The organism is Sphingobium sp. L-44, from assembly GCF_056859495.1.
This window is the reverse complement of sequence record NZ_JBSXOQ010000078.1, coordinates 1-57,671: the sequence shown is the minus strand read 5'-3', so window position 1 is coordinate 57,671 and position 57,671 is coordinate 1. Positions and strand designations below refer to the sequence as shown.

Genomic DNA, 57,671 nt, shown 5'->3' with positions numbered 1-57,671 from the left:
CCCAGCCAAGCGGTTCGGGCATGGCCCAGCGCGACACCTGGCCATCGTCGAGCGACAGCCGGTTGAGCGCCGGGGCCAGGATATCGACCCAATAGACCGCATTTTCACGGGCGGACCAGAGCGTCCCCTCCCCCAGCGTGTCGCGGATGTCGCCGCGTTCAATCTTGCGCCAGGCGGTCATGTCAGCGCTTCACCGACAGGCGATAGACCATCTGGTGATGATAGGGCTTGCCCGGATCGACCCGTGCCGAAACGAAGCTCGGCTGGTTGGGCGAGTCGGGGAATTTCTGCGGTTCCAGCGCGATGCCGTCGCCCATGCGATACACATGGCTGTTCTTGCCGATGAAGGTGCCATCCAGGAAATTGCCGGTATAGAATTGCACGCCCGGCTCGGTGGTCAGCACTTCGAGCACGCGACCCGATGCCGGATCTTCCAGACGGGCGGCCAGGCCCGGCGTCTTGGTCAGCCCCTTGTCGAGCGCGAAATTATGGTCATAGCCGCGGCCCGCGATGATCTGCGCATCATGGCCATCGCGAATGCCGTCGGCAACGCGGCGACCATTGCGGAAGTCGAACACCCCGCCTTCCACCGGCTTCAGTTCGCCGGTCGGGATCAGGTTGGCATCGACCGGGGTATAGGCCTTGGCCGGAATCGTCAGCACATGGCCCAGCGCGCCGTCGGTCGAGCCTTCGCCGCCCAGGTCGAAGATCGCATGGTTGGTCATGTTGACGATGGTCGGCTTGTCGGTCTTCGCGTCGAACGCGATGCCCAGATTGCCGCTCTCGTCCAGCGTATAGGTGACGGTGACGTCCAGCTTGCCGGGATAGCCCGAATCGCCATCGGGGCTGACCAGCGACAGTATCAGCGTCGCGACCGGGCCACTCTTGACCGACACGACCTTCCACACCTGCTTGTCGAAGCCCTTGCCGCCGCCATGCAGCGAATTGACCTTGTCGTTGAGCGGCAGCTGATAGGCCTTGCCGTCGAGGCTGAACTTGCCGCCCGCGATGCGGTTGGCATAGCGGCCCACGGTCACGCCGAAGAAGTTGGGATGGTCGACATAGCCGGCCAGATCGTCATAGCCCAGCAGCACGTCGGCGCTCTTGCCGTCCTTGTCCGGGCCGGACAGCGACTGGAGCGTCGCGCCATAGCTCAGGATCTTGGCCGACACGCCATGGCTGGTGCTCAGCGTGATCGTCTCGATCGCGGTGCCGTCGGCCAGCTTGCCGGCCGGGGCGCGGCTGGCATCCGCCGCCATCGCCGTGCCGCTTGCGAGCGACAGGGCCAGTGCGTATGACAGCGCTGTTTTCAAATCGACGACCTTTCGCATGGACTTCCTCTCGTGAAACCTACGCCCATTGACGGGCGGTTACGGGGGATATACTCCGACAAAATAAGCGGACGCAACCCTAGATCGGTCTCGTCAGCTAGTGGAACTGCACTGGAGAAGGATGAATGGCAGGACCGATTTCCTCAGGCGCTGCGCCGGTCGCAACGCATAACCCCGGCACGCGTTATGGGCCCGCGCTCGCGCTGCTGGCCAGCCTCTTCTTCATGTGGGGCTTCATCACCGTCATCAACAACACGCTGCTGCCGCATCTGCGCAGCGTGTTCGAGCTGAGCTATACCCAGACGACCTTGATCGAATCGGTCTGGTTCATCGCCTATTTCGTCGCCTCGATTCCCTCGGCCAAGCTGATCGAGCGGGTCGGCTACCAGAAGTCGCTGGTGATCGGCCTGCTGATCATGGCCGCCGGCGCGCTGGGCATGACGATCGCCGCCTCCATCCCCTCCTATGGCGTGACCCTGGTCATGCTGTTCGTGATCGCCAGCGGCATCACGCTGCTGCAGGTCGCCGCCAACCCCTATGTCGCGGTCGTCGGCAAGCCGGAAACAGCCTCGTCGCGCCTCAATCTGGTGCAGGCGATGAACTCGGCCGGCACGATGCTGGCCCCGATGTTCGGCGCCTATCTGATCCTCGGCCGGTCGAAGGCCGGCACGGCGCAGGGTGAAGTCGTCCTGACCCAGGCCGAACGCCTGGCCGACGCCCAGTCGGTGATCCTGCCTTATGTGCTGGTCGCGATCGTGCTGGTGGTGCTGGCCTTCGTCATCGCCCGCTTCCCCCTGCCCGCCATGGGCAGCGCAACCTCGCGCCTCGCCAAGGAAGAGCGCAAGAAGCATTCGCTCTGGTCGCACCGCAACCTGGTGTTCGGCATCCCGGCGATCTTCATCTATCTGATCGCGGAAATCGGCGTCGCCAACCTGTTCGTCAATTTCGTCAGCCAGCCCACCATCGCCAACCTGACCCATGAGCAGGCCGGCAATTATCTGTCGCTGCTGTGGGGTGGCATGATGGTCGGCCGCTTCGCCGGTTCGGCGATCATGCAGAAGTTCGATGCGGGCCATGTCCTCGCCGCCTTCTCGGTCGGTGCCTTCATCGTGATGATGGTCACCGTCTTCACCACCGGCCCGGTCGCCATGTGGTCGCTGATCCTGGTCGGCCTGTTCCACTCGATCATGTTCCCGACCATCTTCACCCTCGGCATCAAGGGCCTCGGTCCGCTGACCGAAGAAGGTTCGGGTCTGCTGGTGATGGCGATTGCCGGTGGCGCACTGGTCGTGGTGCAGGGCTGGATGGCCGACCATTATGGCCTGCAGACCAGCTTCCTGCTGACTGCCGCCTGCGAACTCTATGTCCTCTTCTACGCCCTGTGGGGATCGAAGACGACGCAGGCGCTGCCGGAGCCGGAACTGCACTAATCATCGGGGCAGCAGCCCAACAGAAAAGGCCGGGGTGGACATCCACCCCGGCCTTTTTCTTTGACCTGTTTTGTTAGCTACCGCACCGGCCCGCACCCCCACCCGGCCGCCCAGACATGGTATCCTGATGGGAGGCCGGGTGGGGTTCAAACGAGTCACGCGCCTCGTTTGAAGGCCGGTGCGGTTCCAAAAAAATGCGCTCTTCCGCGCATTTTTCGTCAGACGCCTCAGCGTCCCATCGTGCTCGCCGTATCCTCCAGCGCCAGGTCGACCAGCACGCCCATCGCCTCGGCCGCCGCGACCGGATCGCCCGCCGCGATCGCGTCATAGACGCGGACATGGTCGGGAATCGGGTTGCGCGGCAGGGCACGGGCGCGCTGCTTGAACTGGGTGGTCCAGTTGACCGCCGCGCCGATGCTGGCAGTCAGCGTCAGCAAGGCATCATTGCGCGTCGCGTTCAGGATCGCATTGTGGAAATCGCGGTCGGCCGCGCGCCCTGCCTCGGTCGCCAGCGTATGGCGGCGCATCGCGGTCAGCGCATCCTTCATGATGCGCAGATCCTCCTTGTCGCGCCGCATCGCCGCCAGCCGCGCCGCGGCCGGCTCGACGATGGCGCGCAGCTCGAACAGGTCGCGCACGAACTGGATGTCGGGTTCGCCGGCAAAGGCCCAGGCCAGCACTTCGGGGTCCAGCAGGTTCCAGCGATTGCGTGGCAGCACGCGGGTGCCCGCCTTGGGCCGGCTTTCCACAAGCCCCTTGGCGGTCAGCACCTGGATCGCCTCGCGATAGGCGCTGCGCGATACTTCCAGTTCCTCGGCAAAGGCGACTTCGCCCGACAGCGTGTCGCCGGGCTGATATTGGCCGGACAAGATCGCCATGCCCAGCTTGTGCGCGATCGCGCCATGCAGCCGGCGACCGGGGCCGCGCGTCGGCTTGGCCGCCCCTCCGCAATTGTCCGCCCCTGCCCCATTTCCGGGCGGCTTCCCCTGTTCCATTCACGCTCCTCTCGGCCTGCCCCTCATCAGGCATGGCTCTTCTTAAAAGACAATCATTGCCATTACCATCTTCCTGTAATATGTCGGAGTAATTAAGGGATGGAAAGGGAAAAGGCGGCCACCATTCGGCTGATTGCCCGACCTTTCCAGGCAGCGCGCCAGCATGGCGCAAAGCGGGATTGTCTAGCCAATACCAGCGCCACGGATCGGCGCGCGGGAGGAGAGTTTTTCATGACATTGCGTCTGTTGCAGCACCGCGCCGAAAACGGCGTCCGGTCCGTGATCGCGGCCGAAGGTGACACCGCCCATTTCGTTCCCGGTTTCGACAGCATCCGCGCGCTCGCGCTGCATGCCATCGACCGCAAGATCAGCCTGGCCGAAGCGGTCGCCGCCGCAGGCAAGGGTGATGCTGTCAACATCGGTGTCGCTTTCGAGGCCGGCGAACTGCTCGCCCCGATCGACCATGAGGATGGCGCCCATATCCAGCTGACCGGCACCGGCCTCACCCATCTCGGCTCGGCCGAGGGTCGCGACAAGATGCACCGCGAGGCGGCCGCCGTCGAAAAGCAGACCGATTCGATGCGCATGTTCCTGGAAGGGCTGGAGGGCGGCAAGCCCGCCGCCGGCCAGACCGGCCAGCAGCCCGAATGGTTCTACAAGGGTGACGGCTCGCAGCTCGTCGGCCCGACCGATCCGCTCACCATGCCCGCCTTTGCCAAGGATGGCGGCGAGGAACCGGAAATCGCCGGCATCTACATCATCGGCTCCGACGGCATGCCCTATCGCCTCGGCCTCGCGCTCGCCAACGAGTTCAGCGACCATGTGACCGAGCGTCACAATTATCTGTGGCTCGCCCATTCCAAGCTGCGCCAGGCCTCGCTTGGCCCGGAACTGCTGGTCGGCACGCCGCCCGAGCATATCGAGGGCACCAGCCGCATCCTGCGCGACGGCCAGACCATCTGGGAAAAGCCGTTCCTGTCGGGCGAAGGCAATATGTCGCACAGCTTCGCCAATCTGGAACATCATCATTTCAAATATGACCTGTTCCGCCGTCCCGGCGACGTCCATGTCCATTTCTTCGGCACCGCTACCCTGTCCTTCAGCGACGGCGTGCAGACGCAGGAAGGTGACGTGTTCGAAATCATCGCCGCGCCCTTCACCCTGCCGGTGCGCAATGCGCTCAAGCGCGCCGAACCTGTCGAAGTGACCGTACAGGCGCTCTGAAGCGATGGACCCGATCCGCATCGCGATCATCGGCATCGGCAAGATTGCACGCGACCAGCATGTCCCCGCCATCCGTGGGAACAGCGCGTTCAGTCTTGCCGCGACGGTCAGCCCGCATGATGCCGGACTGGACGGCGTGCCGCACCATGCCAGCCTGGACGAATTGCTGGAACAGGGTCCGGCCGTCGATGCGGTCGCGCTCTGCACCCCGCCCCAGGTCCGTTACGACCTGGCGGCGCAGGCCCTGGCAAAGGGCATCCATGTCTTCCTGGAAAAGCCGCCCGGCGCGACCCTGGCCGAAGTGGCCGCGCTCAGCGCCCGTGCCGACAAGGTCGGGGCCAGCCTGTTCGCGGCCTGGCATTCGCGCTTTGCCGCTGGCGTCGCTCCGGCCCGCGCCTGGCTCGCCGAACGGCGGATCGACAAGGTGTCGATCATCTGGCGTGAGGATGTCCGCGTCTGGCATCCGGGCCAGGCCTGGATCTGGCAGCCCGGCGGCCTCGGCGTGTTCGATCCCGGCATCAACGCCCTGTCGATCGCGACCCATATCCTGCCGCGCCCCTTCTTCCTGAAGGACGCGACCCTGGTGCTGCCGGAAAACCGCGCAGCGCCGATCGCCGCCGATATCCTGTTCCGCGACACCGCCGGCGCCGAAATCCACATGGATCTCGACTGGCGCCAGACCGGCCCGCAAAGCTGGGACATCATCGTCGAAACCGATGCCGGCCCCTTGAAGCTCAGCCATGGCGGCGCCGTGCTGTCGCTGCCCAGCGGCACCGAACATGGCGAGGATATCGAATATGCCGGCCTCTACAGCCGCTTCGCCACATTGATCCGCGGCGGCCGCAGCGATGTCGACACCGACCCGCTGCGCCTGGTCGCCGACGCCTTCCTGCGCGGCAAGCGGGAAACCACCGACGCATTTCACGACTGACATTCGAGAGGAGAGAGGAATGTTGAAAGCCCTGCGCCGTACCACGGCCGCGCTGCTGCTGTGCGCCACCGCGCTCGCGCCGGCCGCGCACGCCCAGACCGGCGGCAAGCCGACTACGGCGACGATCCATGCCGACCAGCCCGGCGCCGTCTATGACAAGCGCGTCTTCACCCAGTTTGCCGAGCATCTGGGCAATGGCATCTATGGCGGCCTGTGGGTCGGCAACGACAAGTCCATCCCCAACACCAACGGTTTCCGCAACGACGTGGTCGCCGCGCTGCGCAACCTGTCGGTACCGGTGATCCGCTGGCCCGGCGGCTGCTTCGCCGACGAATATCACTGGCGTGAGGGCATCGGCCCCAAGAAGGACCGCCCGGTCAAGGTCAACACCCATTGGGGCGGCGTGACCGAACCCAACACCGTCGGCACCCACGAATTTTTCGAGCTGCTGCGCCAGGTCGGCGCCGAAGCCTATATCGCCGGCAATGTCGGCAATGGCACGCCGCAGGAAATGGCCGAATGGGTCGAATATATGACCGCGCCCGCCGGCAGCCTTGCCGAACTGCGCGCCAAGAACGGCCATAAGGAACCCTGGGCCGTTCCCTATTTCGGCATCGGCAACGAGCTGTGGGGTTGCGGTGGCAACATGCGCCCCGAATTCGCCGCCGACGAAACCCGTCGCTACGCCACCTTCGTCAAGGCGCCGGCAGGCACCAAGATCATGAAGGTCGCCGCCGGCGCGAATGTCGACGACTATAACTGGACCGAAACCATGATGCGCGTCGCGGGCGACAAGCTCGATGGCGTCTCGCTCCATTATTATGTCCACCCCGCCGGTGGCTGGCCGCCGCGCGCGCCCGCCGTCGACTTCGACGAAAATGGCTGGGCCGACGCGCTCAACGGCGCGATGCACATGGACGAGCTGATCACCAAGCACAGCGCGATCATGGACAAATATGATCCCAAGAAGCGCGTCTTCCTGGCGGTCGACGAATGGGGCGCCTGGTATGCCCAGGATCCGGGCACGCATCCCGGCTTCCTGCGCCAGCAGAACACGCTGCGCGACGCGCTGATCGCCTCGATCCATCTCGATATCTTCGCCAAGCATGCCGACCGCGTCCGCATGACCGCGATCGCGCAGATGGTGAACGTGCTGCAGGCGATGATCCTGACCGACGGCAAGAAGATGGTGCTGACGCCCACCTATCATGTCTTCGAGATGTACAAGCCCTGGCAGGACGCCACCGTGCTGCCGATCGACATCCAGACGCCCTGGTATGCGAAGGATCAGTACACGATGCCGGCGGTCAGCGGCTCGGCGGTCAAGGGCAAGGACGGCAAGGTCCATGTCGGCCTGTCGAACCTCGACCCGAACCAGACCAACACCGTCACCGTGAAGCTGGACGGCCTGAGCGCCAGCGGCGTCACCGGTCGTATTCTGACGGCGTCGGCGATCAATTCGCACAACACGTTCGACGCGCCCGAAACCGTCAAGCCCGTCGCCTTCACCGGCGCACAGGTCAGCGGCGGCACGCTGACCGTCGCGCTGCCGCCCAAGTCGGTGGTCGTGCTCGAACTGCAATAAGGCTTTTCGCCAACTGGGTGGGCGGCTCCTCGGGGCTGCCCGCCCATTTTTCGTTTTCGATAATCTGGGGAGAGGCCGGCAGATGCGGCAGACCATCATCACCTTGGCAAGCCTTGCCCTGCTGGCCGGCAGCGCGATTGCGCAAGCGCCAACCGAGCAGCCCGCGACCACGCTCAACGATCGCCTGACCGGCGACCTCGTCCCCACCCATGATCCGGTCATCATCCGCGAAGGCAGCACCTATCATGTCTTCAGCACCGGCCATGGCGACCGGCTGATCGAGACGCGGACCTCGCCCGACCTTGTCCACTGGACCGCCGGCGAGCCTGTCTTCACCGCCCTGCCCGACTGGGCCAAGCAGGCAATCCCCGGCAGCAACGGCATGTGGGCGCCCGACATTTCCTATGTGAACGGCCGCTATCGCCTCTATTATTCGGTTTCGACCTTCGGTTCGAACCGCTCGGCCATCGGCCTTGCCACCAGCCCGACACTGGACCCCAAGGCGAAGAATTTCGGCTGGCGCGACGAGGGGCTGGTCGTCATGTCGACCAGGGAGGATGATTATAACGCCATCGATCCCAATTTCATCATCGACCGCGATGGCCGCCACTGGCTGAGCCTCGGCAGCTTCTGGACCGGCATCAAGCTGTTCGAGCTGGATCCCAGGACCGGCAAGCCCAAGGATCCCAAGGCCAAGCCCTATTCGATCGCACGTCGCCCCGCCCCCGCCGGCGGCCCGGCGCCGGTGGAAGCGCCCTTCATCGTCGACCATGGCGGCTATTATTGGCTGATGGTCAGCTATGACTATTGCTGCAAGGGCGTGAACAGCACCTATTACACCGTGATGGGCCGCTCCAAGGACATCACGGGCCCCTATCTGGGCAAGGACGGCAGCCCGCTGATGGAAGGCGGCGGCAGCATCTTCCTGCGCGCCGACCTGCAGGAACAACAGCGTTTCCGTGGCCCCGGCCATGCCGGCTGGCTGCATGACAAGGACGGCAAGGACTATGTCGTTTACCATGCCTATGACAAACAGGCGAACGGCGCCCCCACCTTGCGCATCGCCCCGGTGCGCTGGGGGGCTGACGGCTGGCCCGTTGCCGATTATTGATCCAATTGTCTGACTATCGCCGCGTCCCGCCGCGGCATCAGGAGAGAGAAGAATGAATTTCGCCCTGTCCCGCCGTGGCTTCCTTGCCAGCACTGCCGCCTTGTCGGCCGCGCCGATCGCCGCCCGTGCTGGCGCCGCCGCTCCGGCCGTTGCCGCCCCGGTGCCGGTCAATCCGCTGGTCAAGCAGCGCGCCGACGCGCAGGTCTTCCTGCACGATGACGGCTATTATTACATGACCGGATCGGTGCCCGAATATGACCGTCTGGTGCTGCGCCGCTCCAAGACACTGGCCGGCCTTGCCACCGCCGAGGAGGCGGTGCTGTGGCGCCATGAGGCAAGCGGCCCGCGCTCCGGCTTCATCTGGGCGCCCGAACTCCACCAGATCGACGGCAAATGGTATATGTATTTCGCCGCCGGTCCGAGCGGCGGCGGCGACGACGTGTTCCGCATCCGCACCTATGCCGTGGTGTGCGACGGCGCCGATCCGATGACCGGCAAGTGGAGCGTGCTGGGTGAGTTCCATGCCCCCCGGGACAGTTTCAATCTCGATTCGACCAGCTTCGTCCACAAGGGCGTGCGCTATTTCGCTTGGGCCCAGAAGGAACCGGGCATCGACACCAACAGCAATCTCTACATCGCCAAGCTGGAATCGCCGCTGAAGCTGGCCGGCAAGGCGACCCGCCTGACCGTGCCGACACTCGATTGGGAAGTGCGCGGCTACAAGGTGGCCGAAGCCCCCGCCGTCCTGCATCGCAACGGCCGTCTGTTCATGACCTATTCGGCCAGCGCCACCGACGCGCGCTATTGCCTGGGCATGCTGACCGCGGACGAGAATGCCGACCTGCTCGATCCCAAGAGCTGGACCAAGTCGCCCCAGCCGGTGTTCAAGACCTGCACCGAAACCAGCGTCTATGGCCCCGGCCACAACAGCTTCACCGTGGACGAGAAGGGCCGCGACATCCTCGTCTATCATGGCCGCGACTATGAGGCGATCCAGGGCGACCCGCTGTTCAACCCCGACCGCCACACCCGCGTCCAGCGCCTCTATTTCCAGGCCGACGGCACCCCGGACTTCGGCGTGCCCGTGGGCAACGGCGCCATGCCGGAACGGTTCGTCTCGGCTGCCGATCCCAAGGCGCTGCTGGCCCATCAGGGCACCGACCTGATCGCGGGGAATCCCGCGCTCGCCCAGACCCAGTTCCGCCAGTCGCCCGGTCGCGCCGGCGCGAAGAGCGTGATGCTCTCCCCCATCCTGCTGCCCGACCATTATCTGGTCGCGGCGAAGGACGGCACGGTCAGCCTGATGAAGGATGATCGCAGTGCCGATTTCGCGCTGCGTAGCCAGTTCGTCCGGTTCGAGGATGCCGCCCAGGGCACGGTGCGCTTCGCGACCATCGCCGTCGCCGGCAAGCATCTCGCCGCGATCGACGGCCGCATCGGCCTCGCGCGCAGCAAGGATCCGCGCACGCAATGGTACGCCGACTGACCGCGACTCGCCGAGTCTGACAAATAGGGCCATGGGCTCGCGCCGCCAAAAGCCGCGCAAGCCCATGGCCTTTCGGCTTTTTATGGCCTGAAATGCCCGAAAAACCGGGCCAAAATCGCTGCGGCAAAATTGCAACATGGGTGCCACGAGCGCAACCCCGGCCCAATATTTCACTTGCGCTTCTCAGCATGTGGAAATAATTAGTCCGAGTAATTCGTGGGCATGGCAACGGGCCAGCCCCTTGGGGAGGACTTGAAAATGGCTATCCGGCCGATCGCACTCTGTTCTGCGTCGCTTGTCGCACTGACTCTGTCGGGCGCCGCCTTCGCGCAGACCGACGCCGCTCCGCAGACCATCGCGCAGGACGCGCCGGCAGATGAATCCGCCGACATCGTCGTCACCGGCGTGCGCGCCTCGATCGTCGGCGCGCTGAACGTCCGCAAGAACTCGACCCAGATCGTCGACTCGATCGTCTCGGAAGATGTCGGCAAGTTGCCGGACAATAACGTCATTGAAGCGCTCCAGCGCGTGACCGGCATTCAGGTCACCAACCGCGCTGGCGGCGAAGCTGCCGGCATCTCGATCCGCGGCCTGCCCGACGCGCTGACCACCCTCAACGGTCGCAACATCTTCACCGCTGCCGGCCAGTCCTTCTCGCTGCAGGATATCTCGGCCAACCTCGTCAACCGCGTCGACGTCTACAAGACCCGCTCGGCCGACCAGATCGAAACCGGCCTCGCCGGCCAGGTCGACGTCCAGACCCGTCGCCCGTTCGATTTCGACGGCTTCGCCATTTCGGGCCTGGCCCGCGGCATCTATAACGAGCAGGCCGACACCTATAATCCGAACGTCGCACTGCTGGTCAGCGACCGCTGGGAAACCGGCATCGGCGACATCGGCATTCTGGTGAACGGCAGCTACACCCGCACCAAATATCGCGACCAGACCGTCACGGCCGGTGCGCTGGTGCCGTTCGCTGCCGAAGCCGGCAACGGCTTCTCGCGTCTGGAACGCATCTTCCCCGGCCCGGACAATGTGAACTGGCAGCCCGGCCTTGACCGCGGCCTGCCCACCGCCGCTGGCTCGACGCTCGACATCAACGGCGCGCAGGTTCCCTATCTCCTGTCGCGCGACGCCGTGTTCAGCTCCGACCTCTATGGCAAGCGCGAGCGGCCGTCCTTCAACGTCGCCCTGCAGTGGGCACCGAACAGCAGCTCGGTCTACACCGCTGAAGTCTTCTATGCCGGCTATCGCGGCGAAACCTTCAACAGCCTGCAGTTCAGCTTCGTCGACTGGTGGGGCAACCCCGGCACCGTCGAAACCTATGAAGGCACCAACATCGTCAAGTCGCGCACCGGCGTGGCCGACGTCTATGGCTTCAACAGCGGCGACTTCACCAAGTCGAAGACCGACAGCTTCGTCTATGCCCTGAACGGCAAGTGGGATCTGGGCGATCGCGGCAAGATCGTCGGCGACCTCGCCTACCAGACCAGCAAGGTGAAGTCGTCCTTCATCGCGATGCGCACCGACCGTGTCGCCAGCTCGATCGACGTCGATTTCAACGCTGGTGGTGGCATCCCGTCCTACCACTTCAGCGACGACAGCCTGCTGAACGACCCCAGCATCTGGAACGTCGTACAGATGTACGACAATGCCAATCGCGACAAGGGCAGCGCCATCACCGGCACGCTCGATGGCTATTACACCTGGGACGAAGGCTTCATCCGCCAGCTGAAGGCCGGCATTCGCATCGACCAGCGCAAGGCATCGAACGCCGTGCGCACGCAGGATCGTGGCGCACCGCTGGTGGCGACCACCCTGGCCGATCTGGGCGAAGGCGCCGCCTTCACCAACAAGGACTTCTACCAGGGCCGCGCCGACGTGCCGTCCAGCTGGACGCTGGCCAACGGCTATTGGCTGCATGACAATGCAGATCTGGTGCGTGGCCTCTATGGCCTGCCGACCTCGGACCAGCTGTCGCTGCAGAAGACCTTCGACATCGATGAAAGCACCATCGCCATGTATGTGCAGGCCGATGGCGAGGTCTCGATCTTCGGCCGTCCGCTCAAGCTGCAGGCTGGCGTCCGCTACGTGACGGTCGACACCGACTACAACTTCTTCGACCGCTATAATGGTGGCGCGCATACTGGTGTGTCGCAGGGCTCGGACAAGTGGCTGCCCAGCTTCACCGCCCGCTACGAAATCTTCGACAATCTGCGCCTGCGCTTCAACTATGGCGAAACGCTGCGTCGTCCCAACTTCGGCGATATCAACCCGAACTATAACCTGACCGGTGACCTCACCAATGTCGGCTATGGCAGCGGCAGCGCTGGCACGGCCAGCCTGGCGCCGACCCATTCGAAGAATTTCGACGTGGCGCTGGAATGGTATTTCGAACGCAACAGCGCGATCACGCTGACGGGCTTCCGCCGCGAGATCAGCGGCCTGGTCGTTCCGCTGACCGTCATGGAATATATCCCGAACAACGGCATCGAAGCCGGCGCAACGGATTATTTCGCCATCACCCGCCCGGTCAATGCGTCGGACGGCGTGCTCAAGGGGCTGGAACTGGGCCTGACTTACTTCCCCAGCTATCTGCCGGGTCCGCTCAAGGGTCTGGGCTTCGTGGGCAGCGTCACGGTCCTCGACTCCAAGCAGAATATCCCGCTCACCAATTCGGCCGGCGAAGTGACCGGTCAGGCAAGCTCGTCCTTCTTCGGCGTGTCTGACCTCAGCTACAACGCCACCCTGGCCTATGATAATGGTCCAATCGGCGCGCGCCTGTCCTATATCTGGCGCAAGGAATTCCTCGCCAATAACGAGGCACGCCTGTTCGCCAATCCGATCGGCGTGTGGCGTAACCCGGAGGAAAGCCTGGATCTCCAGCTCACCTGGAACGTCAATGATCGCCTGGGTGTGACCTTCGACGCGGTGAACCTCACCAAGTCGAAGCAGCAGACCTACTATAAGTTCGAAGATGTCGGCGGCCCGGATCAGTTCAACCTGGGCACCACCCTGTTGTCGCGCACCTTCGCGCTGGGTGTCCGCTACACCTTCAAATAAGTGCCCGATGGGGCGTGGCGTCTCCTCGCTGCGCCCCATTTTCATGGCGGTCGTTCCGGGAACCTCTCCAACTCCCCGGAACGGCCGCCATATTTGTTTCAGGATATAGGGAGACGGACGATGCGCGCGATGAGGATGCTTCTGCTGGCAGGGGCTGCCATGATCGGCATGGGTGCCGCTTCTCCCCCTCCCCGCACCGCCGGTATGGATACCCATGCCATCGCGGTGCAGCGCTTCGGCAATGACGCGCCCTGGTATCAGGATCGCATCCCCTTCTTCGAATCCGCCGATCCGAAGATCGACGCCGTCTATTATTATCGCTGGCAGCTATATCGCGGGCATCAGCGCGATCTGGGCGAAGAAGGCTATATCACCACCGAATTTTTCGACGATGTCGACTGGCAGCGCCATCCTTATGCCAGCCTCAACGACGCGACCGGCTTTCATCTGGCCGAAGGGCGCTGGCTGAACGACCGGCGCTTTGCCGACGACTATATCCGCTTCATGTATCGCGGCGGCAATGACCGCCACTTCACCGACTATATGGCGGACTCGGTCTGGGGCCGTTACCTGATCGACGGCGACAAGGCAGGCGTGCTCGAACATCTGCCGGTGATGCGCCATATCTACCGCCTGTGGGACGAGAAGTTCGACTTCGACAAGGGGCTCTATTTCGTCGAGCCGCTGCTCGACGCGACCGAATATACCGTCTCCTCGATCGACGCCTCGGGCGGCAAGGACGGCTTCCGCGGTGGCGACGCCTTCCGCCCCTCGGTCAACAGCTACATGTATGCCAATGCCCGCGCGCTGGCGAAGATGGCGACCATGGCCGGCGACACCGCCATGGCGCAGGAATATGAGGCGCGGGCACAGGCGCTGAAGGACCATGTCCTTGCCGACCTGTGGAGCGAGAAGCTCGACCATTTCATCGACCGGCACGAGAGCCGCAAGAATCCGCACGTCAAATATTGGGATCCGATCCGCAATCGCGAACTGGTCGGCTACCTCCCCTGGATGTTCGACCTGGTCCCGGACGACGCCAAATATGCCGGCGCCTGGGCGCATCTGCTCGACCCCGCCTCGCTCGCCGGCAAGGCGGGCATGCGCACGGTCGAAGCGAATTACGAATATTATATGCGGCAATATCGCTATCTGGGCGATGCACCGGAATGCCAGTGGAACGGCCCGATCTGGCCCTATCAGACGACCCAGGTGCTGATCGCCATGGCCAATCTGCTCGATCATCATGCCCAGCAGGGCCCGGTGACCCGCAGCGACTATATGCGCCTGCTGCGCCAATATACCGCGCTCCATTATCAGGGGAACCGGCTCGATCTGGAGGAGGATTATCATCCCGAAACCGGCAAGCCGATCGTCGGCCTCGATCGCAGCCATCATTATTTCCATTCGGGCTATAATGACCTGATCCTGGGCGGTCTGGTCGGCATCCGCCCCCGCGCCGACGACGTGCTGGAGGTGAACCCGCTGCTGCCCGACGCCGGCGATCCGCAGGCGCTGGCCTGGTTCCGGGCGCAGGACGTGCCCTATCATGGCCATCGCATCGCCGTGACCTGGGACGCGGACGGCAGCCATTATGGCCGGGGCAAGGGCCTGTCGGTCGAGGTCGACGGCAAGGAAGTCGCCCGGCGCGAGACATTGGGCCGGATCGAGCTGCCGGTGGCGCGCGTCGCCAATGCGCCGGTCGCCCGGCCGATCAACCGCGCCGTGCAACTGGTGCGCGGCCAGTTCCCGATCGGCAGCGCATCCAGCAACACCGACCCCGAAAATGTCCATGACGCGATCGACGGCCGCACCTGGTTCTTCCCCGAACTGCCCAATGGCTGGTCCTCCGCGCCCGGAGAGGCCAACCAATGGTATGCCATCGACCTGGGCAAGCCAGTGTCCATCGGCCGCGCCGAACTCGCCTTCTTCGCCGACGGCAAGCAGTTTGCCGTGCCGCAATCCTATCGCCTGCAGGCCATGGTCGATGGCCAATGGCGCGATGTCGCGACGCCCAAGGGCGCGCCGCTCGCCAATGGCGTGACCGACCTGCGCTTTGCCGGCCGCGCCGCGCGCCAGTGGCGGGTGCTGATGCGCCAGCCCCAGGGCAAGGCGATCCGGCTGGCGGAGATCAAGCTGTTCGACCGCTGAATTGGCTATGGCCCTCGATCGTGACGCAGCCTAAACGGACCGTCGCCCTGTTCAGTAAGCTGTGTTAGGGCGGATCGATCGGCGGCCCGGCACTGCAGGCCGCCAGCAATAAAGGGCATGATGGTGACAGCGGCTGGCGAGCTTCGGTTTCGCTTTCGATTGCTCGGCGATTTCCGCCTGATCGACGAGGCGGACGGACGCGACCATAGCCCGCGCAGCCGCAAGGCCTGTGCCCTGCTCGCCCATCTTGCGCTGGAGCCCGATCGCCGCGCCAGTCGCGACCGGCTGGTCGGCCTGTTGTGGAGCGACCGGGGCGAGGTGCAGGCGCGCGCCAGCCTGCGCCAGGCGCTGACCGACCTGCGTGCGCATCCGGCCGCCCCGCTCATCCAAATCGAACGACGTGACCTGCATCTGGCAGAGGGTGGCTTTTCCAGCGACCTGGGCGAGATACTGGCCTGCGCCGCCGCCAACGACCTGGCCGGGCTGGCCCGCGTCCTGGATGGCGCGGGCAGCGCGATACTGGATGGGCTGGAGGGGCTGGATCGCAGCTTCGACGACTGGCTGATGATCGAACGGCAACGCTGGCGCGAACGCATCGTCCAGGATGTGCTGCACGCTGTCGAGCGCAATGGCCAGGACGATCTGCTCGACCTGCGCCGGGCGATCCTGACCCAGTTGCAGCGGCTCGACACCGGCGATGAACGGATCGCCCGGCTCGGCATGGCGCTCGACCAGAAGGCCGGCGACCATGTCGCGCTCCACCGCCGCTACCGCCAGTTGGAGACCGGGCTGCAACGCGATCTGGATGCCCGCGTGTCGCCCGACACCGAAAGGCTGCTGCGCGAACTGACGACGGTCGGATCGGTCATCGCTCCCGCCCCGCGCGCGACCGCCGCGCCCGCCATCGCCACAATCCCGCAGGCCAATGTCGAGCCGCCGATTCTGGTGATCGCCCCGTTCAGCCTGATCGGCGATGGCGGCCCGGACGGCGCCCTGCTCACCAGTATCTGCCATGACGATCTGCAGACCGCCCTGGGCGGCATGCGCGACCTGCGCATCCTGTCGGTCGACGCGCCATCGGCCGAGCGGATGAAGGCGGCCGCCCCCGCCTCGATCGCCAGCTATGCGCTGGACGGGTCGGTCCGCGCCGACGGCGATGGCTGGCGCATCAACCTGCGCATGACGCGGATCGACAGCGGCTTCCTGGTCTGGACGCGCCAGTTGACCGTGCGCCAGGGCGAATTGCTCGCCGCGATCGACGATCTGGTCGCCCGGATCGCTGGCGCCATCCTGCCGGTGGTCGAACGCGATGTCGGCAAGCTGATGGAAGGACGCGTGCCCAGCGGGTCGGACGCCTATCCGCTCTATTTCACCGCCCGCGCCAAGACATTGGCGGCCGCCAGCCTGGCCGAGGTGCAGGAAGGTGCCGACCTGCTGGAGCGCGCTATCCTGCTGGAACCGCGCCTGACCAACGCCTATCTGCAACTGGCGCGCCTCTACAACACCGATTTCATGCAGTTGATGGCGGGCCATGACGCCGCGCCGCTGCGCGCCCGCGCCTTCGATCTCTGCACCCGTGCGGTCGCGCTGGAACCCACCCATGGCGGCGTGCAGTCGCGCCTCGCCTGGTGCTATTTGCGACGCGGCGACATGAAGCAGGCGATGCAGGGCTTCATGACCGCGCTCGACCTGACGCCCTTTCACGCCGACGGCATCAACGAGATCGGCTTTGGCCTCGTCCATCTGGGCGAGATGAAGGAAGCGCAGCGCCTGATCGCCCGCGCCTTCGAGCTGAACCCTTTCCCGTCGGACGAATATTTTTCCGATCTCGCGGTGCTCTATGCCCTGTCGGGCGAGCATGAGGCAGCGGAAACCCAGTTCGAGATCGGCCGCAATCGATCGATCCATTATCTGGCGGTGCGGGGCGCCAATCTGGGCATGCTGGGCGGCGCGAAGCAGGCCGCCCCGGTGATCGACGAACTGCGCCAGCGTTTCGCCAGCCTGTGGCAGGGCGATGGTCCGGCCCGCGACGCCGATCTGGTCGACACCATGATCCAGTTCCTGCCGCTGCAGGGGCCGGCCGAACGCAGCCTGTTCCTGACCGGGCTGGAACAGGCCGGATTGCGCATCACGCCGCGCTAATCTCCGCGCGCAGGCTGCGCAGGAAGAAGCTTTGCGGCGGCGGCGCGACACGCGGCGCGACCACCGGGCCCGCAATCGTCCGCAGCAACAACTCCGCATCCTCGCGCTTGAGGCTAAGCCCCTGATCGATCGGTGGCAGGTCGCGCCCGGTCGCCTGCCGGAAGGCGTCGCCGATCAGCGCCCAGCTGCGATCGCGGAAATTCATCCGCCGCGCCAGCCGCAGCAGCAGCGCGCGGTCGCCTGCCGCCATCTCCACCTGCGCAATCGCATGTTCGGCATCGACCAGCGCCAGCGTCATCGCGCGATGGCCCAATTCTGCCGGCGCATGACTGACCATCACCGCATCGTCCCGCTCAATCTGCCCCATCTCGTAAGCCTGCGCGATGGCGCCGATGCCCACCATGCCGAACGGCGCCAGTTCCGCCGCGCGCAATGCGCCCAGGCTGGCCGCGCCATAGACGGCGATCCCCTCGGCCATCACCTGGATGATTTCCTTGTGCCAGACCGATGGCGTGGTTTCGAACAGTCCGTCGATCAGGCCGATCGCGGCCGGTCGTTCGATCGCGGCGCGCAGCATGTCGCCGCGCCGCGCCGGCCCGCGCAACTCGACACCATCGGGCAAGGCCATCACGGAACCGCCCAGGCTCGGCCCGGCAAAGACAATCGCATGCAGACTCATGCCGGCTCCATCGCCGCTTGCATCGTGCCTGTGCGCGATGGCCGATCATGATCGCCAAAGGCCGGCACCAGCAGCTTCACCACATCGATGCCGAGGTCGGGCCGGGTCAGGTCATGACAGGCGACCGGCCCTGCCCCCACCATCGCACAGCGATCGAGCAGCCAGGCCAGATCATCCTCCGCCCCATCATGCGCCACGGAGGGAACCGCCGACCAGGGTCGGGTTGCCGGCGCGAAATCGAGCATCGCCAGCAGGAAGCCCTGCCGCTGCTGCCCGGCATCGCGATAGCGCGCCGGATCGATATCGTCGCGCGCACCGGCGATCAGCGCGGCACGGGTCTGCGCCGCCTCGCAAATGGCGCGGGCGAGTGCGACGCCGGCATCGGGATGACATCCCGCCCCCATTGCCGGCGGCAATTGCACGCTGCGGGCGGCGCCGCGTTCCGTGATGGCGCAGCCGATCACCGCCGCGCCGATCGGACCGGTCATGTCCCACAAGGACAACGCCAAGCCCGCGCGCCGCACCCGCGCGATCAGGCTGCGTCCCAGCCGATCGGTCACGCTGTCCAGATCGATCGCGCTCGCCCGGCGCGCGCGCAGCCCCCGTTCCAGCCAGCGAGCATGATCCTCGCGCTCGATCAGTTCGCACAGCGCCGAACAGCGCGCCTCGGCCGGGGTGTTGCCGGATGCCAGCCCATTGCTGTTGGGCCACAGATCGGGTTCGGCCGGCATGGTGAAATCCATCGTCACCAGCCCATGGGGTATCCGCATCGTCCGCCCGCTGAGCAGGTCGATCGCCTCGACCCAGCCGCGCGGTCGGACCGGATGAAAGGAAGCGCCCTGCTTGTCGGCACGCGCCATCTGACTCCAGAGCCGGGCTTCGCCGGCATCCGCAACACCATGGCTGCTGGCGGAGCAGGTTTCGGCATGATGCAGTTCGATCGCTTCCATCAGCGCGGAGACGCGCGCGGCATCGGGCGTCGCGCCCTTGCCCTGCGACACGGACAGCGACAGTGACAGGGGACGGACCGCCTGGAATACGGGGATGCCGATGCGGTCAAGGCCGGTCACGTCGGCCAGCCGCGTGACACCCAGCGCACGGGCCACAGGCATGATCCGTGCGAGGGTGTCGGCTGGACGGCGGGAGCGATGCGCCCCGCGCCGGAACATCTTCATGGGCGCGATCGGCCTCAGGCGAAGTCGGCCTTGCCGGACCCGATCTCGGCAAAATAGGCGCGGGTGGCGCGCTGCTGCCCCGGCAGGGCGACCGCATCCAGAACCGGACCATCGGTGAACAGGCCGGCTACGCCGGCGATCGCCGCCTTGGCATCATCGCTGTCATCATCGGCGGCCAGATAATGGACCTGCTCGACAAAGGCATAGCCAACGACCTTGTTCGGATCGGCCGGGTCGGTCAGCTTGATGACATAATTGGCGTCGGTGTCGTAGGATTCAGCCATATATACCCCCATAGTTCGTGACGGATCAAAAGTAGGTTGCGGGACCGTAATGACAAGCAGGGCGAGGACAATAAGGGAAACCCCTATCAACGCCGCACGGAGCATATCAGACATAAGCGAAGGGCTCGACTGAGCGCTTTACATACATGGCCTTGCCGTTCGGGCTGACCGACACGCCCCAATAGCATGCCTCGCCCATCCCTGGCTCGATCGAGATGCGCACATCCTTGCTCGGCAATTCCACTTGCACCGGATCATTGCCGGCCGGCAGACTGAGTTCCAGCGTGTGGGCGACGCCGATCTTGGCGCGGGTCTTCACATGGTCGAGCCAATGCACCAGCCGGTCGCCGATCGAGATACGGACGCTGTCATCCTTGAATCCCTGTTCGAGTGCGATGGTGATTTTGCGAAATTCCGACATTGTTGGTCCCCTTTCGGAATGATGGGGCGCACCGCCATGACAGGCGATGCGCCTGCATGGATCAGATACTGAGGCCGTTCGCCTTGAGGGCCAGCATGCGCTGCATGTCCTGGCCCAGGTTGAAGCCACCGATGACATCGCCCGCCCGCACCGCGTCGAAGCCCAGCCCCGTCTGGCGCAGCGCCGGGGCAATCCCGCCATCCAGCGCGCGGGCGAGCTTGCCCGCCTCGCGCAGGAACCGGGTATGGCCGACGGCATTGACGGCGGTATCGGCACTGCCCTCGGTCGCGATCGCCAACAGATGACGTGCTTCCTTGAGATCGGCTTCATAAACCTCGATGCGGCGGGCGGCAGCGACAGGGGCTTCACCGGGCCGTGCCCGCTCATCCACCTGCAGCAGCTTATATTCGTCGGCCAACGGGCCGGCGAGCGCGATCGCCGCCTGGCGCGCGAGCGGATGCTGGCGCATCCGCGTAGCCGCCCGCAGCGCATAGACCGCCGATTGAACGCCACGCGTGCCGTTGACGGCCAGCACCTGGCCGACTTCCGGGGTGAAGATATCCTGCGCCAGCCGCTCTTCCTCGCGGTTTTCGGGCGGCTCCACCTTCACCTCCAGCGGGTTGGAGATGACGGCCCGGCCGTCGACGACCAGCATCGCCTGGATGGTGTAGCGCCCCGGTTCGGCCATGTCCCAGCCATTGCGGCCGGCGCCGACCAGCACGCTGTCATAGAGCGCCTCACCCTGACCCAGGATGATTTCCAGGCTCTCGCCGCAATGGCGCGAATAGGGCGACCATTGGCGCGCGGGCCGACCATCCTTGCTGATGATCAGGGTCAGGCCTGCCCGTTCCGACAGGCGCGCCGCCGATGCCAGCTTGGGCCGGCCGCTACGGTTGACCAGTGCCATCTCGACCACCGGCGGCAACAGATAGGGCAGGCGATTGTCACGAGCATTGACCGACAGGGTCAGGCCGAACTCCTCATTGGGGTCCAACGCCACCTGCGAGAAGCCATGCTGGTCGAACCAGTCGGCATTGCCCATCTGCACGAAGCGTTCGGGGCCATGGCGCATGAACAGCAGTTCGGAATCGGAAAAGCGGAAGTCGAAATCGGCAAAGAAGGCCGCCTGGCCGCCCGCCACCGCATAGGGATAGTTCATGAAGCTGCGCGCTTCGGGATCGTCGGCCAGCGGAATCCAGGGCGTGCCCAGCGACTTCTGCCAGCTATGCGCCAGGTTGAAGGCATGGCCGACCTCATGCGCGGCGGTCCAGAAGCGCATCCGGCGGACCCAGGCGTCGGGATCGGCATCGCCTGCCGGCGGATGGGCGATGAAGGCGTCGGTAAAGATCGCCGTCCCCTGGCGATGGTTCGACCCGATATCGTCGAACATGATGCCGCCCAGGCTGCTGCCCTGCACATGGAGCGAGGCGAACAGCACCCACAGCGACCATTGCGGCTTGTCGGCAAAGCGCGACCAGTAGATCTGCATCGCATCATGCATTTCCTGGTCGGTCCAGCGCTGGTCGGCGCCGGCCGCACCGAGCGGGATGGCGCCATTGCCAGGCGCATCGCTGACGTTGAATCCCGCCCGCCGATAGACGGTGTCGAGGCTCAGCGTCTCGCTGGCCATGGTCGCGGGATGATTGGGATGGTCGTGCGTGCCGATTTCCGTCACGCGGGTCGCGCCGGCCACCGTGTCATATTCGAACTCGGCCGGACGGAAGCTCGAAGAGCTGAAAACATAGGTGCGCACGAAGCTCGCTGCGCCGCCGCCGCTGAAGGTCGCCTCCACCTTGCGCTGGGCGGCGAGCAGGCTCTTCGTCACCTTCAGGCTGATCTGGGTATGGGGGATGGCGCCGACCTGGCCATCCTTGAACCAGATCTGGCCGCTATAATGATTGGCCCCGGTCCGGGTCAGCGCCGCGACCCAGCTGACCACCGGTCCCAGCGGGCCGGCGCGCGTGCCGCTGACCGTCATCTGCGGATAGCGGCCATCGACGTCCAGCCGCAGCTCCTCGCGCGTGTAGAGCGTCAGCGCATTGATATCGTCATCGAAGCGATCGACCGCACCGGGCAGCGCGCGCGGCATCGGAAAGCGCGGCGAGCGCACGAAATTGTAGCGGCCGCTGGCCTGCACCAGCAGCGGCAGGTGCCGCACCGGCCGCAGCTTGGGGTCGATGTCGAAACCGGCCATGTCGGTATCGAGCGCGCTGTCGCCGTCAAAATCGGCGGGATCGAAATCGGCAGTCATCATTCCCTCCTGTCGGCGCGCGTCGGATGCCCGCGCTCGCAGCATGGGGAATGGCATGGCCAGTGTGAGGCCAGGCGTCGGTCGAACGTGAAAAAAGCGTCAATCCGACCGGAAAATCGCTTTCCGTAGCGTCAATATCAGGAAAATCGCACCACATCCCGCAGCGATCCCGGCATGCAGCAGCCAGAAGGCGGTCGCCGGCATGCGGGCGTAGAAGCCCCCCACCCAGCCGACCAGAATATTGCCAAGGAAGAAGACGAGATAATAGAGGCCGATCGCCAACCCGGCCTGGCGCGGCGGCGCGGCGCGGGTGAACAGCGCCAGGCTGACCGGCAATATATGGGCAAAACCGATGCCATTCAGCAGATGGAAGGCGATCGCCCAGCCCAGCCCCGTCCTGCCGTCCGCCCCCGCCAGCGCCGATCCCAGTGCCAGGCAGAGCATGCCCCCCGTCGCAAAGAGCGACCCGATCGTCAGCTTGGCAAGATCGCCGGGCTCGGGCCGATGGCGCGCATAGCGGCGATAGACGAAAGGCAGGCTGGCAAGGATGGTCAGGCCCAGCCCCGCATCAAGGGTGATGAGCCAGCTCGTCGGCACGCGTAGCCCGCCCAACGTCAGTTCCAGATGCGCGTCGCCCCAGATCAGATAGGCGTTGAATATCTGGTTGTTGGGCAGCAGCGTGATCGCCAGCAGCGGGATCAGCAGGACGATGCCCAGCAGGCCACGCAAATCCTGCCCGGTCATGCGCCCGCGTCCGTTCAATCTGGGGCGATAATCGTCAACCGGCAGATGCCTGCGTCCGGCGAGATAGATGATCGTGGCGATCCCCATACCAACCCCGGCGACGGCAAAGCCGACATGCCAGCCGCGCGTTTCCGCCAGCGTGCCGATCACCAGCGGCGCGGCGATCAGGCCGATATTAATGCCCAGATAATAAAGCTGGAACGCGCCATCGCGACGCGGGTCATCATGGCGATAGAGCGCGCCGATCTGGCTGGCGAGATTGCCCTTGAACAGGCCGCTGCCCAGCACCAGCAAGCCGAGCGCGGGCAGGAAGGCAGCCTGGACCGCCATCAGGAAATGGCCCGTCATCATCGTCAATGCGCCCAGCAGCACCGTGCGATGCCGGCCCAGCAGCCGGTCCGCGACCAGCCCGCCCAGGATCGGCGTCACATAGACGCTGGCGAAATAGGTGCCGACAATGGCGGAGGCGAGCGGCTGGCCGTCCAGCCCGCCATAGAGCTGGCGAAAGGCATCGAAGAAGAGCAGGCCGTCAGCCTGTCCCGGCTGCAGCAGATGCTTGACCAGATAGAGAGCCAGCAGCGATTGCATGCCATAATAGGAGAAACGCTCCCACGCTTCGGTGAACAGCAGATAGGCCAGGCCCCGCGGATGGCCCAGAAAAGCGCGATCGCCCCGGTTCATGGCTGCGCGCCCGGCCCCTTGTAGATGACGCCGTCCTTCATCACGAAGCCGACCTGGCGCAGCGCGACGATGCTGCGGGTCGGATCGCCCTCGACCGCGACCAGATCGGCGAGCAGGCCCGGCTTCACCGCGCCCAGCCGGTCGGCAAGGCCGAACAGCGCCGCATTGCCGCCGGTCGCGGCGACCAGCACGTCGCGGGGCGCCATGCCGGCGGCCGCCATCAGTTCTGCCTCACGGGCATTGTCGCCATGGGCGAACACGCCGACATCGCCGCCCAGGCAGATGGCGACGCCGGCGGCCCGCGCGCGATCCAACGCCTGGCGCGCCTGCGTCACCGCCGCCGGCGCCGGTTCCGCCCCGGTCCAGCCGCGATAGCGCGCGGTGGCATCGGACGCCGCCAGGGTCGGGCAATAACCGACGCCATGCGCCTTCATCAGCGCGAAGGTCGCGGCGCTGCCCTCATAGCCATGCTCGATCGTGTCGACCCCGGCCAGGATCGCCCGGCGCACCCCCTCGTCGGTGGCGGCATGGGCCGCGACCTTGCGCCCGGCGCTGTGCGCAGCCTCCACCGCTGCGGCCATTTCCGCCTGGGTGAAGGTCGGCCGGCTCGGCTCACCCTTGCCCCAGCGATAGTCGGCATAGAGTTTCACGACATCGGCGCCGGCCGCGATCTGTCGCCGCACCGCCGTCACCAGATCGGGGCCGCCGGCCTCCTCCGCGCCCAGCGGCACGACGACGCCCGGCTCGAACCCGCGCGGGCCATAGGCGCCCGGTGCCACCAGCGCGCGGGTCGCCACCAGCATGCGTGGTCCGGCGATGATCCCCTGCTCGATCGCCTGCTTGAGGCCGACATCGGCATAGCCAGCCCCTTCGGTGCCGAGATCGCGCACGGTGGTGAAACCCGCCATCAGCGTCGCCCGCGCCGACACCGTGGCTCGCACCGTGCGCAGCGCCAGCGGCTCGTGCAGCACCTGATCGTCCCAGCTTGTCTCGTTATAGGGGTGCAGGAAGAGGTGCGAATGGCCCTCGATCAGGCCGGGGAGCAGGGTCTTGCCGGGCAGCTCGATGACGGTCGCTCCGGCCGGCACCACGATCCCCGGTCCGGCCGCCTCGATCCGATTGCCGCGCACCAGCACCGCCCATCCGCGATGCGACGTCGCGCCGTCGAACACGGCATCGGGGCGCAGCAGATAGAGCGCCGGCGCGGCCTGCTCCGCCCCCGCCGGCATCGGCGCGACGAACAGAAAGGCCAGCAGGATCAAAAGCCTGTGCATCGATATCATCCCCCTTGACGGGAGGCTGCTTGCGCCGCCCCGCCCCCTTCATTACTCCCCCTCTCTATGACGAAATTCCTGCCGCGCGCCACCTCCCTTGCGGGGGCATTGGTCGCTCTTGCCGCCTGCCCTGCCCTTGCCCAATCGCCGACCGCGCTCTCGCCGGCCAAGGTCACCATCACCCGCGACCAGTGGGGCATCGCCCATGTCCATGGCGCAACCGATGCCGACGCCGTGTTCGGCATGGTTTATGCCCAGGCCGAAGACGACTTCAACCGGATCGAGACCAATTATCTGGTCAACTTGGGCCGCCTTGCCGAAGCCGAGGGCGAGAAGGCGATCTGGCAGGATCTGCGCCAGCGCCTGTTCATCGATCCTGCCCGGTTGCAGGCCGACTATGCCCGCAGCCCGGCCTGGCTCAAGAAGCTGATGCAGGCCTGGGCCGATGGCCTGAATTATTATCTTTCGACCCATCCGATGGTGAAGCCGCGGGTCATCACCCGGTTCGAACCCTGGATGGCGCTGAGCTTCACCGAAGGCAGCATCGGCGGCGATATCGAGCGGGTGCCGCTGACCCAGCTACAGGCCTTTTACGAGAAGAAGCCGGCGGCGCTGACCATGCTGGAACAGGGCCTCGCCTATCGCGAGCCGCAGGGATCGAACGGCTTCGCCATTGCGCCGTCGCGGACGGAAGGCGGCCATGCGCTGTTGATGATCAACCCGCACACCAGCTTCTTCTTCCGGTCCGAACTGCAGATGAGCAGCGACGAGGGACTGGACGCCTATGGCGCGGTCACCTGGGGCCAGTTCTTCATCTATCAGGGCTTCAACCGCCATATCGGCTGGATGCACACGTCGAGCGGCATCGACAATGTCGATGAATTTGCCGAGACGATCGTGCCGCAAGGCGATCGTCTCTTCTACCGCTATGGCAAGGAACTGCGCCCGGTCACCGAAAAGACCATCGCCATTTCCTACCGTACCGAAGACGGCAAGCTCGCCCAGCGCGCCTTCACCGGCTACTCCACCCATCACGGCCCGATCGTGCGGACCGAGGGCGACAAGTGGATCGCCTTCGCGCTGATGAACAAGCCGGTGCCGGCGCTGGAACAAAGCTATCTGCGCACCAAGACCAGCGACTATGCGAGCTTCCTCAAGGTCGCGGAGAATAAGGCGAACAGCAGCAACAACACGCTGCTGGCCGACGACAAGGGCGAGATCGCTTATCTCCACCCGCAATTCGTGCCGATCCGCGACGATCGCTTCGATTATACGAAGCCCGTGGACGGCAGCGATCCGGCGACCGACTGGCGCGGCCTGCATGACCTGTCCAGCCTGCCCCAGGCGGTAAACCCCAAGGGCGGCTGGGCGATGAACACCAATAACTGGCCCTGGACGGCGGCCGGCGCGGACAGCCCGAAGCGCGAGGCCTTTCCCCGCTACATGGACCAGGCCGGCGAGAATCCGCGCGGTCCCCATGCCCAGATCATGCTCTCGGCCAATGCGCATTTCACCCTCGATAGCCTGATCGGTGCGGCCTATGATCCCTATCTGACCGGCTTCGCCCGGCTGATGCCCGGCCTGATCGCGGCCCAGGACAGGGCGCCCGATCCGGCGCTGGCCGATGCGGTGCAGAGCCTGCGCGGCTGGAACTATAAATGGAGTCTGACCTCGACCCAGACCTCGCTCGCGGTCTTCTGGGGCGAGGCGCTGTGGAAGGCGGTGGCTCCGGCCGCCAAGGAAGCGGGCCTGTCGACCATGGACTATATGGCCACCCGCGCGACCGACGCGCAGAAGCTGGCGGCACTGCGCGAGGCGGTCGATCGACTGACTGCCGATTTCGGCACCATCGCCGTGCCCTGGGGCGAGATCAACCGCTATCAGCGCAATGACGGCGCGATCGTCCAGACGTTCGACGATGCCAAGCCCAGCACCCCCATTCCCTTCGCCTCGTCGCAATGGGGATCGCTCGCCGCCTTCGGTGCGGCGCGCTATCCGGGCACGAAGCGCTATTATGGCACCAAGGGCAACAGCTTCGTCGCGGCGGTCGAGTTCGGGCCGAAGGTCGTCGCCCGCGCGGTCAGCGCCGGCGGCGAGAGCGGCGATCCCCACTCGCCCCATTTCGCCGATCAGGTCGACCTCTATGCCAAGGGCGATCTGCGCCCGGTCTATTTCTACCCCGAAGACATCAAGGCCCATGCCGTGCGCACCTATCGGCCCGGCGAATAAGGATAGATGATGCACACCGCCCGCCTTGCCGCCCTGGTCGCCTGCGCCCTGCCCTTCGCCGCTTTTGCCCAGCCGCCCAAGCCGGCGGAGGAGGCGATACTCTATAGCGGTGCCACCATCATCGACGGCACCGGCGCCGCGCCGCGCGGCAATCAGGACATGCTGGTGCGCGGCGACCGGATCATCGCGCTGGCACCGCATGGCAGCCTGCCCGCCGCCGATGTCGCCGGCGCGAAGCAGGTCGATCTGGCCGGCCGCTATGTCATCCCCGGCCTGATCGACAGCCATGTCCATATGGCAACCCCGCCCAACGCCGTGCAGGCCAGGGCGATGCTGCGCCGCAATCTCTATGGCGGGGTGACGGCAGTGCGCGACATGGCCGACGATCTGCGCTCGGTCGGCGAACTGGCGCGCGAGGCGCGGATGGCGGAAATTCCGGCGCCCGACATCTATTATGCCGCGATCATGGCTGGGCGGCCCTTCTTCGCCGATCCGCGCGTCGCCGCCGCCAGCCAGGGGGTGACGCCCGGCACCGCGCCCTGGATGCAGGCGATCGACGACAGGACAGATCTCAAGGAAGCCATCACCCTGGCGCGCGGCACGTCGGCCAGCGCGATCAAGGTCTATGCCGATCTCACCCCGCGTCAGGTGAAAGCCGTGACCGCCGCCGCCCATCGCCAGCATATGCTGGTCTGGGCGCACAGTTCTGTCTTCCCCACTCGCCCGGCCGACGTGATCGCCGCCGGGCCGGATGCGATCAGCCATGTCTGCTATCTCGCCTATCAGCGCGAGCCGGTGATGCTGGCGGCCTATGAGGACCGGACGCCGGTGCATGAAAATCTGCTGGCGCCGGGCGATGATGATCCGGTGATGGCGGACCTGTTCCGCGCGATGCTGAAACAGGGCACGATCCTCGACGCGACCGGCGCGCTGTTCGTGAAATATGAGGCCAAGCGCAAGACCGATCCCAAGGCGAAGCCGCTGCGCTGCACCGGCGACCTCACCACCCGCCTCACCCGCCAGGCGTGGAAGATGGGTGTCCCCATCTCCACCGGCACCGACTTCGTTGGCGAGGCCGAGGATCCGTGGCCTGCCGTCCATGAGGAACTGCTCTTCCTGGCCCGCAATGTCGGCATGCCGCCGGTCGAGGTGATCCGGTCCGCCACGCTGGTCGGCGCGCAGGCAGCGGGACAGGGCAAGGAAATGGGCTCGATCGAACCGGGCAAGCTCGCCAATTTCGTGGTGCTGAAAAGCGATCCGGTCGCCGACATCGCCAATATCCAGACGATCGAGACGGTGGTGAAGCGCGGCAAGGCCTATGCCCGCACCGCCTATGTACCGGTGACGAAGGAAGAGATGGGGGACGACGAATGAAGCTGGATCGGCGCAATTTCATGGGGGTATCGGCCGCGATGCTGGCCGCCGGCAGTGCCCGCGCGGCGGGCGTGGACGCCGACCCGATCAAGGACATGATCGTCATAAATGCGCTCGGCGGCCTCGGCGATCCCAACCAGCCGGCCGATTCCCTCGTGCCGCAGTTCAGCCCACGCGTGCTGGCCGAAGCCCATGCCTCGGGCCTCACCGCCGTCAACATCACCATTGGCTATGTCTCCGGGTCCGACGACCCGTTCGTCCAGAGCGTGCGCGAAGTTGCAGAGACCGATGCGCAGGTGCGGGCCAATAGCCGCGACCTGATGAAGATCCTGACCGCCGCCGACATAAGCCGTGCCAAGGCGGAGGGGAAAGTGGGCCTGATCTACGGATTCCAGAATGGCGCGATGATGGGCCAGGATACCAGCCGGGTCGACATCTTCGCCAATCTGGGCGTGCGCATCTTCCAGCTGACCTACAACCCCGCCAACCAGTTGGGCGACGGATCGATGGCGCCGGGCAATCGCGGCCTCACCCCGTTCGGGCGCGAGGTTGTCGCGCGCTGCAATGCCCAGCGGGTGATGGTCGACCTGTCGCACAGCGGCGAGCAGACCTGCCTGGAGGCAGCGCGTATCTCGAAGCAGCCAATCTCGATCAACCACACCGGCTGCCGCGCGGTCACCAACCTGCCCCGCAACAAGACCGACGCGGAATTGAAGCTGGTGGCCGATCGCGGCGGCTTCATCGGCATCTATTTCATGCCCTTCCTCGACCTGTCCGGCCATGCCCGCGCGGAGCATGTCGTCGCCCATATCGACCATGCGGTGAATCTGTGCGGCGAGGATCATGTCGGCATTGGCACCGACGGCACGGTGACGCAGATCGACGACCTCAAGGCCTATGAGGCGGTGCTGGCCAAGGAAATCGCCGCGCGCCAGGCCGCCGGCATCAGCGCCAAGGGCGAACGGCCCGACACCTATCCCTTCGTCGTCGACCTGCGCGGCCCGGACCAGTTCCGCAAGCTCGCCGGGCTGCTGCGCGCCAAGGGCTATTCGACGGCCCGCATCGAGAAGATATTGGGCGGCAATTTCCTTGCCTATGCGCAAACCATCTGGGGAGCATGAACCGATGCTGGCAGGCGTAGAACTGGGCGGCACCAAATGCATCTGCATCCTGGGCACCGGGCCGGACGATATCCGGGCGCAGGTGGAAATTCCGACCACCACGCCTGCCGAGACCCTGTCGGCGGTGGCCGCGACCTTGGCCGGATGGGATTTCGCCGCGCTTGGCCTTGGCAGCTTCGGACCGCTTGATCTTGATCCGGCGTCGGCCAGTTACGGATCGATCGTAAGCACGCCCAAGCCGGGCTGGAGCGGAACGGACATCACCCACCTCGCGGCCGGACGCCCCTTCATGGTCGATACCGACGTCAATGGTGCGGCGCTGGCCGAAGGTCGCTGGGGCGCGGCGCAGGGGTTGACCAGCTGGGCCTATGTCACGGTCGGCACCGGCATCGGCGTGGGCAGCATCGTGTCCGGCATGCCCGTGCGCGGACTGGGCCATAGCGAGGCCGGGCATATGCGCGTCCCGCGCGCCGCCGGAGACATTTTTGCAGGCAATTGCCCCTTCCACGGCGATTGCCTGGAGGGACTGGCCAATGGTCCCGCGATCGAGGCGCGGACCGGCCAGCGCGGACGCGACGTGTCCGCTGATGATCCGCAATGGTCGTTCGTCGCCCATGCACTGGCGGCGATGTGCCATAACCTCGCGTTGACCAGCCTGCCCCAGCGTATCCTGATCGGCGGTGGCGTCGCCATGGGCCAGCCCCAGTTGATGCCCCTGATCCGCGATGGACTGACCGCCAGCCTGGCGGCCTATGGCGCGGCTGCGACGATCGCGTCGATGGACGACTATGTCGCCCACCCGGCACTGGGCGACCGCGCCGGGCCGCTCGGGACGATCGCCCTTGCCGACATGGCCCTGACGGCATCGCGCCGCTGATCGCCACGCGGATGCTGCGCCCCTGGACCCTGCCGCTCAAGGAACGGGTGCGGATCGCGCCAGACAGTCCGCGCTACATGCAGATCGCCCATGGGCTGATCCACGAGATCGAGCGCGGCCGGCTGTTGCCCGGCGAGTTCCTGCCAAGCAGCCGGGAACTGGCCGCCGCGCTGGAGGTCAATCGCAAGACCATCGTCACCGCCTATGAGGAACTGATCGCGCAGGGCTGGCTGGTGAGCGCGGGCACGCGCGGCACGATCGTTTCGACCTCCCTGCCCAGCAGCGACGATGCCCCTGCCCCGCCGATCGCCCCCGACACCCGCCAACCGGACGAGACCGAATATCCGTTCCTGGCCGCGCCCGACCGGCTGATCGCCATCCCGGCAGGCAAATGGCGCAAGCTGGACGAGGGCGTCGCCGACGGGCGCCTCTTCCCCGCCGACCTCCTCGCCCGCGCCTATCGCAAGGCGGCGGAGGGGGCATCGCGCGCCAATGCGCTCCACTATCGCGACCCGCGCGGGTCGCCCCGGCTGCGGCAGGAAATTGCCAGCATGTTGCGGCGCCAGCGCGGGCTGATGGTCGGCGCGGAAAATATCTGCATCACCCGCGGCAGCCAGATGGGCGTGTTCCTGACCGCGCGCATCCTGATCCGGCCGGGCGACGCGGTGCTGGTCGAACGGCTGACCTATGAGCCGGCGGTCGCTGCCTTCCGCGCCTGCGGCGCCAAGATCGTCACGGTCGGGCTGGACGAGGATGGCGTCGATGTCGCCGACGTTGAGCGCGCCTGCCGCAAGCATCGCGTCCGCGCCATCTTCGTGACGCCGCACCACCAGTTCCCGACCACCGTGTCGATGCGGCCCGAAAGGCGGCTGCGCCTGCTGGAACTGGCGCGGCAATTCGCCTTCGCGATCATCGAGGATGATTATGACCATGAGTTCCACTTCGGCGCGCAGCCGCTGCTGCCGATGGCGAGCTACGCCCCGGCGCGGGTGATCTATGCCGGGTCGATGTCCAAGCTGCTCGTGCCGGCGCTGCGCATCGGCTATATCGCCGCCGCACCCAAGGTCGTCGACGCGCTGGCCTATCAGATCTCGCTGATCGACGGCATGGGCAATACCGTGACGGAGGAGGCCGCCGCCGAACTGCTGGAGAGCGGCGAGGTGCGCCGCCATGTGCGCAAGACGGCGCAGATCTACGCCCGGCGGCGCGACGCCTTCGCGCGCAATCTTGACAGCGAAATGGACAGGTTGATCGACTATCGCCTGCCCGATGGCGGCCTCGCCTTCTGGTTGCAGTTCAAGGACATGGCGGCGCTCGACCGGCTGGAAGCGCGGGCGCCCGAGATCGGCCTGAGCTTCGCCTCCTCGCACAGCTATGCGGCCGAGGAAGGGACCGAGCGGGGGCTGCGCATCGGCTTCGCCAGCCTGACCGAGGAGGAGGCGAAAGAGGTGTTGCAGGCGCTGCGCAGCTGCGCCGAACCCTGATCCTTACTTGGACCCCTTCACTTTCCTGAATTGGATGTTTCGGGCGGGTCCAATGCCGGCGCAGTGTCATGCATATGAAATATGCGCCCCGTTCCCCGGACGACATCGTCACCCTGATCGGCGACCATCCGCTCTGCTGGATCGTTTCCCATAGCGAGGCCGGCTTCGGCGCGACGCCGCTGCCGCTGCTGGCCGAATGCAACGCGGACGGTGCGCTGGTGTCGCTGCTGGGCCATTTCGCTTTGTCCAACCCGCAGGTCGCACAACTGCGCGCGGCACCCCGCGCCACCGTGCTGGTGAACGGGCCGCAGGGCTATATCTCACCCGAAATGCAGTCGAACCCGACATGGGTGCCGACCTGGAACTATGCGATGGCGGTGCTGACCGTCGATGTCGAGCTTCTGCCGGAAGCCACCCGCGAATCGATCGAGACGCTGACCGACCGGATGGAGGCGCGCCGCGTCGCCCCCTGGCATATCGATAATGCCGGCGCACGGCTGGAACCGATGATGAAGCATATCATCGGCTTTCGCGCCCATGTCCGCGCGATCGACGGCCGATTCAAGCTGGGTCGGGACGAAAGCCGCCAGGGCATCAACGAGATTGTCGGCAGCCTGGCCCCCGGCGGGCTGCGCGACTGGATGCAGATCTACAATGAGGACCGGCTGGACGAAACCAGCCGCGAGGGAGCAGAGCAATGATGTTCAGCCGACGCGAAATGCTGGCCGGGGGCGCAACCGGCCTGGCCGGACTGGCATTGAGCAGCAGCCTGTGGGCGAAGGGACAGGTGCTCGACACCGCCTATGTCAACGCGACGGTCTGGACCGGCGAAGGCATGCCGATGGTGCGATCGGCGATCGGCATCGCCGGCGGACGCATCGCCGCGATCGGCGCGGCGGCGGTCAAGGCGCAGTCGGGCAAGAGCACGCGGGTCATCGATCTGGGCGGCGCCTTCGTCATGCCCGGCTTCACCGACGCCCACACCCATTTCCTCACCGGCTCCTATCTGCTGAGCCAGCCCAATCTGCGCGAGGCGAAGAGCCCGCAGGAATTTGCCCGCATCGTCGGCGAGGCGGCCAAGGCGCTGAAACCCGGCCAATGGTTGCAGGGCGGCAGTTGGGACGCTGAATTGTGGGGCGGCGAATTGCCCGATCGCAGCTGGATGGACCCGGTGACGCCCAATACCCCGGTCGCGGTGCAGCGGCTGGACCTGCACATGCTGGCGCTCAATTCGCTGGCGCTGAAACTGGCCGGGATCGACCGCAACACGCCCGACGTGGCCGGCGGCATGATCGTGCGCGACAAGGATGGCAACCCGACCGGAATCCTGAAGGATGCGGCGATGGACCTGGTCAAGCGCGCCATCCCCGCGCCGACCGACGCCGACAAGGAGGATGCCGCGCGCCAGGGCATCGCCCATGGCCTGTCCAAGGGCGTGGTTCAGGTTCACACCACCGAACTGGACTGGATCACCCATGACACGCTGCGCCGCCTGCGTGCCAAGGGCGAGACCGACATGCGCTTCTATTCCTTCGTGCCGTTGCAGGACTGGGCGAAGCTCAAGGCGCTGATCGATGCCGAAGGACGCGGCGACGACTGGGTGCGCTGGGGCGGGCTGAAGCTGCAATATGACGGGTCGCTGGGGTCGCGCACGGCGATGTTCTATCGCCCCTATGACGACGCGCCCGACAATGTAGGATTTCCGATCCACAAGCGCGCGGATGTTCAGCAATGGACCAATGATGCCGATGCGGCGGGCCTGCAGATCACCATCCACGGGATCGGCGACAAGGCGAATGACGAGGCGCTCGACATCTTTGCCGCCGCTGCCGCGAAGAATGGCAAGCGCGACCGCCGTTTCCGCATCGAACATGCCCAGCATCTGGCCCCGGCCGCGATCCCTCGCTTCGCCCGGCAGCAGGTCATCGCGTCGGTCCAGCCCTATCATGCGATCGACGACGGACGCTGGGCGATCCAGCGCGTCGGCGCCGAGCGGCTGAAGGGCACTTATGCGTTCAAGTCGCTGCTCGACGCCGGGGCGAAGGTCGCCTTCGGATCGGACTGGCCGGTGGCGCCGCTCGATCCGCTGACCGGGGTCGCCGCCGCCGTGCTGCGCCAGACGATCGACGGCGCGAACCCCGGCGGCTGGCTGCCCGAGCAGAAGATCAGCATGCTCCAGGCGCTGCACGCCTATACCGCGACCAACGCCTTTGCCGGTTTCAGCGACGACCGGATGGGCCTGCTGAAGCCCGGCATGCTGGCCGATTTCGCGGTGCTGGACGCCGATCTGTTCGCGATCGATCCGACGAAGATTGGCGCGACCAAGGTGCTGCGCACGATCGTGGGCGGTCGCCAGCGCTTTGGCGAAGGGAGCGACATCTAACAACAGAGCAAGGGAGAAAGCCGGCCGGAACAAGGCCGGTTCTCACATCATAAGGGGAATGACAATGAACAGACTGACGCATCTCAAGACTGTGAGTTTCACCGCCATGGCGGCCGCGACCATCTTGTCCGGCACCGCCCTTGCCCAGGCCCCGGCCGCCAGCGACAGCGAGACGATCATCGTCACCGCCGGCAAGCGCGACGAGGATATCCGCCAGGTCGCCCTGCCGATCAGCGCCGTCACCGGCGAGCAGCTCAAGAAGATGAACGCCAACAGCCTGTCGGACTATATCGTCCGCCTGCCCGGCGTCGTGTTCAACGATTACCAGCCCGGCATTTCCGAAGTCGTGATCCGCGGCGTCGCGGCCACCACCTATCATGAGCAGGGCCAGACCACGGTCGGCTATTATCTCAACGAAGTGCCGGTGGTGGAGCCGGGCTTCCCGATCGGCATCCCCGACGTCGACACGTTCGACCTGCAGCGCGTGGAAGTGCTGCGCGGGCCGCAGGGCACCCTGTTCGGCTCCTCGACGCTGGGCGGCCTCGTCAACTATGTCGCCAATGTCGCCGATCCGTCCAAGGTCGACGCCGCCGCATCGGGCCTGGTCGGCACCACCAAGAATGCCTCGGGCGAACTCAACTATGCCGCCAAGGCGATGATCAACATCCCGCTGGTCGCCGACCAGCTGGCGCTGCGCCTGGTCGCGCTGCAGCGGTCGGACGCGGGCTATCTCGACAATCCCGGCATCGGCGTGAACGGCTCCAACGATTATCGCACCCGCGGCCTGCGCGGATCGATCGTCGCCAATCTGGGCGAGACGACCAAGGTCACCTATCTGTCGAGCTGGCAGGACAGCAAGCTGGACGACCAGACCTATCTCGACCTGCCAAACCCCTATGTCCGCAACCTGCCGCGCGCCGAAACCCAGAAGACGAAATTCTGGATGAACAGCCTGCGGCTGGACCAGGAAGTGAGCAACATCGCCAATCTGACGGTGCTGGGGTCGATCACCAAGAAGACCAACACCACCATCTTCTCCTACCCCTATGCCTATGTGACCGGCGTCACCACCGGCGATGGTGCGGCCTATTCGCTGGGCGAGGCCGATGCGCTCATCAAGACGGTCGAGGCCCGCCTCGCCTCGGCCGGCGACGGTCCGTTCAAATGGCTGGTCGGCGTCAGCTATTTTCAGGCCAAGAAGAACAGCTATGACCAGATCTTCCAGGCAGGGGCGGCCGACTATATCGACGCCAATCCGGACCTTTTCGGCGGCTATTCCGGTGCGCAGCTGACGCCGGGCGACCGCCTCTATGGCTATTTCACCAAGAGCACGAACGAGGATTTCGGCGTGTTCGGCGAACTGTCCTACAAGCCGGTGGAGCAGATCGAGATCACGCTGGGCGGTCGCTATTATGACACCACCGCCAAGGCCGACGTGCTGAACCAGGCCGGCGCGCTGGGCGGCTATGAAGGCGGCTATACGCCGACCGACAGCAGCGGCAGCGTCAACCAGAAGGAAGATGGCTTCCTGCCCAAGGCAACCGTCGCCTGGCGTCCCTCGAAGGATGTCATGGTCTATGCCACCTATTCGCAGGGTTATCGCGTCGGCGGCATCAACCCCAATGCCGGCCTGCTGCCCAGCATTCCGGAGGCCTATGAGAGCGACAAGGTCAAGAATTACGAAATCGGCGTGAAGGCGCAGACGCCCGACGGCCGCTTCGCCATCGACCTGACCGGCTTCCACCGCGACTGGAACAATATCCAGGCGCGTCTCTTCGGCCCGGCGCCCTCCTATTATTCCTATGTCGTCAATGCCGGTGGCGCGCGCGTCAACGGCGTGGAATTTTCCGGCACGGTGAATGTCAACAAGATCGTCCACTTTACCACCAACGTCACCTGGCAGGACGCGGAACTGACCGAATTCCTGCCCTATCCGTTCGATGTCGCCGGGCTGGGCGGCTATGCCAAGGGCACGACGCTGCCGGGTTCGTCCAAATGGTCGATCGCCAATAATCTGACGCTGAGCTTCGCCGACGTGACCGGCGCGCCCAGCTTCGACATCGCGCATCGCTACCTGTCGTCGGCGCCGACCAGCTTCGACGATGTCTCGCGCCGTGGCGATTTCAACGTGTTCGACCTGCGCGCCTCGGTCAGCCTGGGCGAGAAGGTCCGGCTGATGGCCTTCGCCAACAATGTGTTCGACAAATATGGCGTGCTGAACGCCCCGTTCGCGAACGATGCGGCGACACCGCAGGGCTCGATCATCCGGCCGCGCACCATCGGCCTGCGCGCCGACTGGAGCCTCTAACAGCCTTGAAGAACGGGGCCGCATCCGCAAGGTTGCGGCCCCGTTCCCTATCTGCCTTCCTAGCTTCTGACCGAAAGGCCGCAATGCGTTCTCTTGCCTCCCTGCTGCTGGGTGCGTCCCTGCTTTGTGCCCATCCCGCGCTGGCGCAGGACAGCAAGGGGCTGAGCCTGACGCCCACCCGGACGCTGCGCTATGACGCGCATGAGGCGACCTGGATGCAGCCGGACATGTCGCCCGATGGCCGGACGATCCTGTTCGACCTGCTGGGCGACATCTATGCGCTGGACGCAGGCGGGGGCGCGGCGCGGCCGCTGCTGACCGGCATGGCGTTCGAGCGCAACCCGGTCTTCTCGCCCGACGGAAAGCAGTTTGCCTTCCTTTCCGACCGGTCGGGCGTCACCAATCTCTGGATCGCCAATGCCGATGGCACCGGCCTAAAACAGCTGTCGCAGGACCAGTCGCTCGCCATCTATTCCTCGCCGGCCTGGTCGCCCGATGGCCGCTCTGTCTATGTCTCGCGCACGGTCCATTCGATCCTGGCGTTCGAGCTGTTCATGTATGACCGCGACGGCGGCAGTGGCATCCAGATCACCAAGGCAGGATCGCCCGACAATTGGGACGCGAAGATGAACGCCATGGGCGCGGTCGCGACGCCCGATGGCCGATATCTCTATTATGCGACCAAGCGCGGCCATACATGGACCGAGAATGACCTGCCCAACTGGTCGATCGCGCGCCGCGACCTCAAGAACGGGCAGGACGAGACGATCATCCAGTCGGCCGGCGGCGCGATGCGCCCGGCGCTGTCGCATGACGGCAAGCTGCTCGCCTATGCCAGCCGGCAGGGCCAGAAGGACGGCCTCAGGCTCCGCAATCTGAAGACCGGCGAGGACAGATGGATCGCCTTCCCGATTGATCGGGACGGCCAGGATGGCGGCTATTATGCCGACCTGCTGCCGCGCTTCAGCTTCCTGCCGGGCGACAAGGCGATGCTGATGAGCGTCGGCGGCGGGATCAGGCGGCTCGACATCGCATCGGGCAAGATCAGCGACATCCCCTTCACCGCGCCGGTGCAACTGGGCCTGGGCCCGCTGACTCGTGTGCGGCAGACGGAAGAGACCGGCCCGGTTCGCGTCCGCGTGGTGCAGGCGCCGCGCCAGTCGCCCGATGGCGGCAGCGTTGCCTTCACCGCTTTGGGCGGGCTGTATGTCCAGAAGCTGACAGCGAACATGACACCCAGACGCATTGTCGCGGCCGATGCCTTCCAGCCGAGCTGGTCGCTCGATGGCAAGAGCATCGCCTATGTCAGCTGGACCGCCAAGGAGGGCGGCCATGTCTGGACGATCCCGGCTACGGGCGGCACGCCGCGCCGGCTGACGCAGGTCCCGGCCTACTACAGCCAGCCCGTCTTCACTCCCGACGGCAAGGGCGTGGTGGCGCTGCGCGCGAACCAGTATGACCGGCTGCGCACCGCGTCGGAGATCGATCCCGCGCGCCCAACCGACATCATTCACATGCCCGCCGGCGGCGGCGCGACGCGGCTGATCACCCACGCCATGGGCGCGCGCCAGCCGCAGTTCGGCAGCGAAAGTGACACCCTCTATTTCTATGGCGCGGGCGGCCTGTCCTCGGTGCCGCTGGCGGGGGGCGATCCGCAGCCGCTGTTGCGCGTGCTGGCCCATGGGCTGGGCCAATATTTCCCCGGCCCGGCGCCGGTCGAGGATGTGCGGATCAGCCCGGACGGCAGCCGCGCGCTCATCAAGTCGTTCAGCCAGGCCTATCTGGTCGATATCCCGCCGGCCAATGGCGGCGAGCCGGCGACCGTCAATCTCGACACGCCGGCGGTGGCGCGACGCAAGCTGACACGGGTCGGCGCCGACTTCATCGACTGGGCCGACAAGGGCGCGACCGTCACCTGGTCGGTCGGATCGACCTTCCGCCGCTTGCCGACCGCACAGGCGCTGTCCGCTGCGCCGGGCACGGCCGAGACGGCAGCGCAGAGCTTCGCCCTGCCGGTCGAACTGCCGCGCGATGTGCCCCGCGGCAGCGTCGTGCTGCGCGGCGCGACCGTCATGCCGATGACGGGCGGGCAGGATGTGATCCGCAATGCCGACATCGTCATCACCGACAATCGCATCGTCGCGGTCGGCGCCAGCGGATCGGTCGCCGTGCCACAGGGCGCGACGATCCGCGATGTCGGCGGCAAATATATCGTCCCCGGCTTCGTCGACACCCATGCCCATTGGTTCGAGATACGGCGCGGCATCCAGGAACGCGGCCATTGGGACTTTGCCGCAAACCTCGCCTTCGGCGTGACCTCCGCGCTTGACCCGCAGCCCTTCACCACCGACATCTTCGCCTATCAGGACATGATCGATGCCGGCATGATGCGGGGGCCGCGCGCCTGGTCGACCGGGCCGGGCGTGTTCGTGAACGCGGAAATCCACAGCAAGCAGGATGCGGTCGATGTCCTCACCCGCTATCGCGACCATTATCGCACCCGGAACATCAAGAGCTACATGATCGGCGACCGGGCCCAGCGCCAATATATGGTCGAGGCAGCGGCCGAGCTAGGCATGATGCCCACGACCGAGGGTGCGAGCGACATGGTGCTGAATCTGACCCACGCGATCGATGGCTTTTCCGGCAATGAGCACAGCATCCCGGTGTCGCCGCTGCGCGAGGACATCGTCCGCCTGTTCGCGCAGAGCCGCACCAGCTACACGCCGACCATCCTGGTCGCCTATGGCACCACCCCGGCGCTGTTCGACTTCATCATCAACAAGCGGCCGCAGGACGACGCGAAATGGACCCATTTCGTGCCGGCCGGCATCGTCAGCGACAAGCTGCGCAACCGCCACTGGATGCCGCCCGAGGCGCAGAGCTGGCAGCAGATCGCGGCCGACGCGGTGAAGATCCAGCGCGCCGGCGGCCTCGTCGGCCTTGGCAGCCATGGCGAGATTCAGGGGCTGGGCTATCAGTGGGAGTTGCAGGCCTTTGCCGCTGGCGGGGCGACGCCGATGGAGGCGCTGAAGGCCGCGACGATCGGGTCGGCCGAGGTGATCGGCCATAGCGATGATGTCGGCAGCCTGGCGCCGGGCAAGTTTGCCGACCTGCTGATCCTGGACGCCGATCCGCTGGCCGACATCGCCAATGCGCAGAAGATTGGCGCAGTGATGAAGAATGGCCGGCTTTACGATCCCGCCACGCTGGACGAGATCTGGCCGACGCCTGCCAAATTGGCCGAAGCCTGGTTCGCGCAGGATGGTGCCACCCCGACGCCCTGAGCCAAGTCAGCGCGCCGGGCTGTCCTCCAGCACGGTCGCGCGGAACGCCTCGGCCGGGGGCGACAGGGTGCGATGGTGGATCATCCATAGCGAACTGGTCACCGGCGAGGTGAAGCGGCGGTTGACGACATTGTCGACATGCAGCCGCGCCATCGATCGCGCGATCACGGTCGGGCCGAACCCGGCGGAGACGAGGCCCAGCAAGGTCGCCAGGCTGCGCGCCTCATGCGCGATCCGCGGCACGAACCCCGCCGCCTCACACTGGGCGAAGAAATGCTCGGTAAAGCCCGCACCATTGGGCGCACCATAGAGGACCAGCGGCTCGCCGGCGAGATCGGTGATGCTGGGATCTTCTTTGCGCAATGCCAGCGGATGATCGTCGCGCAGCGCCAGCAACATATCCTCGGTCAACAGGCAGTGCGACACCATGTCCTCGGGCAGCACCGGCGGCAGGAAGTCGCGCACCAGGCCGATGTCGAGTTGATGGTTGCGCACATTCTCGATCTGCTCGTCCCGCCCCTGTTCGCGCAGGATCAGTTCGACCTGCGGATAGGTCTGGCGAAAGCGATAGAGGGCGCTGGCGATCTGCGGCACGAACGGGCCGGAGGCGGTGAAGCCCAGCCCCAGATGGCCGATCTCGCCACGCTGCGCCCGGCGCGCGGTCTGGCTGGCGCGATCCGCCTGCACCAATGTCGCCCGCGCCTCCGGCTCGAACAGCCGCCCCGCTTCGGTCAGGCGAACACGGCGGCTGGTGCGGTCGAACAGGCGCACGCCCAGTTCCTCCTCCAGCGCCCTGATCTGCTGGCTGAGCGGCGGTTGCGATATGCCCAGGCGCAGCGCGGCCCGGCCGAAATGCATTTCCTCGGCAACAGTCAGGAAATAGCGGAGATGGCGGAGATCCATTGATCCATTCGTTAGAAATATCGATTATGCCATATTATATATTAGACGCAGAATGTCCAAGGGCGCATGGCCCATCGCGGATGTGGCGGTGGTCCTCATCGTCCCATGGCATTGTGCGCGGATTCGCCCCCGATCCCGCTGCGCGTGCCATATTGCGGCCGACCAGCGGATTGCCGTCACATTCATGAATGCCGTTCATAGGCTCATGCCGCCATGCCGCTCTGGCAACCCGGCTGCAGAACCCGTAAAATAAGGGCATTCCTTCTGGAGAGGCGCCAAATTTTCGCACCCCGGCATCGTTCCGCCGGGAGATGCGCCGGGAGTCGTGAATGATCGGTATCGTCAAGGTTGCCCTGCATCGCCCGCTGACCTTCATTGTCATGGCGATCCTGATCGCGATCGTGGGCATCCTGTCCGCCGCGCGCACCCCGGTCGACATGTTCCCCAATATCCGCATCCCGGTGATCGCGGTCGCCTTCCAATATGCCGGCCTGTCGCCCGAGGACATGTCGGGCCGCATCGTCGGCCCCTATGAGCGCGTGCTGACCACCACAGTCAACGATATCGAACATATCGAAAGCCAGTCGCTGCAGGGCATTGGCGTCATCAAGATCTATTTCCAGCCCGGCGCCGACATCCGCACCGCCACTGCGCAGGTGACGTCGATCTCGCAAACCGTGCTGCGCCAGATGCCGCCGGGCGTCACCCCGCCGCTGATCCTGAACTACAGCGCATCGACGGTGCCGATCCTGCAGCTCGCTTTGTCGGGCAAGGGCCTGTCGGAACAGCAATTGTTCGACCTTGGCCAGAACCAGATCCGGCCGCAGCTGGTGACCATCCCCGGCCTCGCCATGCCCTTCCCCTCGGGCGGCAAGCAGCGCCAGGTGCAGATCGATCTCAATCCGCTGGCGCTCCAGTCCAAGGGGCTGTCGGCGCAGGATGTCGGCAACGCCATCGCCGCGCAGAACCAGATCAACCCGGCCGGCTTCGTCAAGATCGGCGCGACCCAATATAGCGTCCGCCTGAACAATGCGCCGGAATCGATCGCCGCGCTCAACGACCTGCCGGTCAAGGTGGTGAACGGCGCGACCATCTACATGCGCGACGTCGCCTATGTCCGCGACGGCGCCGGTCCGCAGCAGAATATCGTCCATGTGGAAGGCAGCCGTTCCGCGCTGCTGACCGTGCTGAAAAACGGCAGCACCTCCACCCTCGCCATCGTCGACGGGGTGAAGCAGGCGCTGCCGAAGATTTCGGCTACCCTGCCCGACACGCTCAAGATCCTGCCGATCGGCGACCAGTCGCTGTTCGTGAAGGCGGCGGTCGAGGGCGTCATCCATGAAGGCGCGATCGCCGCCGCCCTCACCTCGCTGATGATCCTGCTGTTCCTGGGCAGCTGGCGCTCGACCGTCATCATCGCGCTGTCGATCCCGCTCGCCATTCTGGCGGCGATCGCGGCACTGGCGATGTTCGGCCAGACCCTCAACGTCATGACGCTGGGCGGCCTCGCCCTGGCGGTCGGCATCCTGGTCGACGACGCGACCGTGACGATCGAGAATATCAACTGGCACCTGGAACAGGGCAAGGGCGTGATCGAGGCGATCCTGGACGGCGCGGCACAGATCGTTACGCCGGCCTTCGTCTCGCTGCTCTGCATCTGCATCGTGTTCGTGCCGATGTTCTTCCTGCCCGGCGTTGCCGGCTTCCTGTTCGTGCCGATGGCGCTATCGGTGGTGTTCGCGATGATCGCGTCGTTCATCCTGTCGCGCACGCTGGTGCCGACCATGGCGATGTATCTGCTGAAACCGCACCATGTCGGTGACGAGGACGAGCATCTGGCCGGCACGGCGACGTCGAGGAACCCGTTCGTCCGTTTCCAGCGCGGCTTCGAATATCGGTTCGAGAAGGTCCGCACCTCCTATGTCGGGATGCTTCACCGCGCGCTGGGCGCCCGCAAGCCCTTCCTGATCGGCTTCATGGCCGTCGTGGTGCTGTCCTTCGGCCTGTTGCCGTTCCTGGGCAGCAACTTCTTCCCCTCGGTCGATTCCGGCCAGATCGCCATGCATATCCGCGTGCCGGTCGGCGCCCGGATCGAGGATACGGCCGCCCGCTTCGACCAGATCGGACGCGAAGTGCGCAAGATCATCCCGGCCGACCAGCTGGGATCGATCACCGACAATATCGGTCTGCCGGTCAGCTCCATCAACACCGTCTACAACAACAGCGGCACCATCGGTCCGCAGGACGGCGACATGCTGATCGCGCTCAACAAGGGCCATCGTCCGACCGACGAGTTCGTCTCGCAGCTGCGCCGTGAACTGCCGCGCCGCTTCCCCGGCACGACCTTCGCCTTCCTGCCCGCCGACATCACCAGCCAGATCCTGAACTTTGGCGCGCCCGCGCCGATCGACATCCAGATCGCGGGCAAGGATGCGGAGGCGAACCGCGCCTATGCGCAGAAGCTGCTGGCGAAGATCACCACCATACCGGGCCTGGCCGACGCCCGCATCCAGCAGCCCGGCCGGGCGCCGCAGCTGGACGTCGATGTCGATCGCTCCCGCGTCGGCCAATATGGCCTGACCGAACGGGACGTGACCACCAGCCTTGCCAGCTCGCTGGCCGGCACCTCGCAGACCGCGCCGGTCTTCTTCGTGAACCCGCAGAATGGCGTCCAATATCCGGTCGTCGCGCAGGCACCCGAATATCTGGTCGGGTCGATGAGCGACCTGTCCAACGTGCCGGTGTCGGGTGCCGGTGCCAGCGCGGTGCAGCCGCTGGGCGGCCTTGCCACCATCGTCCGCTCCAACACCGTGCCGGTCGTGTCGCACTATAATATCGCGCCGGTGCTCGACATCTTCGCCACCACGCAGGGCCGTGACCTGGGCGCGGTGGCGGGCGATATCGATCGGGCGATCAAGTCGCTGAAGGCGGAGGAGCCCAAGGGCGCCACCATCACCATTCGCGGCCAATATGCGACGATGAACACCGCCTTCTCGGGCCTTGGCTTCGGCCTCGCCGGCGCGATCGTGCTCATCTACCTGCTGATCGTCGTCAACTTCCAGAGCTGGGTCGATCCGTTCGTCATCATCACCGCCCTGCCCGCGGCGCTGGCCGGCATCATCTGGATGCTGTTCATGACCGGCACCACCCTGTCGGTACCGGCGCTGACCGGCGCGATCATGTGCATGGGCGTGGCGACCGCCAACTCGATCCTGGTCGTCAGCTTCGCCCGCGAACGGCTCGCCGAACTGGGCGACGCGACCAAGGCCGCGCTGGAAGCCGGCATGGTCCGCTTCCGCCCGGTGCTGATGACCGCGCTCGCCATGATCATCGGCATGGGTCCGATGGCTCTCGGCCTGGGCGAAGGCGGCGAACAAAATGCCCCGCTGGGCCGCGCCGTCGTCGGCGGCCTGATCTGCGCCACCATCGCCACCCTCTTCTTCGTCCCCACCGTCTTCGCCTTCGTCCACGGCCGCAAGGCTGCGAAGGCCAACAACATGGAAATGCAGCCGAGCCATGTCTGACCATAACAGCATCGAAAATCCCGAGCAGGCCGGCCCCGACAGCGGCACGCTGAAGAAGATCGGCATCGGCGCGGCCGTGGTCGCGCTCGCCGTGGTCGGCGTGGGCGTCGCCTCGCGCATCAGCGCCACCAACGAACTGCGCGAAACCGCCGCCGACGCATCGGTGCCGACCGTCGCGGTCGTGAAGCCGACGGTGAATGGCGAGGGCAACGACCTGGTCCTGCCCGGCAATGTGCAGGCCTATAACAGCGCCGCCATCTATGCCCGCACCAATGGCTATGTCCGCCGCTGGCTGGCCGATATCGGCGACCGGGTGCGCGCGGGCCAGCCGCTTGCCGTGCTCGACGCGCCCGATCTCGACCAGCAGGTCGCCGCCGCGCTGGCCGATTATCAGACCGCGCTGGCCAACCAGCGCCTCGCCGAAACCACATCGAAGCGGTGGAGCGCGATGCTGGCGCAGGACGCCGTCTCGCGTCAGGAGGCCGACGAGAAGGCCGGCGATCTCGCCGCCCGCACCGCCGTCTCCAACGCGGCGCTCGCCAACGTCAAGCGGCTGAAGGCCCAGCAGGGCTTCACCCGCCTCGCCGCCCCGTTCGACGGCGTCGTCACCAGCCGTTCGGCCCAGATCGGCGCGCTGGTGGTGTCCGGCAATGCCGCCGCCCAGCCTTTGTTCACCGTGTCCGACATCCATCGCATGCGCATCTATGTCCGCGTGCCGCAGGGCTATTCGGCTTCGGTCCGGCCGGGCATGGGCGCCACGCTGACCCTGCCCGAATATCCCGGCCGCAGCTTCAACGCGACCCTGACCAGCAGTTCGGGCGCGGTCGATGCGCAGTCCGGCGCGGTACTGGTCCAGCTGCAGGCGGAAAATCCAGATGGCGCATTGAAGCCCGGCGCCTTCGCGCAGGTCAGCTTCAAGGTCGGCGCCGGCCAGGGCAATGGCATGACCCTGCCGGGCAGCGCGATCCTCTACAGCAATAATGGCCCCAGCGTCGCCGTGGTGGGCGCAGACAATCGCGTCACCATGAAGTCGGTCGCCATTTCGCGCGACGAGGGCGCCACTGTGCAGATCGCCAGCGGTCTCAGCCCCAATGACCGGATCGTCGACACCCCGCCCGATGCGATCCGCACCGGCGACACGGTGAAGGTGCAAGCGTCGGCGCCCGCCGGCGGAAAGGGCGCGACGCATGCGCGCTGACCGCCGGATCGGCGGCGCGGGCGTGACATTGGCGGCGGCCTTGCTGGCCGGCTGCTCGATGGCGCCGGCCTATCAGCCGCCCCAGACCAGCGCCCCCGCCGCCTACAAGGAAGTGGCGGGCTGGACCGCCGCCCAGCCGGCCGACGCTACGCCGCGCGGCAATTGGTGGGAGGCGTTCAACGATCCCGTCCTCAATGACCTGGAAACCCGCGCCGAGCAGGCCAGCCCGACTTTGGCTGCTGCGCTGGCCCGCTATGACCAGGCGCGCGCCGCCGCGCGGGTGGAAAATGCCGACCTGTTCCCGCAGATCAGTGCCGGCGCCGATGCCGGCCGTCGCCGCGTGTCGGGCAATCGTTTCCAGGGCAATGGCAGCGCCGTCACCTATAATGACTATGTGGTGGGCGGCAGCCTCGACTATGAACTCGACCTGTGGGGCCGCATCCGCAACAGTGTGAAGGCGGCGCGGGCCGATGCCGACGCCAGCAATGCCGATCTCGCCTCCGCCCGGCTCAGCCTGCAGGCCGCCGTCGCCGATGCCTATGCGCGGCTGCGCGGGCTGGATGCGCAGGCGGAACTGCTGCACCAGACGGTCGAAGCCTTCGGCAAGGCCTATGACCTGACCGACCGGCGCCACAAGGGCGGCGTGTCGTCGGGCATCGACGTCAATCGCGCCAAGACGGTGCTGGACAATGCGAAGGCGGACATCTCCTCCATCGCCAATGAACGCGCCGCGACCGAGCATGAGATCGCCGCGCTGGTCGGCGCGATCGCGTCGGACTTCAGCATCGCCGCGCGCACCCAGCCGCTCGCCGCGCCGGACGTGCCGACCGGCGCGCCCTCGCAACTGCTGGAGCGCCGACCCGACATCGCGGCGGCCGAACGGCGCATGTTCGCCGCCAATGCGCGCATCGGCGTTGCCAAGGCCGCCTTCTTCCCGACGCTGACGCTGGGCCTGACCGGCGGGTGGGAAACCACCCATGGCGACCTGTTCTCCACGCCCAACAGCTTCTGGGGCCTGGGCCCGGCATCGGCGCTGCTCAACCTGTTCGACGGCGGCAAGCGCCGCGCACAGGTGAAGATGTCACGCGCGCAATATGAGGAACTGGCCGCCGGCTATCGCGACACGGTGCTGACCGCCTTCCGCCAGGTCGAGGATGCGGTTGCCGCCAATCATCACCTGTCCGACCAGATTGGCCATCAGCGCAGCGCCGCCGACGCCGCGCAGCGCACCAGCGATCTGGCGCTCACCCGCTATCGCGACGGCGCGTCGGACTATCTGGAGGTGGTGACGGCCCAGACCGATGCACTGGACGCCCAGCGCGCGGTGCTGATCGCCCAGACCCAGCGGATGCGCGCCAGCGTCGCACTGGTAAAGGCGCTGGGCGGGGCAGCCTGATCTCGCTAAGAGACTGTTTTAGAAAGCCGGTTCCAGCCCACTTCCCCGCCCAACCACCCGATCCAGTGTCATCCTGTCGGGTGGTTGGGCGGGGGAGCGGGCTGGAACCGTAACGAAAAATCGCTCTTTCGCGATTTTTCAAACAGGCTCTAAGGCGACCGCCAACAGCGGATAGGAGACCGACATGACCAAGACCGTCCTCATCACCGGCGCCACCGCCGGCATCGGCGAAGCCACCGTCCGCGCCTTTGCCGCCGATGGCTGGCAGGTGATCGGCACCGGCCGCCGCGCCGATCGGCTGGAAAAGCTGGCCGCCGAAATCGGTGACGCCTTCTGCCCGCTGATATTCGACATGCGCGACGAAGCCGCGATCGATGCGGCGCTGGCGTCCCTGCCCGAAGCTTTCCGTGCGATCGACATGCTGGTCAACAATGCCGGCCTGGCGCTCGGCACCGCGCCGGCCCAGTCGGCCGACCTCGCCCAGTGGCAGCAGATGATCGAGACCAACATCACCGGTCTCGTCACCGTCACCCACAAGCTGTTGCCCGGCCTGGTCGCGCGCAAAGGCGGGATCATCAATCTGAGCTCGGTGGCGGCGACCTATCCCTACACCGGCGGCAATGTCTATGGCGGCACCAAGGCGTTCGTGCGCCAATTCTCGCTCGGCCTGCGGTCGGACCTGCACGGCACCGGCGTGCGCGTCACATCGATCGAGCCGGGGATGGTGGAGACCGAATTCACGCTGGTCCGCACCGGCAGCCAGCAGGCGTCCGACACCCTTTACGGCAATGCCAATCCGATGACGGCGGACGACATCGCCGCCACCCTGCTCTGGGTCGCGAACCAGCCCGCGCATCTCAACATCAACACGCTGGAACTGATGCCGGTGAGCCAGTCCTTCGCCGGCTTCCAGGTCGCGCGCGAAGGCTGAGCCGGACCACTGCTCCTCCCCCGTTCGTTGCGAGCTTGTCGAGAAACGCTGCACATAGGCTTCTCGACAGGCTCGAAGCGAACGGCATAGGTTAGGCGCGTACCTCGCCCGCCGGGGTCAGTTCGATCGCGTCATAGCCCTTCCAGCGATAGAAGAGCGCGCTGGCGATCCAGCAGGCGATGAACAGGCCGATGATCGCAAAGCCCAGATCATTGAAATGCTCGCCCAGCGTGGCGGCAATATCCCAGATGCCGCCGGAGAGCCCCAGCTTGTCACCGAGCAGCGCCAGCGTCTCGATCGTGCCGATGCCGATCGCCACCGCTGCCGACAAGGCGGTGATGACGATGTTGTAGTAGAGCTTGCGCAGCGGCTTCACGAACGCCCATTGATAGGCGCCCATCATCAGCATGCCGTCGACCGTATCGACCAGCGCCATGCCCGCCGCGAACATTAGGGGCAGCACCAGCACCGGGCCGAGCGCGAAGCCGTCGCTCGCCTGCGCGGCGGACAGGCCCAGGATCGCGACTTCGGTCGCGGTGTCGAAGCCCAGGCCAAAGAGGAAGCCGAGCGGCGCCATCTGCCAGGGGCGCGAGATCAGGCGGAAGACCGGGCGGAACAGGCGCGACAGCGGCCCGCGCCCGCCGGTCAGCATGTCGAGATCCGCCTCGACATAGGTGCCGCCCGCCTGCACCCGGCGGAAGGTCGCCCAGACCTGGCGCAGGATCACGAGGTTCATGATCGCGATGGCGAACAGGAAGGTGGCGGAGATCAGCGTCGCCACAACGCCCCCGGCCGCACGGAACCGCTCCAGCCCGGCCAGCGCACTGACCGCATAGGCGAGGCCCAGCGCGGCGATCAGCACGATCGCGCTATGGCCGATCGCGAACCAAAGGCCCACGGTCAGCGGCCGTTGCCCATCCTGCATCAGCTTGCGCGTCACATTGTCGATCGCGGCAATATGATCGGCATCGACCGCATGGCGCAGGCCAAGGCCCCAGGCGAGCAGGGCCGTGCCCATCATCACCGGTCGGTCGCCGAACAGGGCGAAGGCCCAGCCCCAGACGGCCAGATTGGCAAGGACGAGCGCCGCGATCAGCGGCACGCTGCGTCGCCGAAGCGACGCCTGCAAAGGGGTGGCGGTCATGCGGTTTCTCCGATCAGGGGCCGCACGGCGCGGGCGCGCCGCCGGCGATTGCGGACGCGGCGCAGGTCGCGCCGCAGCTTGGAAAGGCCCATCCATGTCCCCGTCCCGCAGACGAGCGTGACCATGGCGAGCAGCGGCAGGACGACCAGATCCCACCAGGGACGGGTGCGCAGCAGCGGGAAGTCGAGCCGGTGCAGCCCGTCCTGCAGCCAGCGGAAGGCGCGGCCGTTGCGGTCGAAGGCGCGGATCAGGCGGCCCGATGCCGGATCGACATAGAGGCGTGTCGCCTGCTCATCGGCCAGGATGACACGCCACACCGGCAGGGCGACGCTGGCCTTGTGACCATAATAATAAGCGTCTTCCTGCCGCAGCAGGACGATCGAGCCAATCGCCGGACCGTCATGGAGCGCCGCGCGCAAGCCCGCTTCCGACAAAGTGGCAGGCCGGCCAGCAGCGTCGAAACGCTGCGCCTTGCCAGCCCGATCGATCGCCACCAGATGGACGGCACCAGCAAAGGGCACTGCTTCCAGCCGAACGATACCCGTCGGCAAGGCAGGCAGCGCCGCGATCGCTCGGCGCGCATCGCCCCAGGCGAAGTCGCCGTTCAGCCGCTGGCGCTGCGTCATCATCGCCTCGCTGTCCAGCAGCCCCCAGGGGTTCATCGACAGCAGCCCGCTCGCTACCCAGGTCAGCGTCACTATGCCGAAGAACAGCCCGGCCATATGATGCCACCACCACAGGCCCCGATAGGGCGATCCGATGCTGCCGTCGCGGCGCCGGCGCAACCGGGCGATGCCGACCCACAGGCCGGTGATCGTCAGGAAGCAGCCGATCAGCGAGGTCCAGATGACGACCTGGCTCCACAGCGCGCCATCCTGTCGCAGGATCGTGGGATAGAGCCAGTGCGGCACCGCGCCGAGCCAGCCCCAGAAGCGCTGGAAGCGGGTGGTCAGCTGCACCACCTCCCCGCTCCTGCCCGAGACATAGGCCTGCGTCCCGGCCGCATCGGCATAATCGACGCGGTAGAGCGGCGCATTACGGCGGAAGGTCTGGACCGTCCACTGGTCCATCTCCGTCTGCGCGATCCGCTCTGGCGGGCCCGCAATGGCGCTGTTGCGGCCGAATTCGCGCGCGATCCTGTGGATATTTTGCGGATCGACCTGCTCGACCGGTTTCCCCGACGCCCAGTCATGGGTGCCGGCGGAGACCCGCATCTGCGGGATGGTGCGCGTCGGATCGAGCGCGGGGGTGACCCGCAGCACAGGCCGCCCCGCCATCATCTCGATCCGGGCGGCGGACAGCATCATGGCGTCGGGCAACATCCCTGCCTGCCCGGCCGACAGCTTGAGGGGCGTGAGCCCCCCAAGCTGCGCGGCCGGTGTCAGGCGCGGATAGTCGACATAGAGCATCACGAAGCCGGACAGGCACCACAGCGTCATGACCGCGCCGATGATGATGCCCAGCCAGCGATGCAGCAGCAGGACCGGCCGCAACATGGTCAGAAGCTCAGGCCATAGCTGACCCGCAGCGTGCGCGGCACGCCCCGGTAGAAGTAGAGGAAGCGGCTGTTGCTGCCATCCAATACCCCTGCGTCACTGACCGCCGAGCGATAGCCGGTGGAGGCATAGTCGCGGTCGAACAGATTCTCGACATTGACGCCGAACCGGTTGCGCCGCGCCTGGTCCAGCCACAGATGCGCACCCGCATCGACCACGGCATAATTGCCATAGTTCATCCGGCCAAAGCCCGATGCGGTCGACCAGACATCGCCCACCCAATTGGCCGACAGATTGGCGCCGAAGCGGCTGGCTTCCGGCGCATAGACGATCGCGGCGCGGCCATATTGTTCCGGATTGCGATCGCGCTGCACCGAACTGCCCTGATTGCGGACGCGCGACCAGGTGTAGCTGGCCGACAGGCCCCAGCCACCGGTCAGGTCCGCATTCAGCTCCAGCTCGGCGCCTTCGGCCCGCACCTTGTCGCGAACGTTGATATAGGTGCCGTCGGGAAAGGCCGGATCATCATAGGTCGTGTCGATCAGATCGGTGATGCGCCGGTTGAAATAGGTCGCTTTCCAGCGGATCGCTCCGCCGGCCAGCGCGCCGCCCAGCGCGGCGTTGAGGTTCAGGCTCTCCTCGGGCTTCAGGTTCGGGTTGCCGACCTCGCAACAGGGATCATTGCCATAAAGCTGCGAGGCGTCGGGCAGCACGAAGGAGGTGCCGCCATTGGCCTCCACGAACAGCGCGTCGCTGACATCATAGCGACCCGAGACGTTCCAGATCGTCTTTTCCGATCCCTTCGCCTTGTTGTAGCGCAGGCCCGCCGCGATCCGCCCCTTGCTCGACAATTCGTCATTGGTGCGCAACTGGAAGATGCCGGCATGGACCTGTTCATCGGTCGGCGCGATCAGCAGGACGTCGTCGCGGCCGTTGAAGCTCTGGAAATCATAGCCGATCAGCGTGTCGATGCCGCGCAGCATGTTGAGCTGCACCACCGCGCTGCCGCCATAATCCTGATAGCCCCAGAAGGTGCCGGCCGGGTAGATGACCTGCGGCGGGCCCGCGGGCACGGGGTTGCGGATCTGGACATAGGCAGTCTTCCAGTCGTGGAAATAGCCCTTGAGGAAGAATTGCACGCCATCCTCGCCGGTATAGTCGAGCCGCAGGCTGGCCACTTCCTCGTTGCGGTCGTTGCGGCTCTGTTTGGTCCGGGTCGCGCTGATATTGTCGAGATCGGCCTTGGTATGCTGGTAGAGCGCGTTGAGGCGCAGGTCCGGCGCGATATCATATTGATATTTGATGCCCGCCGACCAGAGGTCATAGCCGCGCGCGCGATCGGTGGCGCTGGGCTGCATCACGTCATAAGGGCGATAGCCGTCCGACTGGCTGCGATTGGCCCAGACCACGAAGCGATGCTGGCCGATCGCGCCGCGAACATAGCCATCCAGGCTAGTGCCGGCAAAGCTGTCGAGGCTGGCATTGACTTGGCCGCCCAGATCATCGCTGAAGTCGCGGGTGACGACATTGATGACACCGGCCGCCGCCTGGGTGCCGTAGAACAGGCTTTCGCCGCCTTTCAGCACCTCGATCCGCTCGATCATGCTGGCGGCCATAGTGTCGTTGGGCGAGGTGCCGCCATAGAGGCGGTTGTTGAGGCGGATGCCGTCCATCGTCCACAGCACATCCTTGGTGCGCGAACCCTGCAGCGCAATGTCGACATAGCTGAACGGCCCGGACTGCGACCGGATGAACAGGCCCGGCACCGCTTCCAGAGCGCGGGCGGTGTCGATCGCGGCGGCATCGCGGATCTGCGTGTCGGTGACGATCTCGATGGCATGGCCATAGCGCGACAGTTGCTGCGGCAGCGTCTCTTCCAGGCTGGTGCCGGTGACGACGATGCTGTCGCCCTCCGCCTCATCGGCCAGAGCCGGCGAGGCAAAGGCAAGCGAAAGGGCCAGGGCGGCCCGCGAAACGATAATGGACTTCATTTATTCCCCCATCCGGCGCCGCGTTCGACGGGCGGGGGCAACCTTCACGAGCGGCACGCGCGCGAACGTCCGACACACGCGCCGGCCGGGCGCCCAAGGGCAACCGACGCGCGTCGTCGCAGCGGCCCCAGCCGCTCGTTCGTCGCTCAGACGGAAGTTACCGTGCCGCGGCCATCCCCTGGACCAAGGCAAGAGCGACCAGACGCCGGCAGGTCTCCTGGCTCACGGGTCATCGCTTGATGCACGGCCTTCCCAGGCCTCGCAGGATTTAGCGTCCGGCCCAGTGGCTGGCGGATCGGTCATTCTGCCGTCCGCACATATGCATCGCGCTCACCGCTTACAGTTGCAGGGACAGCTGCGGATTTGGACGACACCCTGCATGAGAGGGCCATCCGCACCGCATTCCCTATTAAGCCCCTTTCGGGACACCGGCGCGATCATGATCCCATGCCGTGCGGCGCAGGATCGGCGGGATCGATAATCGAATATCAGGCGGGCTGCAAGCCGGTCTCAAAACCAGGCGCGCAGGCCGATGACCAGGCTGGTGGCGGATGGCTTATCGCCGGCGGCACGGGCATAATCGGCCGTGTCGCCCAGCTTGCGCTCCCAATTGACGCCGACATAGGGCGCGAATTCGCGAGCGATCTCGTAGCGCAGCCGCAGCCCCAGCTCGATATCGGACGGGCCGGCGCCGATCCCCAGTTCGGGCACATGTTGCGCCGCCAGATTGAACTCGGCGGCGGGCTGCAGGATCAGCCGCTGGATGATGCGCTGGTCATAGCTCGCCTCCAGCCGCAGATGGGCGTCGCCCCTGGTCGACAGAAAGGCTTCGGCCCCGACCTCGAACCAATAGGGCGCCAGGCCATCGATGCCGATCACCGCATAGCTGCGCTCCGGCCCTTCGCCGAAATCCTGCCGCACGCCCGCCTGCAGGTTGAACCAGGGGTCGATCGCCCGGCTGTAGAGCGCCTGAACCTCGGCCCGTTCGAGCGATCCGCCGAACGTCCCCTCGCCTTCGCTCTTGACCGCGAAGCGGTTGATGTCGCCGCCGATCCAGCCCTCGCCTTCCCAAGCATAGCCATCCGCGCCCTTGCCGGCGCGATATTCCAGCCGATCGAGCATCCATTGCGAATAGGTCATGCCGCCCCCTTCCGCGATCATCGCCGCGCGGGCGCGGGCCATGGCAGCGCGGTCATAGAGCGCGTCGGCGGCATGATCGGTCGGCACCGGCGGGGCCGTGCCCTGTGGGATCGCAGCATCGGTGGTGGGCATACTGTGGCCCATCGCGCCATGGTCCATGGTCTGGGCCTGCACCGGCGCAGCGGCGGCGAGCAGCAGGAGCGCGATCAGCTTCATGCTGCATCCTCCCCATGGCGCACCGTCACGACCCGCATCATCCCGGCATGCATGTGCATCAGCATATGGCAGTGGAAGGCCCAGTCGCCCAGCGCATCGGCGGTGAAGTCGAAACTGACCTTGCCGCCCGGCAGCACATTCACCGTATGCTTGCGCGGATTATGCGCAGCCGCGCCGGTCACCAGTTCGAAGAAATGACCATGCAGATGGATGGGATGCGGCATCATCGTGTCGTTGATCAGGGTCACGCGCACCCGTTCCATATGACGGAAGGCGATCGGCTCGGCCCCTTCCGACAGCTTCACCCCATCGAACGACCACATATAGCGTTCCATGTTCGCGGTCAGATGGATGTCGAGCGACCGGGTCGGCGTGCGCAGGTCCGTGTTCGGCGTCAGCGACCGCAGATCGGCATAGGTCAGCACCCGATGGTCGACATCCTCCAGCCCCGTCGGCCGGTCAACGGTGCGATCGGCCGGCATCGGCGACAGGGTGGCGACGCCCGGCCCCATTTTCACGCCCGGCGCGACCGACTTGTCGCGCATCTTCATGCTATGCCCCGTCATGGCGTCATTGGCCGGCTGGCTGAGGTCGATCACGCCGCCATGGCCCATGTCCATGCCGCCCATGTCCATGCCCATGTCCTTCATGCCCAGCAGCGGCCGGGCGCGCCGATCGGGCACCGGCGCGACCATGCCGATCTGCGGCGCCAGCGTGGCGCGGACCAGGCCCGACCGGTCGATCGCCTCTGCAATCAGCGCATAGGGCTTCGCCTCGCCGGGCTGGACGATCACATCATAGGTTTCGGCAATGCCGATCTGTAACTCGTCGGTCTCGACCGGCTGGACATCCTGCCCGTCGCACTGGACCACGGTCATCGACAGGCCGGGCAGGCGAACATTGAAATTGGTCATCGCCGACGCGTTGATGATGCGCAGCCGCACCCGCTCGCCCGGCGCGAACAGGCCGGTCCAGTTCTCGGCCGTGCCCATGCCGTTCACCAGATAGCTGTAGGTCGCGCCGGTAACGTCGGAAATATCGGTCGGGTCCATGCGCATCGCGCCCCAGTCGATCCGGTCCTTGAGGCCCTGATCCTTCCCCGCCAGCAGCCCCGCCAGCGTCTGGCGCTGCATGTTGTAATAGCCGCCCATCTGCTTGAGCCGTTGCAGCAGCCTGTGCGGATGGACCGGGCTCCAGTCGGCGAGCAGGATCACATGCTCCCGGTCATAGGCCACCGGATCGGGGCCGGCGGGATCGATGATGATCGGCCCATAAAGGCCCATCGCCTCCTGCATGCCCGAATGGCTATGATACCAGTAGGTGCCCGCCTGCCGCACCGGAAAGCGATAAATGAAGGTTTCACCGGGCATGATGCCGGGAAAGCTGATGCCCGGCACGCCATCCATCTGGAAGGGCAGGATCAGCCCGTGCCAGTGGATCGAGCTATCCTCCTTCAACCGGTTGGTGACGGCGATGTTGACACTCTGACCCTCGCGCAGGCGGATGAGCGGCGCGGGCGTGCCGCCATTGACGCTGATCCCATGCGCCGATCTGCCGCCGGTCGCAAAATGCCCGTCGCCAATGCCGAGCGCGATCGTCTCGCCCGACAGCGCGCCCTGGGCAACGCCATGTGTGCCGGTGGCGGCCCAGCCGGGCAAGGCCTGTGCCAGCGCCAGCGCGGCGCCGCCCCGGATCAGGCTGCGGCGGTCGAGAGGGAGGGAGGGCAGATCGATCATGCCCCTCTATACGCGCGCCGCGTCGCTTTCCCTCAACATCTCCTGCAATTGCTTGCGGGCGCGATAGAGGCGGGTTTCCACCGCCTTTTCGGTGACGCCCAATATCTGCGCGACCTCGGCCTGGCTCATGCCCTCGATCCCCCGTAGCAAAACCACCTCGCGCAGCGCCACCGGCAGCGCCGCTACCGCCGCCTCGATCCGGGCGACGCCGGCGCGGGACTGGGCCGCCTGTTCGGGATCGGGCGCCACGTCGGCGACATGGGCCGCATCCTCGATCGGCCGGGCGAAGCTGAAGAAGCGACGGACGGCACGGCGGCGCGCCCAGTCATGGCATTTGTTGATCGTGATCCGCGCGATCCAGCCGCGAAAGGGCCGGCGTCCATCATAGCGAGCGAGCGAGGCAAAGGCGGCGACGAAGCTTTCCTGCACGATGTCCATTGCCGCGTCGGCATCGCCGACATGGCCGCGCGCCAGCCGATAGATGGCATCGCGGTGCCGCCGCATCAGCGCGCCATAGGCCGCCTGCCGCCCGGCCAGCGCCTGCGCCGCCAGCGTGGCATCATCGGGATCGTCGGCTATCACCCGACGGGCTGGGTCAGCGCCTTGACCACCGCCGCGTCGAACAGCGCGGCCTGATCGGGGCGCAGCACGCCGCGCATCGCGAAGATGTGCTTCAATGTTTCCTTCTGCAATTCGCCCATTGCCTGGTGCGACCGGTCGACCGCCTGGGCGACGCGCGGGCCATAGCCATGTTCAGCGGCGATCGCGGCGGCCAACCGCTGATTGTCGGCGCGCATTTCCGCATCGAGCGCGGCCTTGCGCCGGGCGAAGGCGGCTTCCAGATCAGCGATGCGCTGCTTCTGGCCGGCATCCAGCGTCAGCCGATCATGGAGCAGGGCATGCACCTCATTCTCCACCGGCGGCGCGGGTGCGAGCCAGGTGCGTGCGACCAGCACGGCGGCCAGCGCCGCGGCAAAGGCGACCAGCGCCACCAGCCAATAGCGTTTGCCCATGCCTATCGCTCCAGCAGGCGCGAGGGCGCATAGTCGGACATGCCGATCAGCAGCGGGCCGGGCGCCGCCTGCGCCGGCTGCGCGGGCACGCTACTGCCGATCCAGCCGATGCCGATCGCCATCACGCCGGCCAGCATCAGGCTGCGCCGCGCGACGCTGCGTTCGCGGCGGCGGTCCAGCCCCTGCATCACCGCAGCCTCCAGCCCGTCGAAGCGCGCCGCCGCCGGCGCGTCGCGCAGCCCGGCCAGCATGTCATCCAGATCGTCCATCGTCCCGTCCTTCATGTCCTGCCTGACGATACGCATCCGGCCGGCCCATCCCTCGAATAAAATAACTTAGGCCGTGAGGGATGCGACAGGACAATGCGTATTCCCCTGCAAGACGCGCATTTTTTCGGAGACATCCATGCCCCGCCCGCCCCTGTTCAAAAAATCCCTGATCGCCGCAGCCTTTGCCCTCACCGCCCTGCCCGGCGCTGCCTTCGCCAGGCCGCAGCTCGTTGCCGCCAGTCCCGCCGCCAATGCCAGCGTCGCCAAGCCGACCCGGCTGACCCTGGGCTTTTCCGAGGCGCTGCAGGCCGATCATAGCAGCATCACGCTCACCATGACCGGCATGCCGGGCATGGCCGATCATCCGCCGATGCCGATCAAGGGCTTCACCACTGCCGCGGCCGCCGACGGCAAGGGCCTGGTCATCACCCTGCCCCGCGCCCTGCCGACCGGCAGCTATGATCTCCAATGGACGGTGATGGGCAATGACCATCAGCCGGTCAGCGGCACATATAGTTTCAAGGTGCGCTGAAGGGGGACAATTACCCGGCTCAAGTTAGCGTCCGCGCTCGTGGTGTAATTTCCGGTGTAGATTGAGGTGATCGCATGGGGTTGGGCATGCCCAACCCCATGCGATTTCGAACTCGGTGGCCACCGGGCTCATCGGTAAGGTGGAGTTACCACACGTCACAC

Annotated in this window: 42 protein-coding genes and 1 riboswitch (1 of these 43 running past the window's edge); of the genes, 23 read left to right on the top strand and 19 right to left on the bottom strand. The window is 66.0% G+C overall.

Annotation, left to right across the window (positions count from 1 at the left end):
* Together AC13EK_RS08430 and AC13EK_RS08425 are read right to left on the bottom strand one after the other, a co-directional pair.
* Positions 1-181, bottom strand: the start of a protein-coding gene (locus tag AC13EK_RS08430) for an SMP-30/gluconolactonase/LRE family protein (protein WP_069337954.1). It extends 680 nt beyond the left edge of the window; only the first 181 of its 861 coding nucleotides appear in the window; it begins with the start codon at positions 179-181; the stop codon falls past the left edge of the window.
* 1 nt (position 182) lies between these two features.
* Positions 183-1,331, bottom strand: coding sequence for an aldose epimerase family protein (locus AC13EK_RS08425; RefSeq protein ID WP_069337955.1), 1,149 nt, complete (start codon positions 1,329-1,331; stop codon positions 183-185).
* Between the two features lie 125 nt (positions 1,332-1,456).
* On the opposite strand from AC13EK_RS08425, the gene AC13EK_RS08420 reads away from it, so the two are divergent.
* The gene (locus AC13EK_RS08420) at positions 1,457-2,761 is read left to right on the top strand and encodes a sugar MFS transporter (protein WP_069337956.1); all 1,305 of its coding nucleotides are present in this window, start codon (positions 1,457-1,459) and stop codon (positions 2,759-2,761) included.
* Positions 2,762-2,988: 227 nt separating this feature from the next.
* On the opposite strand, the gene AC13EK_RS08415 is transcribed toward AC13EK_RS08420, so the two are convergent.
* A complete protein-coding gene (locus AC13EK_RS08415; RefSeq protein ID WP_069337957.1) occupies positions 2,989-3,756 on the bottom strand; it encodes a FadR/GntR family transcriptional regulator in 768 nt (255 codons plus the stop codon).
* A 231-nt stretch (positions 3,757-3,987) separates the two neighbouring features.
* On the opposite strand from AC13EK_RS08415, the gene araD1 reads away from it, so the two are divergent.
* From araD1 to AC13EK_RS08375, 8 genes are all read left to right on the top strand, one after another.
* Positions 3,988-4,980 carry an AraD1 family protein gene (gene araD1, locus AC13EK_RS08410; RefSeq protein WP_069337958.1) on the top strand — a complete coding sequence of 331 codons (993 nt, stop codon included), beginning with the start codon at positions 3,988-3,990 and terminating at the stop codon, positions 4,978-4,980.
* A 4-nt stretch (positions 4,981-4,984) separates the two neighbouring features.
* Positions 4,985-5,911 carry a Gfo/Idh/MocA family protein gene (locus tag AC13EK_RS08405; protein WP_069337959.1) on the top strand — a complete coding sequence of 309 codons (927 nt, stop codon included), beginning with the start codon at positions 4,985-4,987 and terminating at the stop codon, positions 5,909-5,911.
* A gap of 19 nt (positions 5,912-5,930) precedes the next feature.
* Positions 5,931-7,496, top strand: coding sequence for an alpha-N-arabinofuranosidase (locus tag AC13EK_RS08400; RefSeq protein ID WP_069337960.1), 1,566 nt, complete (start codon positions 5,931-5,933; stop codon positions 7,494-7,496).
* A gap of 82 nt (positions 7,497-7,578) precedes the next feature.
* Positions 7,579-8,607 carry an arabinan endo-1,5-alpha-L-arabinosidase gene (locus tag AC13EK_RS08395; RefSeq protein WP_069337961.1) on the top strand — a complete coding sequence of 343 codons (1,029 nt, stop codon included), beginning with the start codon at positions 7,579-7,581 and terminating at the stop codon, positions 8,605-8,607.
* Between the two features lie 52 nt (positions 8,608-8,659).
* Entirely contained in the window at positions 8,660-10,093 is a 1,434-nt protein-coding gene (locus AC13EK_RS08390) for a glycoside hydrolase family 43 protein (RefSeq protein WP_069337962.1), read from the top strand.
* Between the two features lie 258 nt (positions 10,094-10,351).
* Entirely contained in the window at positions 10,352-13,156 is a 2,805-nt protein-coding gene (locus tag AC13EK_RS08385) for a TonB-dependent receptor (protein ID WP_069337963.1), read from the top strand.
* 129 nt (positions 13,157-13,285) lie between these two features.
* Complete coding sequence (locus tag AC13EK_RS08380) at positions 13,286-15,307, top strand: MGH1-like glycoside hydrolase domain-containing protein (protein WP_277788234.1); 2,022 nt, start codon at positions 13,286-13,288, stop codon at positions 15,305-15,307.
* Positions 15,308-15,424: 117 nt separating this feature from the next.
* Positions 15,425-17,449, top strand: a complete 2,025-nt coding sequence (locus tag AC13EK_RS08375; protein WP_069337968.1) for a trifolitoxin synthesis, TfuA — start codon at positions 15,425-15,427, stop codon at positions 17,447-17,449.
* Here the strand turns inward: AC13EK_RS08375 and AC13EK_RS08370 are convergent.
* From AC13EK_RS08370 to AC13EK_RS08340, 7 genes are all read right to left on the bottom strand, one after another.
* Entirely contained in the window at positions 17,436-18,128 is a 693-nt protein-coding gene (locus tag AC13EK_RS08370) for a TfuA-like protein (protein WP_069337969.1), read from the bottom strand. The genes AC13EK_RS08375 and AC13EK_RS08370 overlap by 14 nt on opposite strands.
* Positions 18,125-19,297 (bottom strand): YcaO-like family protein, encoded by a 1,173-nt coding sequence (locus AC13EK_RS08365; protein ID WP_483022164.1) that lies wholly within the window; start codon positions 19,295-19,297, stop codon positions 18,125-18,127. Before AC13EK_RS08365 ends, AC13EK_RS08370 begins: the two co-directional genes overlap by 4 nt.
* Positions 19,298-19,317: 20 nt before the next feature.
* Positions 19,318-19,587: a hypothetical protein gene (locus AC13EK_RS08360; RefSeq protein WP_069337971.1), complete on the bottom strand. Its 270-nt coding sequence runs from the start codon at positions 19,585-19,587 to the stop codon at positions 19,318-19,320.
* Between the two features lie 106 nt (positions 19,588-19,693).
* The gene (locus AC13EK_RS08355) at positions 19,694-20,008 is read right to left on the bottom strand and encodes a hypothetical protein (protein ID WP_004208507.1); all 315 of its coding nucleotides are present in this window, start codon (positions 20,006-20,008) and stop codon (positions 19,694-19,696) included.
* Positions 20,009-20,069: 61 nt separating this feature from the next.
* Positions 20,070-22,262: a zinc metalloprotease gene (locus tag AC13EK_RS08350; RefSeq protein ID WP_234792449.1), complete on the bottom strand. Its 2,193-nt coding sequence runs from the start codon at positions 22,260-22,262 to the stop codon at positions 20,070-20,072.
* A gap of 96 nt (positions 22,263-22,358) precedes the next feature.
* Positions 22,359-23,684 carry a peptide MFS transporter gene (locus AC13EK_RS08345; RefSeq protein WP_069337972.1) on the bottom strand — a complete coding sequence of 442 codons (1,326 nt, stop codon included), beginning with the start codon at positions 23,682-23,684 and terminating at the stop codon, positions 22,359-22,361.
* A complete protein-coding gene (locus tag AC13EK_RS08340) occupies positions 23,681-24,958 on the bottom strand; it encodes a metal-dependent hydrolase family protein (protein ID WP_069337973.1) in 1,278 nt (425 codons plus the stop codon). Before AC13EK_RS08340 ends, AC13EK_RS08345 begins: the two co-directional genes overlap by 4 nt.
* Before the next feature lie 66 nt (positions 24,959-25,024).
* Here AC13EK_RS08340 and AC13EK_RS08335 point away from each other — a divergent pair, with 66 nt between their 5' ends.
* The 9 genes from AC13EK_RS08335 (at position 25,025) to AC13EK_RS08295 (ending at position 40,021) form a co-directional block, all read left to right on the top strand.
* Positions 25,025-27,187: a penicillin acylase family protein gene (locus AC13EK_RS08335; RefSeq protein ID WP_069337974.1), complete on the top strand. Its 2,163-nt coding sequence runs from the start codon at positions 25,025-25,027 to the stop codon at positions 27,185-27,187.
* Between the two features lie 9 nt (positions 27,188-27,196).
* Positions 27,197-28,561, top strand: coding sequence for an amidohydrolase family protein (locus tag AC13EK_RS08330; RefSeq protein ID WP_069337978.1), 1,365 nt, complete (start codon positions 27,197-27,199; stop codon positions 28,559-28,561).
* Positions 28,558-29,682 (top strand): dipeptidase, encoded by a 1,125-nt coding sequence (locus AC13EK_RS08325; RefSeq protein ID WP_069337975.1) that lies wholly within the window; start codon positions 28,558-28,560, stop codon positions 29,680-29,682. Before AC13EK_RS08330 ends, AC13EK_RS08325 begins: the two co-directional genes overlap by 4 nt.
* Positions 29,683-29,686: 4 nt before the next feature.
* A complete protein-coding gene (locus AC13EK_RS08320; protein ID WP_069337976.1) occupies positions 29,687-30,559 on the top strand; it encodes an ROK family protein in 873 nt (290 codons plus the stop codon).
* An 11-nt stretch (positions 30,560-30,570) separates the two neighbouring features.
* Positions 30,571-32,043 carry a MocR-like pyridoxine biosynthesis transcription factor PdxR gene (gene pdxR, locus AC13EK_RS08315; RefSeq protein ID WP_277788236.1) on the top strand — a complete coding sequence of 491 codons (1,473 nt, stop codon included), beginning with the start codon at positions 30,571-30,573 and terminating at the stop codon, positions 32,041-32,043.
* Between the two features lie 74 nt (positions 32,044-32,117).
* A complete protein-coding gene (locus AC13EK_RS08310; RefSeq protein ID WP_483022158.1) occupies positions 32,118-32,744 on the top strand; it encodes an FMN-binding negative transcriptional regulator in 627 nt (208 codons plus the stop codon).
* The gene (locus tag AC13EK_RS08305) at positions 32,741-34,426 is read left to right on the top strand and encodes an amidohydrolase (RefSeq protein ID WP_069337981.1); all 1,686 of its coding nucleotides are present in this window, start codon (positions 32,741-32,743) and stop codon (positions 34,424-34,426) included. The genes AC13EK_RS08310 and AC13EK_RS08305 overlap by 4 nt, the downstream gene beginning before the upstream one ends.
* A 64-nt stretch (positions 34,427-34,490) precedes the next feature.
* Positions 34,491-36,734 carry a TonB-dependent receptor gene (locus tag AC13EK_RS08300; RefSeq protein WP_069337982.1) on the top strand — a complete coding sequence of 748 codons (2,244 nt, stop codon included), beginning with the start codon at positions 34,491-34,493 and terminating at the stop codon, positions 36,732-36,734.
* Positions 36,735-36,817: 83 nt separating this feature from the next.
* Positions 36,818-40,021 carry an amidohydrolase family protein gene (locus AC13EK_RS08295; protein ID WP_069337983.1) on the top strand — a complete coding sequence of 1,068 codons (3,204 nt, stop codon included), beginning with the start codon at positions 36,818-36,820 and terminating at the stop codon, positions 40,019-40,021.
* 6 nt (positions 40,022-40,027) lie between these two features.
* Here AC13EK_RS08295 and AC13EK_RS08290 read toward each other — a convergent pair whose 3' ends face one another.
* Complete coding sequence (locus AC13EK_RS08290; RefSeq protein ID WP_010339681.1) at positions 40,028-40,924, bottom strand: LysR substrate-binding domain-containing protein; 897 nt, start codon at positions 40,922-40,924, stop codon at positions 40,028-40,030.
* Positions 40,925-41,253: 329 nt separating this feature from the next.
* Here AC13EK_RS08290 and AC13EK_RS08285 point away from each other — a divergent pair, with 329 nt between their 5' ends.
* The 4 genes from AC13EK_RS08285 (at position 41,254) to AC13EK_RS08270 (ending at position 47,973) form a co-directional block, all read left to right on the top strand.
* Positions 41,254-44,448: an efflux RND transporter permease subunit gene (locus tag AC13EK_RS08285; RefSeq protein ID WP_048937424.1), complete on the top strand. Its 3,195-nt coding sequence runs from the start codon at positions 41,254-41,256 to the stop codon at positions 44,446-44,448.
* On the top strand, positions 44,441-45,646 hold the full coding sequence (locus AC13EK_RS08280) for an efflux RND transporter periplasmic adaptor subunit (protein WP_069337984.1): 1,206 nt from the start codon (positions 44,441-44,443) through the stop codon (positions 45,644-45,646). The genes AC13EK_RS08285 and AC13EK_RS08280 overlap by 8 nt, the downstream gene beginning before the upstream one ends.
* Positions 45,636-47,042, top strand: a complete 1,407-nt coding sequence (locus tag AC13EK_RS08275; protein ID WP_069337985.1) for an efflux transporter outer membrane subunit — start codon at positions 45,636-45,638, stop codon at positions 47,040-47,042. The genes AC13EK_RS08280 and AC13EK_RS08275 overlap by 11 nt, the downstream gene beginning before the upstream one ends.
* A gap of 184 nt (positions 47,043-47,226) precedes the next feature.
* The gene (locus AC13EK_RS08270) at positions 47,227-47,973 is read left to right on the top strand and encodes an SDR family NAD(P)-dependent oxidoreductase (protein ID WP_069337986.1); all 747 of its coding nucleotides are present in this window, start codon (positions 47,227-47,229) and stop codon (positions 47,971-47,973) included.
* A 91-nt stretch (positions 47,974-48,064) separates the two neighbouring features.
* Here the strand turns inward: AC13EK_RS08270 and AC13EK_RS08265 are convergent, their stop codons facing one another.
* The 8 genes from AC13EK_RS08265 to AC13EK_RS08230 form a co-directional block, all read right to left on the bottom strand.
* Positions 48,065-49,117, bottom strand: coding sequence for a HoxN/HupN/NixA family nickel/cobalt transporter (locus AC13EK_RS08265; protein WP_069337987.1), 1,053 nt, complete (start codon positions 49,115-49,117; stop codon positions 48,065-48,067).
* Positions 49,114-50,613: a PepSY domain-containing protein gene (locus AC13EK_RS08260; protein ID WP_069337988.1), complete on the bottom strand. Its 1,500-nt coding sequence runs from the start codon at positions 50,611-50,613 to the stop codon at positions 49,114-49,116. Before AC13EK_RS08260 ends, AC13EK_RS08265 begins: the two co-directional genes overlap by 4 nt.
* 2 nt (positions 50,614-50,615) lie before the next feature.
* Positions 50,616-52,604 (bottom strand): TonB-dependent receptor plug domain-containing protein, encoded by a 1,989-nt coding sequence (locus AC13EK_RS08255; RefSeq protein ID WP_069337989.1) that lies wholly within the window; start codon positions 52,602-52,604, stop codon positions 50,616-50,618.
* 190 nt (positions 52,605-52,794) lie between these two features.
* Positions 52,795-53,052: riboswitch (cobalamin riboswitch) on the bottom strand.
* 62 nt (positions 53,053-53,114) lie between these two features.
* A complete protein-coding gene (locus AC13EK_RS08250; RefSeq protein WP_069337990.1) occupies positions 53,115-53,960 on the bottom strand; it encodes a copper resistance protein B in 846 nt (281 codons plus the stop codon).
* Positions 53,957-55,696 carry a copper resistance system multicopper oxidase gene (locus AC13EK_RS08245; RefSeq protein ID WP_069337991.1) on the bottom strand — a complete coding sequence of 580 codons (1,740 nt, stop codon included), beginning with the start codon at positions 55,694-55,696 and terminating at the stop codon, positions 53,957-53,959. The genes AC13EK_RS08250 and AC13EK_RS08245 overlap by 4 nt, the downstream gene beginning before the upstream one ends.
* Before the next feature lie 6 nt (positions 55,697-55,702).
* Entirely contained in the window at positions 55,703-56,278 is a 576-nt protein-coding gene (locus AC13EK_RS08240) for an RNA polymerase sigma factor (protein WP_069337992.1), read from the bottom strand.
* Positions 56,275-56,709 (bottom strand): periplasmic heavy metal sensor, encoded by a 435-nt coding sequence (locus AC13EK_RS08235; protein WP_069337993.1) that lies wholly within the window; start codon positions 56,707-56,709, stop codon positions 56,275-56,277. Before AC13EK_RS08235 ends, AC13EK_RS08240 begins: the two co-directional genes overlap by 4 nt.
* 2 nt (positions 56,710-56,711) lie before the next feature.
* Positions 56,712-57,014: a hypothetical protein gene (locus tag AC13EK_RS08230; RefSeq protein WP_017500954.1), complete on the bottom strand. Its 303-nt coding sequence runs from the start codon at positions 57,012-57,014 to the stop codon at positions 56,712-56,714.
* Positions 57,015-57,114: 100 nt separating this feature from the next.
* Between AC13EK_RS08230 and AC13EK_RS08225 the strand changes: the two genes are divergently transcribed.
* Positions 57,115-57,510, top strand: coding sequence for a copper resistance protein CopC (locus AC13EK_RS08225; RefSeq protein WP_069337994.1), 396 nt, complete (start codon positions 57,115-57,117; stop codon positions 57,508-57,510).
* Positions 57,511-57,671 lie beyond the last annotated feature (161 nt).

Excerpts from the sequence above, each read along its gene's own strand:
- AC13EK_RS08270 (WP_069337986.1), top strand. The coding sequence starts at position 47,227 with ATGACCAAGACCGTCCTCATCACCGGCGCCACCGCCGGCATCGGCGAA.
- AC13EK_RS08375 (WP_069337968.1), top strand. The coding sequence starts at position 15,425 with ATGATGGTGACAGCGGCTGGCGAGCTTCGGTTTCGCTTTCGATTGCTC.
- AC13EK_RS08405 (WP_069337959.1), top strand. The coding sequence starts at position 4,985 with ATGGACCCGATCCGCATCGCGATCATCGGCATCGGCAAGATTGCACGC.
- AC13EK_RS08250 (WP_069337990.1), bottom strand. The coding sequence starts at position 53,960 with ATGAAGCTGATCGCGCTCCTGCTGCTCGCCGCCGCTGCGCCGGTGCAG.
- AC13EK_RS08385 (WP_069337963.1), top strand. The coding sequence starts at position 10,352 with ATGGCTATCCGGCCGATCGCACTCTGTTCTGCGTCGCTTGTCGCACTG.
- AC13EK_RS08260 (WP_069337988.1), bottom strand. The coding sequence starts at position 50,613 with ATGTTGCGGCCGGTCCTGCTGCTGCATCGCTGGCTGGGCATCATCATC.
- AC13EK_RS08335 (WP_069337974.1), top strand. The coding sequence starts at position 25,025 with ATGACGAAATTCCTGCCGCGCGCCACCTCCCTTGCGGGGGCATTGGTC.
- araD1 (WP_069337958.1), top strand. The coding sequence starts at position 3,988 with ATGACATTGCGTCTGTTGCAGCACCGCGCCGAAAACGGCGTCCGGTCC.
- AC13EK_RS08400 (WP_069337960.1), top strand. The coding sequence starts at position 5,931 with ATGTTGAAAGCCCTGCGCCGTACCACGGCCGCGCTGCTGCTGTGCGCC.
- AC13EK_RS08370 (WP_069337969.1), bottom strand. The coding sequence starts at position 18,128 with ATGAGTCTGCATGCGATTGTCTTTGCCGGGCCGAGCCTGGGCGGTTCC.
- AC13EK_RS08255 (WP_069337989.1), bottom strand. The coding sequence starts at position 52,604 with ATGAAGTCCATTATCGTTTCGCGGGCCGCCCTGGCCCTTTCGCTTGCC.
- AC13EK_RS08300 (WP_069337982.1), top strand. The coding sequence starts at position 34,491 with ATGAACAGACTGACGCATCTCAAGACTGTGAGTTTCACCGCCATGGCG.
- AC13EK_RS08310 (WP_483022158.1), top strand. The coding sequence starts at position 32,118 with ATGAAATATGCGCCCCGTTCCCCGGACGACATCGTCACCCTGATCGGC.
- AC13EK_RS08285 (WP_048937424.1), top strand. The coding sequence starts at position 41,254 with ATGATCGGTATCGTCAAGGTTGCCCTGCATCGCCCGCTGACCTTCATT.
- AC13EK_RS08325 (WP_069337975.1), top strand. The coding sequence starts at position 28,558 with ATGAAGCTGGATCGGCGCAATTTCATGGGGGTATCGGCCGCGATGCTG.
- AC13EK_RS08295 (WP_069337983.1), top strand. The coding sequence starts at position 36,818 with ATGCGTTCTCTTGCCTCCCTGCTGCTGGGTGCGTCCCTGCTTTGTGCC.
- pdxR (WP_277788236.1), top strand. The coding sequence starts at position 30,571 with ATGCTGCGCCCCTGGACCCTGCCGCTCAAGGAACGGGTGCGGATCGCG.
- AC13EK_RS08235 (WP_069337993.1), bottom strand. The coding sequence starts at position 56,709 with ATGGGCAAACGCTATTGGCTGGTGGCGCTGGTCGCCTTTGCCGCGGCG.
- AC13EK_RS08245 (WP_069337991.1), bottom strand. The coding sequence starts at position 55,696 with ATGATCGATCTGCCCTCCCTCCCTCTCGACCGCCGCAGCCTGATCCGG.
- AC13EK_RS08365 (WP_483022164.1), bottom strand. The coding sequence starts at position 19,297 with ATGTTCCGGCGCGGGGCGCATCGCTCCCGCCGTCCAGCCGACACCCTC.
- AC13EK_RS08415 (WP_069337957.1), bottom strand. The coding sequence starts at position 3,756 with ATGGAACAGGGGAAGCCGCCCGGAAATGGGGCAGGGGCGGACAATTGC.
- AC13EK_RS08345 (WP_069337972.1), bottom strand. The coding sequence starts at position 23,684 with ATGAACCGGGGCGATCGCGCTTTTCTGGGCCATCCGCGGGGCCTGGCC.
- AC13EK_RS08355 (WP_004208507.1), bottom strand. The coding sequence starts at position 20,008 with ATGTCGGAATTTCGCAAAATCACCATCGCACTCGAACAGGGATTCAAG.
- AC13EK_RS08425 (WP_069337955.1), bottom strand. The coding sequence starts at position 1,331 with ATGCGAAAGGTCGTCGATTTGAAAACAGCGCTGTCATACGCACTGGCC.
- AC13EK_RS08265 (WP_069337987.1), bottom strand. The coding sequence starts at position 49,117 with ATGACCGCCACCCCTTTGCAGGCGTCGCTTCGGCGACGCAGCGTGCCG.
- AC13EK_RS08350 (WP_234792449.1), bottom strand. The coding sequence starts at position 22,262 with ATGATGACTGCCGATTTCGATCCCGCCGATTTTGACGGCGACAGCGCG.
- AC13EK_RS08340 (WP_069337973.1), bottom strand. The coding sequence starts at position 24,958 with ATGCACAGGCTTTTGATCCTGCTGGCCTTTCTGTTCGTCGCGCCGATG.
- AC13EK_RS08290 (WP_010339681.1), bottom strand. The coding sequence starts at position 40,924 with ATGGATCTCCGCCATCTCCGCTATTTCCTGACTGTTGCCGAGGAAATG.
- AC13EK_RS08390 (WP_069337962.1), top strand. The coding sequence starts at position 8,660 with ATGAATTTCGCCCTGTCCCGCCGTGGCTTCCTTGCCAGCACTGCCGCC.
- AC13EK_RS08420 (WP_069337956.1), top strand. The coding sequence starts at position 1,457 with ATGGCAGGACCGATTTCCTCAGGCGCTGCGCCGGTCGCAACGCATAAC.
- AC13EK_RS08330 (WP_069337978.1), top strand. The coding sequence starts at position 27,197 with ATGCACACCGCCCGCCTTGCCGCCCTGGTCGCCTGCGCCCTGCCCTTC.
- AC13EK_RS08320 (WP_069337976.1), top strand. The coding sequence starts at position 29,687 with ATGCTGGCAGGCGTAGAACTGGGCGGCACCAAATGCATCTGCATCCTG.
- AC13EK_RS08230 (WP_017500954.1), bottom strand. The coding sequence starts at position 57,014 with ATGCGTATCGTCAGGCAGGACATGAAGGACGGGACGATGGACGATCTG.
- AC13EK_RS08360 (WP_069337971.1), bottom strand. The coding sequence starts at position 19,587 with ATGGCTGAATCCTACGACACCGACGCCAATTATGTCATCAAGCTGACC.
- AC13EK_RS08280 (WP_069337984.1), top strand. The coding sequence starts at position 44,441 with ATGTCTGACCATAACAGCATCGAAAATCCCGAGCAGGCCGGCCCCGAC.
- AC13EK_RS08275 (WP_069337985.1), top strand. The coding sequence starts at position 45,636 with ATGCGCGCTGACCGCCGGATCGGCGGCGCGGGCGTGACATTGGCGGCG.
- AC13EK_RS08395 (WP_069337961.1), top strand. The coding sequence starts at position 7,579 with ATGCGGCAGACCATCATCACCTTGGCAAGCCTTGCCCTGCTGGCCGGC.
- AC13EK_RS08225 (WP_069337994.1), top strand. The coding sequence starts at position 57,115 with ATGCCCCGCCCGCCCCTGTTCAAAAAATCCCTGATCGCCGCAGCCTTT.
- AC13EK_RS08380 (WP_277788234.1), top strand. The coding sequence starts at position 13,286 with ATGAGGATGCTTCTGCTGGCAGGGGCTGCCATGATCGGCATGGGTGCC.
- AC13EK_RS08305 (WP_069337981.1), top strand. The coding sequence starts at position 32,741 with ATGATGTTCAGCCGACGCGAAATGCTGGCCGGGGGCGCAACCGGCCTG.